General features: G+C 39.9%; 41 protein-coding genes and 3 pseudogenes. 7 read left to right on the forward strand and 37 right to left on the reverse strand.

What is annotated here, in order from left to right; translation table 11 throughout:
- Positions 1–112 precede the first annotated feature (112 nt).
- The 7 genes and pseudogenes from AAHB12_RS25135 to AAHB12_RS25165 form a co-directional block, all read right to left on the reverse strand.
- On the reverse strand, positions 113–985 hold the full coding sequence (locus AAHB12_RS25135) for a carbohydrate ABC transporter permease (RefSeq protein ID WP_342047854.1): 873 nt from the start codon (positions 983–985) through the stop codon (positions 113–115).
- A gap of 92 nt (positions 986–1,077) precedes the next feature.
- Positions 1,078–2,400, reverse strand: coding sequence for an ABC transporter substrate-binding protein (locus AAHB12_RS25140; RefSeq protein ID WP_342047855.1), 1,323 nt, complete (start codon positions 2,398–2,400; stop codon positions 1,078–1,080).
- Between the two features lie 516 nt (positions 2,401–2,916).
- Positions 2,917–3,180 (reverse strand): annotated as a pseudogene (locus AAHB12_RS25145) (aldose epimerase family protein); the annotation flags it as partial.
- The gene (locus AAHB12_RS25150; RefSeq protein ID WP_342047857.1) at positions 3,176–3,358 is read right to left on the reverse strand and encodes a hypothetical protein; all 183 of its coding nucleotides are present in this window, start codon (positions 3,356–3,358) and stop codon (positions 3,176–3,178) included. The pseudogene AAHB12_RS25145 and the gene AAHB12_RS25150, both read right to left, overlap by 5 nt.
- A gap of 12 nt (positions 3,359–3,370) precedes the next feature.
- On the reverse strand, positions 3,371–6,238 hold the full coding sequence (locus tag AAHB12_RS25155) for a family 78 glycoside hydrolase catalytic domain (RefSeq protein WP_342047858.1): 2,868 nt from the start codon (positions 6,236–6,238) through the stop codon (positions 3,371–3,373).
- A gap of 101 nt (positions 6,239–6,339) precedes the next feature.
- On the reverse strand, positions 6,340–7,665 hold the full coding sequence (locus tag AAHB12_RS25160; RefSeq protein ID WP_342047860.1) for an ABC transporter substrate-binding protein: 1,326 nt from the start codon (positions 7,663–7,665) through the stop codon (positions 6,340–6,342).
- 367 nt (positions 7,666–8,032) lie between these two features.
- Positions 8,033–8,506, reverse strand: coding sequence for a hypothetical protein (locus AAHB12_RS25165; protein ID WP_342047861.1), 474 nt, complete (start codon positions 8,504–8,506; stop codon positions 8,033–8,035).
- A 696-nt stretch (positions 8,507–9,202) separates the two neighbouring features.
- On the opposite strand from AAHB12_RS25165, the gene hxlA reads away from it, so the two are divergent.
- From hxlA to AAHB12_RS25185, 4 genes are all read left to right on the forward strand, one after another.
- Complete coding sequence (gene hxlA / locus AAHB12_RS25170; protein WP_342047862.1) at positions 9,203–9,844, forward strand: 3-hexulose-6-phosphate synthase; 642 nt, start codon at positions 9,203–9,205, stop codon at positions 9,842–9,844.
- A 17-nt stretch (positions 9,845–9,861) separates the two neighbouring features.
- On the forward strand, positions 9,862–10,419 hold the full coding sequence (gene hxlB / locus AAHB12_RS25175) for a 6-phospho-3-hexuloisomerase (RefSeq protein ID WP_342047863.1): 558 nt from the start codon (positions 9,862–9,864) through the stop codon (positions 10,417–10,419).
- Between the two features lie 382 nt (positions 10,420–10,801).
- Complete coding sequence (locus AAHB12_RS25180) at positions 10,802–11,080, forward strand: MerR family transcriptional regulator (protein WP_446715613.1); 279 nt, start codon at positions 10,802–10,804, stop codon at positions 11,078–11,080.
- Between the two features lie 151 nt (positions 11,081–11,231).
- A complete protein-coding gene (locus AAHB12_RS25185; protein WP_342047864.1) occupies positions 11,232–11,684 on the forward strand; it encodes a gamma-glutamyl-gamma-aminobutyrate hydrolase family protein in 453 nt (150 codons plus the stop codon).
- Positions 11,685–11,830: 146 nt separating this feature from the next.
- Here the strand turns inward: AAHB12_RS25185 and AAHB12_RS25190 are convergent, their stop codons facing one another.
- The 24 genes from AAHB12_RS25190 to AAHB12_RS25305 form a co-directional block, all read right to left on the reverse strand.
- Positions 11,831–13,222 carry a PepSY-associated TM helix domain-containing protein gene (locus AAHB12_RS25190; protein WP_342047866.1) on the reverse strand — a complete coding sequence of 464 codons (1,392 nt, stop codon included), beginning with the start codon at positions 13,220–13,222 and terminating at the stop codon, positions 11,831–11,833.
- Between the two features lie 92 nt (positions 13,223–13,314).
- The gene (locus AAHB12_RS25195; RefSeq protein ID WP_342047911.1) at positions 13,315–13,680 is read right to left on the reverse strand and encodes a winged helix-turn-helix transcriptional regulator; all 366 of its coding nucleotides are present in this window, start codon (positions 13,678–13,680) and stop codon (positions 13,315–13,317) included.
- A 124-nt stretch (positions 13,681–13,804) separates the two neighbouring features.
- On the reverse strand, positions 13,805–15,067 hold the full coding sequence (locus AAHB12_RS25200) for an ammonium transporter (RefSeq protein WP_342047913.1): 1,263 nt from the start codon (positions 15,065–15,067) through the stop codon (positions 13,805–13,807).
- A 189-nt stretch (positions 15,068–15,256) separates the two neighbouring features.
- Positions 15,257–15,733, reverse strand: a complete 477-nt coding sequence (locus tag AAHB12_RS25205) for a hypothetical protein (protein WP_342047867.1) — start codon at positions 15,731–15,733, stop codon at positions 15,257–15,259.
- Between the two features lie 192 nt (positions 15,734–15,925).
- Positions 15,926–17,878, reverse strand: a complete 1,953-nt coding sequence (locus tag AAHB12_RS25210) for a primary-amine oxidase (RefSeq protein ID WP_342047869.1) — start codon at positions 17,876–17,878, stop codon at positions 15,926–15,928.
- 654 nt (positions 17,879–18,532) lie between these two features.
- Positions 18,533–19,372, reverse strand: coding sequence for a helix-turn-helix domain-containing protein (locus tag AAHB12_RS25215; RefSeq protein WP_129730151.1), 840 nt, complete (start codon positions 19,370–19,372; stop codon positions 18,533–18,535).
- Positions 19,373–19,697: 325 nt separating this feature from the next.
- On the reverse strand, positions 19,698–19,979 hold the full coding sequence (locus AAHB12_RS25220) for a hypothetical protein (RefSeq protein ID WP_342047870.1): 282 nt from the start codon (positions 19,977–19,979) through the stop codon (positions 19,698–19,700).
- Positions 19,980–20,132, reverse strand: coding sequence for a hypothetical protein (locus tag AAHB12_RS25225; protein WP_342047872.1), 153 nt, complete (start codon positions 20,130–20,132; stop codon positions 19,980–19,982). It abuts the gene before it with no gap.
- Between the two features lie 286 nt (positions 20,133–20,418).
- The gene (locus tag AAHB12_RS25230) at positions 20,419–20,613 is read right to left on the reverse strand and encodes a hypothetical protein (RefSeq protein ID WP_342047873.1); all 195 of its coding nucleotides are present in this window, start codon (positions 20,611–20,613) and stop codon (positions 20,419–20,421) included.
- A gap of 3 nt (positions 20,614–20,616) precedes the next feature.
- Entirely contained in the window at positions 20,617–21,003 is a 387-nt protein-coding gene (gene pcaC / locus AAHB12_RS25235) for a 4-carboxymuconolactone decarboxylase (RefSeq protein ID WP_342047874.1), read from the reverse strand.
- Between the two features lie 363 nt (positions 21,004–21,366).
- Positions 21,367–22,743: a purine-cytosine permease family protein gene (locus AAHB12_RS25240; protein WP_342047876.1), complete on the reverse strand. Its 1,377-nt coding sequence runs from the start codon at positions 22,741–22,743 to the stop codon at positions 21,367–21,369.
- A gap of 640 nt (positions 22,744–23,383) precedes the next feature.
- Positions 23,384–23,647 carry a YciI family protein gene (locus AAHB12_RS25245; RefSeq protein ID WP_129730131.1) on the reverse strand — a complete coding sequence of 88 codons (264 nt, stop codon included), beginning with the start codon at positions 23,645–23,647 and terminating at the stop codon, positions 23,384–23,386.
- A gap of 26 nt (positions 23,648–23,673) precedes the next feature.
- Positions 23,674–25,095 carry an aldehyde dehydrogenase family protein gene (locus AAHB12_RS25250; RefSeq protein WP_342047879.1) on the reverse strand — a complete coding sequence of 474 codons (1,422 nt, stop codon included), beginning with the start codon at positions 25,093–25,095 and terminating at the stop codon, positions 23,674–23,676.
- 59 nt (positions 25,096–25,154) lie between these two features.
- Positions 25,155–25,445 (reverse strand): hypothetical protein, encoded by a 291-nt coding sequence (locus tag AAHB12_RS25255; RefSeq protein WP_342047880.1) that lies wholly within the window; start codon positions 25,443–25,445, stop codon positions 25,155–25,157.
- On the reverse strand, positions 25,442–26,461 hold the full coding sequence (locus AAHB12_RS25260; RefSeq protein ID WP_342047883.1) for a 3,4-dihydroxy-2-butanone-4-phosphate synthase: 1,020 nt from the start codon (positions 26,459–26,461) through the stop codon (positions 25,442–25,444). Before AAHB12_RS25260 ends, AAHB12_RS25255 begins: the two co-directional genes overlap by 4 nt.
- A 26-nt stretch (positions 26,462–26,487) precedes the next feature.
- The gene (locus AAHB12_RS25265; RefSeq protein WP_129730123.1) at positions 26,488–27,021 is read right to left on the reverse strand and encodes an NADPH-dependent FMN reductase; all 534 of its coding nucleotides are present in this window, start codon (positions 27,019–27,021) and stop codon (positions 26,488–26,490) included.
- Positions 27,022–27,035: 14 nt separating this feature from the next.
- The gene (locus AAHB12_RS25270; RefSeq protein WP_129730121.1) at positions 27,036–28,520 is read right to left on the reverse strand and encodes an aldehyde dehydrogenase; all 1,485 of its coding nucleotides are present in this window, start codon (positions 28,518–28,520) and stop codon (positions 27,036–27,038) included.
- The gene (locus tag AAHB12_RS25275) at positions 28,517–29,329 is read right to left on the reverse strand and encodes an alpha/beta fold hydrolase (RefSeq protein WP_342047915.1); all 813 of its coding nucleotides are present in this window, start codon (positions 29,327–29,329) and stop codon (positions 28,517–28,519) included. Before AAHB12_RS25275 ends, AAHB12_RS25270 begins: the two co-directional genes overlap by 4 nt.
- Positions 29,329–29,910: an amino acid synthesis family protein gene (locus AAHB12_RS25280; RefSeq protein ID WP_342047886.1), complete on the reverse strand. Its 582-nt coding sequence runs from the start codon at positions 29,908–29,910 to the stop codon at positions 29,329–29,331. The genes AAHB12_RS25275 and AAHB12_RS25280 overlap by 1 nt, the downstream gene beginning before the upstream one ends.
- Before the next feature lie 14 nt (positions 29,911–29,924).
- Positions 29,925–31,073 (reverse strand): LLM class flavin-dependent oxidoreductase, encoded by a 1,149-nt coding sequence (locus AAHB12_RS25285; RefSeq protein ID WP_342047888.1) that lies wholly within the window; start codon positions 31,071–31,073, stop codon positions 29,925–29,927.
- 34 nt (positions 31,074–31,107) lie between these two features.
- Positions 31,108–31,782: a GntR family transcriptional regulator gene (locus AAHB12_RS25290; RefSeq protein ID WP_342047889.1), complete on the reverse strand. Its 675-nt coding sequence runs from the start codon at positions 31,780–31,782 to the stop codon at positions 31,108–31,110.
- 507 nt (positions 31,783–32,289) lie between these two features.
- Positions 32,290–32,712 carry a GlcG/HbpS family heme-binding protein gene (locus AAHB12_RS25295; protein WP_342047890.1) on the reverse strand — a complete coding sequence of 141 codons (423 nt, stop codon included), beginning with the start codon at positions 32,710–32,712 and terminating at the stop codon, positions 32,290–32,292.
- A 287-nt stretch (positions 32,713–32,999) separates the two neighbouring features.
- Positions 33,000–33,134: a hypothetical protein gene (locus AAHB12_RS25300; RefSeq protein WP_342047892.1), complete on the reverse strand. Its 135-nt coding sequence runs from the start codon at positions 33,132–33,134 to the stop codon at positions 33,000–33,002.
- Positions 33,135–33,321: 187 nt separating this feature from the next.
- Positions 33,322–33,975, reverse strand: a complete 654-nt coding sequence (locus AAHB12_RS25305) for a histidine phosphatase family protein (RefSeq protein ID WP_342047893.1) — start codon at positions 33,973–33,975, stop codon at positions 33,322–33,324.
- Between the two features lie 422 nt (positions 33,976–34,397).
- Here AAHB12_RS25305 and AAHB12_RS25310 point away from each other — a divergent pair, with 422 nt between their 5' ends.
- The 3 genes from AAHB12_RS25310 to AAHB12_RS25320 all read left to right on the forward strand — a co-directional run bounded on the left by AAHB12_RS25310 (position 34,398) and on the right by AAHB12_RS25320 (position 35,576).
- A complete protein-coding gene (locus AAHB12_RS25310; protein WP_342047895.1) occupies positions 34,398–34,646 on the forward strand; it encodes a hypothetical protein in 249 nt (82 codons plus the stop codon).
- Positions 34,647–34,711: 65 nt separating this feature from the next.
- On the forward strand, positions 34,712–34,924 hold the full coding sequence (locus tag AAHB12_RS25315; protein ID WP_342047897.1) for a hypothetical protein: 213 nt from the start codon (positions 34,712–34,714) through the stop codon (positions 34,922–34,924).
- A gap of 1 nt (position 34,925) precedes the next feature.
- Entirely contained in the window at positions 34,926–35,576 is a 651-nt protein-coding gene (locus tag AAHB12_RS25320) for a PspA/IM30 family protein (protein ID WP_342047899.1), read from the forward strand.
- A 145-nt stretch (positions 35,577–35,721) separates the two neighbouring features.
- Here the strand turns inward: AAHB12_RS25320 and AAHB12_RS25325 are convergent.
- The 6 genes and pseudogenes from AAHB12_RS25325 to AAHB12_RS25350 all read right to left on the reverse strand — a co-directional run.
- Positions 35,722–35,841, reverse strand: a pseudogene (locus AAHB12_RS25325) (SDR family oxidoreductase); the annotation flags it as partial.
- A gap of 233 nt (positions 35,842–36,074) precedes the next feature.
- A complete protein-coding gene (locus AAHB12_RS25330) occupies positions 36,075–36,332 on the reverse strand; it encodes an HPr family phosphocarrier protein (protein WP_342047901.1) in 258 nt (85 codons plus the stop codon).
- A gap of 35 nt (positions 36,333–36,367) precedes the next feature.
- Entirely contained in the window at positions 36,368–36,853 is a 486-nt protein-coding gene (locus AAHB12_RS25335; RefSeq protein WP_342047903.1) for a hypothetical protein, read from the reverse strand.
- A 443-nt stretch (positions 36,854–37,296) separates the two neighbouring features.
- On the reverse strand, positions 37,297–37,596 hold the full coding sequence (locus AAHB12_RS25340) for a Dabb family protein (RefSeq protein WP_342047905.1): 300 nt from the start codon (positions 37,594–37,596) through the stop codon (positions 37,297–37,299).
- A 155-nt stretch (positions 37,597–37,751) separates the two neighbouring features.
- On the reverse strand, positions 37,752–40,673 hold the full coding sequence (locus AAHB12_RS25345; RefSeq protein ID WP_342047907.1) for a family 78 glycoside hydrolase catalytic domain: 2,922 nt from the start codon (positions 40,671–40,673) through the stop codon (positions 37,752–37,754).
- Positions 40,674–40,900: 227 nt separating this feature from the next.
- Positions 40,901–41,087, reverse strand: a pseudogene (locus AAHB12_RS25350) (carbohydrate ABC transporter permease); the annotation flags it as partial.

The raw sequence follows: 41,087 nt of genomic DNA on the forward strand, positions 1-41,087 counted from the left end.
AATAGTACGGCGATACATTCGGTTAATACCTTCCGAAGCTTTTTCCCGTTCAAGCCTTTTTTAGTATCGGAAGCAATAGACGGTACTGAAGATTGAGTAACTGCCTTATTCATTACAAATCCACCTCTTTTTTGTTCAAATAAGCATACAGTGGGAATGCCAATGCAGAAACAAGTAGGAATAAAATTACGTTTCCGGCTGTGGACAGACCATAAAAGCCTGCTTGATATTGCTTATAAATAATAGAAGCAATTAAGTCTGTGCTAAAGCCAGGACCACCTTTTGTCATTGCCCAGATTAAGTCGAAGGAGCGAAGACCACCGATAAATGCTAGGATAATAACAGAGTTCATCGCAGGACGGCTCAGCGGCAGAATGATATTCCAAAACTTATGCCAGGCGTTTCCGCCATCGATCATGAGTGCTTCGTAGTAATCCTCTGGAATGGACATAATCCCGGCGATAAAGATTACTGTCGCCATCCCTACACCCTTCCACACATCAACTAAAGCGACGGAAAGAAGGGCAATTTTACTGTCACCTAACCAGTCTGGACCTACAATCCCTACTGTTTGTAACGCTAAATTAATGAGTCCTTGTGTTGGGTGCATCATCATTGCAAATGCCATCCCGATTGCGATTGTACTTAAAAGAGTTGGGAAGAAGACCATAGAGCGGATAAAGCTCACTGTTTTGAGCTTTGAGCTAAGGAATACACCTAGGAGCAATCCAAGAATCACCTTAAGACCACATGTCACAACTGCGTAGATAATCGTATTTTTAAATCCAATATTTAAAGACGGTTCTGTCAAAAATGTCTTAAAGTTTTCTAACCCGATAAATTTCCAATCTGTCAATGACCACCATGTCATACTAAAAAACAAGGACATGATGGTAGGCAGTAAGAAAAATACAAAATAAATAATGCCGGCTGGAAGTAAAAAGCTATATGTGTATGTTCTATTTATAAGCTTATTATTCATCATACTGTCTCCTCTCTCTATATTCATGGAGAACATCGCCCTGCTCCTTTAGGGCAGGGCGCCTCATCCAAATATCACCTGTTTAAGCGGGCAAATTACCAGCCCTTTAAGCCAAGCTGCTTCGCTTGCTTTTCTACGTCACTATCGTATGCTTTTGCTCCTTCTTTCGCCGATTTCATACCGCCGCCTACTTCAGATGTAATCTGTTGTAAGTTCGGTCCTTTTAACGGGCTTAAGAATTCAAGAGCCGGTGCTGTTTTGCCTTCGTTAAAGTATGGAAGCATGTCTTTTACTGCTGCATATACATTGTCTGGAAGCTTTATATCTTTGATTGCAGATGGACCATCAGGCGTTACTTTAGACATATACAGCTCCTGACCTTCCGGAGAAACGAAGAACTCTAGCCATTTCTTTGCTTCATCTACATGTTCACTTGCCTTGTTGATGTAAAGACCGTTCGGCGCCCATGCTGTTACACCATTTTTGTCAGCGTTGTCACCAGGCTGCGGGAAGAATCCAATATTGTCAATTTGATCTGGATATAATTTTGCAATGTTTGGCAGCGCAAAGGAAATGATCGGATATTGTACACCTGTACCATCTACTAGCATTTTCAAACCTGCTTCATAGCCTGTTGCGTTAAAGTCTTTGTTCATGTAGCCCTTTTTGTTAATCTCCTCTAGTTTTTCAAAGCTTCTAAGAGCCGCTGGTGTTGTTGCCATTTTTGCCTTATTCGCTGTGAAATCGTCTGGGAATGATGGAGCTTCTGCTAGCACGTTGTAGTTGTCTGCAAGCACAATAACCTGAGATGTCCAAGTATCCTTGTATGTGCCAATAACCGCTGTTTTGCCGGCTGCTTTAATTTTTTCATTGTTTGCCATCAGCTCATCCCATGTTTTTGGAACAGAAAGACCGAGTTCTTTATATACCTTCTTATTGTATAACCAGCCACCGGCACTAAAGTTAGCCGCTGGGACACCGTATACCTTTTTGTTTACTGTTACCGCTGTCTTAAATGTATCTAGAAGCTTGTCCGCATATGGCTCGTTTGTGAGATCCACAAAGTTCTTCTCTGGATTCAACGCTTGTAAAAGTGAACCGGAATTGTAGGAAATCAAATCTGACATGTCACCAGTAGAGAGACGAGTTTTAATGAGGTTGTCACCCTCTGTACCACCTGGACGAGTTTCGATTTCAGTCTTAATGTTGTACTTTTTCTCAATTTCCGCTGAAACAGCTTTGACACCTTCCATTTGCGCAGGACTTTGGTTATCCATTAAAAATGTAAGTGTAGTGGAATCCCCTCCTTTTGAAGCGCTTTCTTTATTGCTGTCAGCGCTTCCACATCCAGCTAAAATACCTGCAAAAAGTGCTGTTGTAGATAATACCGCTAAGATTTTCTTTTTTGTCTTCATCATGCTGTGCCTTCCTCCCTTTCAAACGTTAACCAAACATTACTTAAGATACTATACAGAGTGGTATTTATACTCTAGCCTGTATAGTTCTAAAATCCTGTCATCGTTTGTTTCTTTATGTTGTTGCTTTCTTAACTTAATTGTAAGGGCTTTCTTCCTTTATCGTAAGTGCTGCTTTTTTCTGTTTGGTGGCTGTTTTTTTGGGAGTTGGATAAAAAAATCATACTTCTGAACATACAACAAGCCGAATGCTGCAGCATTCGGCTTGTGTATGTTCATTTTTTACACTGTAAGAAAGTATAAATTTCCAGCCGGAAGCCGACTCGACGTGGTCGGAAATTTTAGGAATACAGTATAAGTGCAACTACGCCTCTGTCTTCGCCCAAGGGCAGGGCTCGCCAGTCGGCGAGTTTTCTTTACTGTTTAACAGCCTTTATGTCTTAGCAGCATAAACTATCAGCCCTGTAAGTCTTGCTGCTTCGCTTGCTGATTTCATATCGCTGCCTTTCCTGCTTTCGTTTATACAGTGGCAAAAATATATTTCGTTACAGACCGATATTCTTCATTCTTATCCAATACACAAGAAGGAAAGTGTGGATGATGAATAGAATCCGGCAACCCTTGTGTTTCCAAACACAAGCCCAAATAGTTTCGTGACTTTGTCCCCCGAACAGAAAAATTCCCCTCTAAATGATTGCCTGTATATAAGACTACACCGCACTCATCTGTTTCAACCGTCAGCTTTCTTCCGTTCTTCTCATCCCATAAAATAATTTCTTCATCTGCGATCAGGTGTTACAATTTTTGTAATAATACAACCATATGTAATGCAAGAAACCGTAATTCCTTGGTCATTGACTAGTGTATATTCATAGATATCCTGATTACCTAACTCAGCAAATTTTGTTTGTGTTATTTTCATAATAATACGCGCAGGATATATAACATACATCCTGCGCATCCCCCTTCACATTTAATTAACTTTAACAGCCAAATGATTTGTATCTAAAGAATAAGGTTTACCATTCACTTGAACCTTTGTATTTGCAGGCAGCATAATTTCTACTTCAACCTCATCTGGAAGAATAATTTGCAAATCAATATACTCTCCTACATCTTTACAATAAATATCTATCTTTCCTTGTGGAATAGGTACAGAACCCTTTATCCACTTTAATCCGTTTAAATTAGGAGATATCGCTACTTTCGTAAATCCTGGCGCTAATGGTTTCACACCTAAAAATAACACGCCAAACACATATGTTGGGGCTGCAGACCAAGCGTGACAATGGCTGCGGCTAAAGTCTCCCTCAATTAATTCCCAGCCTTCCCAGCATGTTGTTGCATCATGCTCCAGCATATAACCATAAATCTCCCGGATATTGTCTAGTACCATCTCGTTTTTCCCAAGATCCATGAGGGCTTGATAGTAGAAAAAGAGCACAAACGGACTTTTAATTTGAACAAAATCCTCTGGAGGGTTTGTTATATACTTCTCTATCACATCTCCGCGTTCTCCCTCTGCACAATCTGTTAAAAAGGCAACGAGATTTGTTTGCACACTGCGAACTTTGGACGGTGTGCCATCCTCATGAATACTATCAACAAAAACCTGCTCTTCCTCATCCCATAGGTGCGTGTTGATCGCTTGTTTCAACTGATCCGCCAAGGATAGAAATTGAATTTCATCTTCATGCTCTCCTATGAGTGATGCTAAGTAAGCTGTTTGTCTGAATGCCTCAACAAGGAAAGCATTTTGATGCGTTACAATTGTATGCTCTGTATCCATTGGCGCCCAATCTAACATGTTCCAAGCCGTAATTTCCAATAATCCTTCTTCATTCATAAATTCTTGAAAGCGCTGTACGGTCAGCTTTAGTTCTGGGTACACTTCTTTTACAAATTCCAGATCGCCAGAATATCGGTAATATTCCCTGCACGCCATCATCCATAGAATGGACCAAGCTGTTAGCACATTCTGCCACCCACTCGGTACATGTGATTCTGGCAGAGGAGAGCGATACACGGATTTAGAAATTAGTCGTAAACAACGTCTCACCAAGTCATAGTTTCCAAATGCATAATAATTCATGAGAGAAATATTATAGGAATCGCCTGTCCAAAGTGCTTGTTCATAAGCGGGACAGTCAATAATCGTATCTTGTGCACACATCCGGATGGTGTGCTTTGAGATTTCCCAAATTTGATTTAACTCATAATCAGAGCTGCTAAAGTTTCCAACATTTCCTGTAGGGAAAGTGGTTACATCTACCTTCACATTGAAGATCTTACACGACGTTTTAGTATTTCGAATCGTTAACAGCATGTATCGGAATCCTCTAGGAATAAAGGAGCGATACACTTGCCGGCCATCCCTTGCAATATATCGTAAGGAATTGTTCAAGGAAAAGGTATGCTCGATTCTTCCGTCCTGGTGGATGCTTTCAAATAGGAAAAAGTCGAAAACAGTCCCTTTTGTGGCTTCTACTTCAAATTCTATATGGCCCAAGTATTCCTTGCCAAAGTCAATTAGATATTCTGCATCGCCTTGTTCCATTGGTTCTACCTTTGTAAAACTATGATTTGGCAATACCATATTTTGATGCTGGAACTGTAAGGAATGGGTCCGAATGTCTTCTTTGAACATGGAAAGAAGACCTACATGATCTGTACAAACATGGGCATTTGGAATTTCCTTAGCCCGCTTTTTAAACGCTTCCAATTCACTCAAGGACGACACTTGCTTCACTTGTACATATTCTTTCTCTAAAGGAACAGCTTTTGGAACAGGTGTGCCGATTTGAAGATGGGTAGCTGTATAAAAAGGTCCAATCGCTAAAAATTTGGAATCCCCTTGGCCAAAAGGTGCCTTCAACTCGATTTTCTCAGGAAAATTAAATGCGACATGCATAATTGGTTCATGAAAAGACCCGCCTACATCCACTATTAATAGATTCACGCCTTTTCGGAGATTCACCTTTTCATATTTCCCGTTCTGGGTTTTATACTCTACTCCGTTTAGTTTGAACTCCCATTTAGCCATTGCATGCGGGTCAAACGTCAGAATCATTACTCCCTCGACATCTTCCTTTGCATGGATTTCAGTCACTACATACCCTTGCATCACTTTCCCTGAATTATTATCTAACTCCCCTGGGAAGAAAGTTGGTTTTAAATCAATAGAAAAGTGCTGTGAAATAGGTCTCACTTCTTTTAATGATAATACACTTTTTGGAAAATAAGGCTCATTTGTTAGATGGGGGATATCCCTAGGAATGAGTGTTTTCCATGGATTCATCCCATAAGACCCAATAACTCCAGCGTTATTCCATGCTGAAGCGTCAAAATCAAGCTGCTCCCAATCGTTATCAAATAGTCCCGCATTATAAATTTCAGACCAAGGCAGACAATTGGACATTTTGACAGTTTCCTTAATAAAGCCACTATGATTGGCAGTCTTCCAGCCTTCATCGGTTATCATCCTGTCAATCACCTGACCGTTATTAGAGAAATCAATTTGTGCAATTAATCCGCCGCGCCCCTCTATATAATGCATCGTTCCTATTCCATAATGATTTACTAATACTGCAATAACATTTTCTCCATTGTTTAGTCCGCTTACATCATATTGGTCATAATACCACTCCGATGTCCAGCCGCGAACGGGACCGGATCCGATCAGCTCACCATTGATATAAACAGCATATTTCGTGTCCGCAGATATAGATAATGTTGCTGATTCATAATCCGCAGGAATAGTAAATGTTCTTCTAAAACATGACCATTGATTTCTTGGCTGTTCCCCGCTATTATCCCAAATCCAATTTGCTTTCCATTCCATAAAGCTGCCTCCCATGTTAAGACCCGATTGCATTGAATAGAATTGTTGCTCTCGGGTCGTTATTTATATTTAAAGTATAAGTTGAACCATACCTATCCCCATTACCAGCCTGCCAAACCAAGCTGCTTTGCCTGGGTTTCTACGTCTTGATCGTAAAGCTGTGCTCCTTCTTTCGCTGATTTCAAACCGCCGCCTACCTCGAAGGTAATTTGCTGTAAGTTCGGACCCTTAAGTGGGCTTAAGAATTCTAGAGCCGGCGCAGTTTTATCTTCCTCAAAGTAAGGAAGCATATCTTTGACTGCAGGATACACATCTTTCGGGAGCTTTACATCTTTGACTGCAGCAGGACCATCTGGAGGCACCTTAGACAAATACAGCTGCACCGCCTCCGGGGAAACAAAGAACTCTGCCCATTTCTTCGCCACATCCACATGATCGCTGTTTTTGTTAATATAGAAGGCATCTGGCGCCCATACGGTCATGCCGTTTTTATCCGCGCTATCACCAGGCTGCGGGAAGAAACCAATGTTATTGATTTTGTCCGGGTGTAGCTTTGCAAAATTGGACAACACGTAAGAAAGCATAGGATATTGAACACCCGTTCCTTCAGCGAGCATCTCCAGCCCCGCTTCGTAGCCTACAGCATTGAAATCCTTATTCATATAGCCTTTTTTGTTTACTTCCTCCAGCTTTTCAAAGCTTCTTAAAGCAGCTGGTGTTGTCGCCATTTTGGTTTTGTTCGCCGTGAAATCATCTGGGAACGATGGAGCCTGCGTGATAACATTATAGTTATCCGCTAACACAATAATCTGAGATGTCCAAGCATCCTTATATGTTCCAATAACCGCTGTCTTGCCTGCCGCTTTAATCTTTTCGCTGTTAGCCATCAGCTCCTCCCATGTTTTAGGAACGGAAAGACCTAGCTCTTGATACACCTTCTTATTATAAAACCAGCCGCCGGCACTAAATGTCGCGAAGGGAATGCCGTACACTTTACTATTCACCGTTACTGCTTCCTTGAACTCATCCGAAACCTTTTCCATATAGGGCTCGTTTGTAAGATCCACAAAACTTCTCTCTGGATTCAATGCTTGTAAGAGAGAACCCGAATTGTAAAGTGCTAAATCGGTCATATCACCCGTGGCTAGGCGTGTTTTGACCAGATTGTCCCCTTCCACACCGCCTGGACGGGTTTCAATTTCAGTTTTGATGTTATATTTTTTCTCGATTACGTCTGTAACAGCCTTAATCCCTTCCATTCGCGCGGAGCTTTGATTGTCCATTAATAGTGTCAGCGTAACAGGTTCGGGAGTTTGTTCAGTCACAGTGTTTTCGTGCTGCTTGCTGTCACTGCTGCATCCGGCTAAAATGCTTACAAATAATGCCGTACTAGATAATACCGTCAGGATTTTCTTTTTAGCTTTCATTCCGTTATACCTCCTCTCCTTCAGATTATCACGATTCATCTCTTATGGTGGATACAAGGCAGAGGTTTCTCTCGATCTTTATATGAATTCTTCTTTATATATAATAACTGTCAAATTGCTTCTTCCATCGTGCATGATGTCTTTATAAAATGAATTCAATTGACTCACTTTTATTGTAAGTGCTTTCACGTATCCTTAGTAAGTGCTACTTTTTTGTTTTTATGTCTGTTCTTTTTTGATAGTGAAGATTCGTTTAGGAAATACACAAAAAGCCCTATCCCCTCTTTGCATGCTGGAATAAGGCTTTTATTGTATTTTATTACTCATTTATAATGCTGCATATAAGCACAAGCATATACACATGCTCTTATGCTTCAACTAAAACTAAATCCCATTCAAGCTTATTCAGCTCCTCAATAAGAGCTGTAACCTCCCCTATCGAAAGACCTGCCTCCGGAAAATCAGCCAACTCTTTCAAGGTTTGTGTTTTCGTCGCAAAAATTCGAGGCGGCTTTGTAACGCCAGGAGCATATTTCTCTAAAATATCTACTGCTGCTTTATAATCAAGGACATCAATAACCCTTGTTTCTTCAGAAAAGATTGGTCTTAACCCGCGTTGGTTAGGATATTTAAAATGATAGGATCCAGAGCCAACTGTAAGACGTACACCCTCCACTGTTTCTATATAAGAATAGATGTCATCGGAAGCATCCAATGGTTGACCGCCTTCAAGAACATCCCGATAATGCTCGATGGCGGAACTTGAGTATTGTCCTGCTTCAAGCTCTATTCTCGACCATTCGATGGAAAACCGATAGGCCTTCAGTCCCAAGCTTGCCATAAGCGCGATGGCTTCTTTATATAATCGATAATGGTCAATCGCATCACCGGATTTATCCTTATAAGGCGATCCCTCTGCATGCTAATCTGCCCAGAATCACTGTTCACATTATTCCCTTCAACTTGGTGTCCCGCTTTTGCCGAACCCCAAAGAAAATCTACTGGAAAATTAAATTGCACTTGAAACACTCCTTCCATTTCCTCGGTGCTACTTTCTTCTCTATATTGTAGCAAGCGTTTTAATATCAAAAGCAAAGAAGAAGCTTGCTCGATTCAAAGATAAGCTTCAACCTCTTTTTTGCAGCGAAGGAATCCCAGGCTCACCCAACATTTTACTAATACTCACTTTTCTTCGAGGTACATACTCCTCTGCCTCATTAGTTGAACAAGGAACAATCTTAATACCAATTCTTAAATCCTATGTATGAATGAGGAAAAATTACATGGATATCTTTATGAAGAATCAGGACGATACAGTTGAAAACTCATAATGGACTAAATATCACATAAGAGAAGTCAACGGCTCTTTAATATGTTTAATAGACGAATAGTGCAAATTTATTGGTTAAAGACTCTCTCATAATATACTTCTAGTAACTATTTGATTTTAAAGTGCGTACTTTTTTTTTAGTGATGACAAATCTAGAATGAAGTTGTAGCCAATAAAAACCAAAATTACTTAAGGAGTGAAGAATTCATGGAACTTCAATTAGCGTTAGATCTTGTAAACATCCCGGAAGCGAAGCAAGTGGTCAAAGAGGTTGAGGAGCATATTGATATTGTAGAAATCGGTACACCTGTTGTCATTAATGAAGGCCTTCGAGCTGTGAAGGAAATCAAAGAAGCTTTTCCTTCTTTAAAAGTATTAGCTGATTTAAAAATTATGGATGCCGGTGCGTACGAGGTAATGAAAGCATCTGAAGCTGGTGCGGATATTATTACTGTACTTGGAGCAACTGATGATTCTACCATTAAAGGGGCGGTAGAAGAAGCAAAGAAACAAGGCGTACAAATCCTGATTGATATGATTAATGTAAAGGATCTTGAGCAGCGTGCCAAAGAAGTAGATGCACTTGGTGTTGATTATATTTGTGTACATACAGGCTATGATCTTCAAGCTGAGGGAGAAAGCCCATTTGAACAGCTTCAAACGATTAAGCGTGTCGTAAAGAATGCAAAAACAGCGGTAGCAGGCGGCATCAAGCTAAATACTCTTCCAGAAGTTGTCCAATCACAGCCTGATCTTGTCATTGTAGGTGGCGGAATTACAGGTCAGCAGGATAAAAAAGCAGTAGCCTCCGAAATGCAAAGGCTCGTTAAGCAAGAAATCCTTGCTTAAGAGGGGGCATGACAATCATGCAAACTACTCAATATTTAACTGAAATCATAAAAGAGTTGCAGCAAACAGGAACATTAATACCAGATGAAGGGGCTGAAAAACTAGTAAATGGAGTTCTTGAAGCAAAGAAGATCTTTGTAGCCGGTGCAGGTCGATCTGGATTAATGTCTAAGTCGTTTGCAATGCGAATGATGCATATGGGTTTAGACCCTTATGTAGTAGGCGAGACCGTTACCCCCAATTTAGAAAAGGATGACATTTTCATTATTGCGTCTGGTTCGGGGGAGACAAAAAGTTTAGTATCTATGGTCCAGAAGGCAAAAAGCATAGATGCAACTCTGGCTGTTGTAACCATTTCCCCTGAGTCAACCATCGGACAACTGGCGGACATTGTAGTTAAGCTTCCAGGCTCGCCTAAAAATCAGGAAGAAGCTCAATACAAGACGATACAACCAATGGCATCCTTATTTGAGCAAACCCTCCTATTATTTTATGATGCTGTTATCCTGAGACTGATGGAGAAAAAAGGGTTGGACTCTACTACTATGTTCGGTAGGCATGCTAATCTTGAATAAACTTATATTATATAGATTTTTATAAAAGAGTCATAGTATGCAATGAATTCATCAAACGGCTAGAAGATCTTTTAACCGAGCTTTTTTTAGAGGGCCCCGTCCCCCATCCATTAAGTTAACAGTTCTTACCCTTAACCCCAAGGCACGTTATTCTTTTCCTGCGTTACTGAATAAAGGATAACGTGCTTTTTATAAACGATAGGTAAGAACAAAAACTTCATTTATTTACTAAGATCTATAGTGCCATCTGTCCCCCATGACACTCCATCAGTAGCTATAAAAACAGGTATACTAAAGAGTTATAAATTCACATTTTTTATATACATACAATGGGGGGGAGTTTATATTGGAAAATAAGTCTTTCTATCGAACTAAAAAAGTCATGAAAATGGGGATTGTAACTGAATTGACGGGTTTATCTGAGAGACAAATTCGTTATTATGAGGAAAAAGAATTAATTTTTCCAGAGCGTACGTCCTCGGGTATTCGCAAATATTCTTTTTCTGATATTGAATTATTAATCGAGATCTCTAAAAAAATAAAAAGTGGTTTTCCAGTCACAGCTGTTCGTATGGAACTTCTAAAACGGAAAATCCAACAAAAAACGAATGCCATGAGAAAAAGTCACTTAAAAGCCTATGTTCCTCATACTTGTCTTTAAAAGAAGCTAAATTGTTCCCTTCCCTGCAAATCACTTACAACGCTTGACCATATAAATGCTGCCTCATGCTGGCTAATTCAGTACGTTGTCTTGCACGGAAGAGTCATAGCCTTGTATTTTTTACGTCCCTGGACAATTCCTCCATCTTCGCATGGAAGCAATTCTTTTCAAGCAAGTAACAGAATTGGACAAACCAGCATTAGGGATTTGTCGTGGTCTGCAATTATTTAACGTTTTGCTAGGCGGAACTTTATATCAGGATATTCCGACTCAACTAAGTGTTAATACTATCAATCATCAACAAAAGCCGCCATACAGTGAACCCGTTCACAATGTGCACATAGTAAAAGATACCTTGCTTTATCGTCTTCTTCAAGCAGATTCTCTAAGAGTAAATAGTTATCATCATCAGGGTATTAAGAATCTATCGGAACAGCCGCTGCCGGCGGCAACTGCTGAAGATAGTTTGATAGAAGCAGTTGTCATGCCAAATAAAAAGTTTATCTTGGCGGTTCAATGGCATCCAGAGTTCAACTACAAGTTTGACGATAATAACTTTAAATTGTTTTTAGAATTTGTAAGATCCTGTAAGAGCAGCAATTAATCCTGTATCAATTTCAGGCCATATTAAATGGTATTGTTTTAAATAACAAGGATAAAAAGAAAAAACAATGTAAAGTGGACTAGGAATAAACCTACGTCCATTCCTAGTCCACTAGCAGTATTGTAAGTATTTTTTCAGATGTTTATCTATCCTACCCATTGTTTTACTACTGGAATTCGTTTAATTACTAGCCAATCTAAAACAAGAACAAACAGTAAGGAAGCTCCGACAAGTGGAAAGATAATCCCTAAGATAATAATTAAGACTGTCACACCCTTTAATAATCTAAGGTTTTTCGGTAAGGAAGGGGCTCCTAGTGTGCCAGATGGTTTGCGTTTCCACCACATTAATATGCCTGTTACGGAGATGCCAATTAGGCCAAGACAAATAATTAAATCCAACAACTGATTGGCTAAACCGAAATAATGTCCCTCATGCAACGCTACCCCAATCGAAATTACCTTTGCCAACACACCATAATCTGCAAAACGTAAATCTGCCAGTACCTTCCCGCTATATTGATCAATGTGTAAAGTAGCTTGTTTTTCCGGTTTGTCTGGGGAAACTGATACCGTGTACACTCCTTTTTTCTCTTGTGGGAAGGTAATAGCATATCCTTTCGCTACTTTATTTTCATTTGCTATTTTCATAACTTGTGTAACCAATAAAGGAGAGACTGCTGCTTGGTCTGACTCCGGAACAGGAAGATTCTCAGCAGCCCAAGGAACTGTCGCAACTTCCTTAGATGGCACTATAGATTTTGGTACATTTCCATCCCATAGTCCTGTTGGATATCCCGTTTGTGTCATGGTTGCCACACGATTGATTAAGTCCCCCCACAGCCCGGACCACGGAAGGCCTGTTAATATGAAAATAGAGACAAATAATGAGAACCAAAAGGCTGGAACTGCATGGAGATCCCTCAAGATGATCCGTTTTCCTTTTGTAAACCTTGGGATAAGCGTACCGAATATGTTTCGCTTGTTACGCGGCCACCAGAGATATAGCCCTGTAATAAGTAAAATCAGTGCCCAGCAAGCTGCCATTTCTACAATGCGGTCCCCTATTGTGCCAATCATAAGCTCACCGTGCAAGTTTTTCACTTCACTCATAAATTTTTCATCATCTTTTAAATCACCAAGTATACTTCCGTTATATGGATTAACAAAAACTGTTATGATACCATATTTTCCAGCGATTCCGATTTCTGCAGAACGATCTGCTTCAAAGGCTGGTTTATATCGTGTTATGGAAGCATCCGGATACACTTCCTTGACAGCTTCTATTTGCTGTTCGGCAGTTAACTTCTCTTTGCCGACTTTTATATAGTAATAATCCTTATATATTACATTTTCAATTTGAGGCTTGAATAAATAAATAATACCTGTAATAGCTAGTAAAACAAGAACTGGCGCGAAGATAATTCCTGCATAGAAATGCCAGCGCCAGACAGCACGGTAGAGCGAGTTTACACCTGATACCTCCTGTTGAGGGGCAGGCTCTTTTACATAATCTTGCATCTCTTGCTGCAAACCCATACTCATTTCCCTCCACTTTATATATCCTCGTGTTTAGCTCTAGCACACCCCTCGAATCTATTAGTCTAAACGATTCGAGGGGCACACTATTCTTACTGAATTAATTTAACTCTTTCCACCTGATGTTCCATAACTATTTCTAGGTAATCTTTCCCCCACTGGTACATAGCTTCGAGGATTGGAATTAAACTCTCTCCTTGTTCGGTTAGCGAATACTCTACCTTAGGTGGTACAACAGGATACACTTTACGATGAACAATGAAATCTTCTTCTAACTCTCGCAGCTGATTTGCCAGCATTCTCGGAGTTATCCCCGGTAGCAAAGACCTCAGTTCTCCAAAGCGCTTTGTTCCCTCTTTGCCTAAGTACCATAAAATAGGTATCTTCCACTTCCCTCCAATAATAGAAAGGGTTAGCTCTTTTTCACAGTTAAAGGTTTTATTACAAACATGTCCCATTTCTCTCATCTCCATATTTAATTCATCCTATTTCAATTTTTTCTCATTACTTCATCCTGTATTAGCAAAAAGGAGAATCTTTCAAAGTCGACTAAACCTTTATTCTGAAGAATTAGGAAGTGCTTTAACTGGACTTCGAAACCTCTGTATTTACATCTACCGATTGAATTGTATTGTAGGCAGACTCTTCATGAAAACTGAGATCTAGACCCATCAATTCTTCATCCCTACTTACACGTAATGGTAGAAACAAGCTAATTACTTTTAAAATAATAAACGTCCCTACAATTGCTAGGAGAATAGCTGTACCTACACCCACCAATTGATGTAAAAGCTGCTCAGGATTGCCATACAGCAAGCCGTTATTTCCAGCCGGATTCACATCTTTTGTTGCAAAAATACCGGTAGCGATAGCCCCCCAGATCCCCCCAATCCCATGAACTCCGAAGGCATCTAACGTATCATCATATTTAAAGCGAGCCTTAACAAAATATATTGCAAAATAACAAATCGGGGCGGAAATAACTCCTATAATTAAAGCTGAAGGTACTGTTACAAATCCTGCCGCAGGAGTAATACCGACGAGACCAGCTATCGCCCCTGTTGCTGCTCCAACCAATGTTGGTCGTTTTCGTAATTTCCATTCAATTAAGAGCCAGCCTAAACCACCGGCAGTTGCAGCTACATGTGTAGTAGCAAAAGCAAGTGCTGTTACACCATTAGAGGCAAGGGCACTCCCAGCATTAAAACCAAACCAGCCAAACCAAAGGGTGGCCGCACCAATTAGGAAAAGGACAATATTGTGAGGTGCATGTTCTTTCTTTAAATGTTCAAATCTTGGTCCAATCACGATAGCAGCTGTGATAGCACTAACACCTGACAGAATATGAACTACAGTCCCACCGGCAAAATCTAGTTCGCCCATTTTGAACAGCCAACCGCCGCCCCATACCCAGTGAGCCATTGGTGCATAAACAAGTGTTACCCATAAGGCTGAAAAAATCATCCATGCTGCAAAGGAAATACGTCCGGCAATGCCCCCAGAAATAATCGCAACTGTAATAGCTGCAAATGCACATTGGAATATTGCAAAGGTATAGTGCGGTATTGTCAGCGTACCAAAAGCAGCTTCATCTCCTACATTTTTAAACCCTAAATAATCTAATCCTCCGATCATTCCGCCGATATCTGTACCAAAGGTAAGGCTGTATCCCCACAATACCCAAACAACAGAAACAACTAAAAGACTAGCCAAACTATGCATCATGGTGGAAACAACATTTCTCTCACTGACAAGCCCTCCGTAAAAAAGGGCCAGGCCTGGTACATGCATAAAGATTACAATGGCCGTAGCAATTAACATCCAGGCTGTATCCCCAGTATCTATCCTAGACGGCTCGGCTCCTGCTGCGAATGCGTTTGATGGAAAAATGATAAAAAGGGCTATTACTGAAAGTAATACATACCTTCTTTCAAACAAAAAATTCATATTGAAACCTCCCCGTATAAAAATAGGTTATTTTATGCTTCTGTTATTAAAAACTAGCAGAAGGGATAAAAGCTTTGTCATTATCTATTACTCACTTCCCATATGATGGTGGGCATGAGGATCTATATCTTGTTTAGTATCAGTGTGATTCTGATCTAAGAAGGTTGCGATTGCAATAAGAAGAAATGGTATTACTATCTTTAAAACGAAGAAGTAAGGCTGGCTTCTATTTAAGATTGGGGGATCTGCCGTTGCTGCTGCTTCCTTCCCAATGAACGTTAGAATAGAAGAAACACTAAAAAGGTAGATAACATCCAGGGAGATCATTACAAGTGTAGTATGATTGGATGGCAGCATCTCTCCCAACATAGCCCCCATCATACTGCCCATTAGACTAGCAGCCAATGCTTCTATCATGGCCAAGGATCCGAACGGCTGACTGATGAACCAAGCAGCAAGCAAGCTGATCAGAACAGACAAAAGGGTAGAAACCGCCAGCTGCCCTTGAAGGGGAATAGCTATAATAAGACCAACTGCTAAACTGCTGATCATCCCTACTGCCATTGAAATACTCTTTCCCGTCATTGAATTCAAGAATTGCTTACTTACATAAATTCTCCGTCTATAATAGATGGTATAAAATAAGATAATACATGCACTAATAGTTAATAGCATATTTCACCTCTGGACATTTGATTTGGTTTCCTTTATGAAAAAGGAGTTGGCGAAGGAAAATCCAACTCCTTTTTCATAAAATTAATGTTGACAAGAAGATCCAGCTTTTGTGTGACATGATTTCGGTGTAGGACGCGGTAAATCAATTGCTGGGTTGCGATCAAAGAATCCAACTGGTTTTATCTGGAAGTTGATATATGCAGTTGGCATCACTGGCCAATCTTCCGGACGAGTAATATGGTGGTGACCCATTGTATACCAAACTACAATATCTTCGTTCTCAATATTACGGTTAGCCTGCGCATATTTCGTTAGTCCGTCGCCGCCTTTATGCTGGTTTGGATATTTTCCAGAAGCGTACAGTTCATCACTATCAAACTTTGTCACATGTAAATGGTTTTTGATAAAGCCAGCGCGTTTAATTAAACTGGAATCATCATAGGCAAAAGGAAGACAGTTTTCACCCGGCATAATTTTGTATCCTACAGGTTGTCCAACAGCATTCAGAGAATTCGGATTCACAATTTTCCATGTACGTTGAGAAACCATGTCCATAATACGCTGTGCTTCTTGCTCTGTTTTAAATGTTGTCGTTTCAATATGGAAGGCATTATTAAACGGATTATGTGGTCCTCTCTTTTCTGGGACCGTATTTACTTCTACTACAGAGTTATTCATTCCATCCAAGTGCGTATCAAGACGGAAGTTAAAGAAATGCTGGTGGAAAGGTGCATTCAACTGTGGTGCAATCATCGTTCCGTATTTTGGCTTTTCTCCTTCATCAAGTGCACCCGTATTTAACATCCCTGTTAGCTTCACTTCCATTTCCATCGTGCCATCTTGATAGAAGGACCAGAAGAAGCCGTAATCATAGTTTGCGACAGTAGCAAAGAACGAAATGACGAGACGGCGAGAACGGCGGACTTCTACTTGTTCTGTTCTCCAGTCTGTATGCTTCCAGGCAATTCCGTAATCTTCCTCATGTAAACAAATTGCATTTGGAATGGTTTTTATATTTCCGCGACTATCCGTCATAACCGCATCAAAATAACGAATTTCACCTAGACAGTCGCAACCGAGTGTTAAGGAATTAGCTAATTGACCCATTCCATACTCTCCAGCATCAAATGCATTTTGGCGGTTGTGCATATCGCTTGCTTCTCCATAAGGAACAACCATTTCTGCTAGCGAAGCACGGTACAGAATCGGACGAATTTTCCCTTTATCCTCGTAACCGACTGTATGAAGAACAAGCCCTTCTCTTGGCGTAAAGCTAAAACGGAAATCCCATTTTTGCCAGCGGATATGATGACCGTTCACCTCAAAGCTAGGGCCTTCCGGTTGAATAATCTCCAATGGCTTTAAATCCTTCCGTAATTCAATAGATTGAGAGGTTTCTGGTGTATAATCTCCATCTAAAGGAGGAATCGGCTTCACAGCATAATCCTCTATTCGCATAACTTCCATCTTATTTAAATCTACTACAGCAATTAAACCTGTCAGTGGATAAGCATATCCATTGTCATTTGGAGATTTTCTAACCCAAGCTAATGCGCGTGCTACCCTTCTTCCTTCATCTTCCTCTATGTTAAAGTAGCCAGCTGACCAAGGATCAATCATCACCAGCTCAGGATCTGTCACGCCGCGTTTTAATAAGGCAGCTTGGTACTCAGGATTATTTTTCACAACTCGTTCACATTCCTCAAACTCATCCAGCATAAAACCTGGCTGCACGTTTGGAATATGTTCCCATGAGACGACCTCTTCATTTGTAATCGAAACAACAGCTTCATACGTTTTTTCTGTAGCATTATCTAAGATAATAATGAAGGCTTCGCGGTTAATAGCATCTCCTTCCTGATAATTTAAGACAACTTCCTTTACAGGCTCCTGTAATACCACCTGTGCAAATCTAGCCGAGCTACTTAGATTCTGTTTTTCTCGTAAAATCATAACTGCTTTGGTAATTTCTTCAGCTGTTAAAGGCTCTAAAGGATGTACAGCTTTTTTTATTTTAATTTCTTGTGTTTTCATAAAATAATCCTCTCCTTAAATGTAAACTCGTTCTTTAATTGATTTCTTAAAGAAAACTCGCCGATTGGCGGGCCTTGGACGAAGACAGAGGTGTAGTTGCACTTACACTGTATTCCTAAAATTTCCGGCTACGTCAAATTCACTTCTAGTTGGAAATTTATACTTTCCTACAGTACAAAAATTTACAAAACAAATCATCTGTAAATTTATTCAACTTTATTTATACTAATTCATCTCTCCTTCTTTTCTTGTTGTTTTGTCTCCTTAAGAATAATCGTTTTTTGGAGTGTTTTATTGTAAAAAACGAAACTACGTAAATTTATATAACTATCCATGTGATAATTTATTACATTATGATAAATCTTTCACAATCTGCCTCTGATGTATGGATTAATCTGTTCTCTTCAGATTAATTTCAACTTCCGAAAGGGTAAATGCAGCTATTTTAAATAGGTTAAACCTAAACATAGGGATGTTAGATTTTTTATCAAAATAATACCCCAGTTGGTATTGGGCAGTTTGTCGAAATCATTTATCGTATATTAATATAAACGGATCAAATTAGACTTAAAGGTTCTGTTGACAATCTATTTCACATGCTTCCTTTAATTTATCATCACCTAAGGTGCCTTTGGATCAGCCCTTTTTTCAGGATTAATGTAAGAAACACAAGTCCTGACCAAAGTTTTCTCTATATTGCTTAGGTGTTAAATTGGCCATTTTTTTAAAGCCCCTAATAAAATGCGCTTGATCATAATACCCATTTTCATAAATAATATCCAACAAGTTAGAGCTATCCGATTGAAGTAATCTTTCTAAGGAGTTTTGAAATCTAACAATTTGGCAGAATTGTTTAGGGGAAAATCCTATATATTCCTCAAATTTTCTACGTATATACTGCTCTGAATATCCAATATGTCCTGATAATTCTTTAATGTTTAACATACCATTAGCTGAATAAATTTTCTGAACAGCATAGTCAACAATCTTTTGATCCTGGCTTACTACAAAATCAGTTCTTTTTATAAAATTTTTAAATAGCTCAATTCTCTCCTGAAAAGACCTCCCAGCCGCTATCTCCTCTATAAAAAAGACATGTGCGGACATCACATCAAGCAGGGGAATCTGTTTATCCAAAAGTTCTCTCATTGAATAGTTTAATTTTATGCTCCCTTGCTCGGGAAAAAATCTTACCCCGAAATACTCACAGTTATTTTGAAAATTTGGTTGCTTGCGTCGTTGGAATGGACTAGTCCAAAGAAAAGCAGAAGGGTTCTTTGGGCTGCAGCAAAACAGTATATCAAAACAACCATCCGGAATAAGCGAAAGCGAAGTAAGTAAATCCTTATTGGTTTTAAATTGATAAAACAATGCAATGTCCTGAGCGAATGAACAATCAGTAGGCTTCAACTCTTGGTAAGATTCGGTACTACTTTGAATTTCAGGTTGAAAGGGAAAGTAATGTTCCCCTTTTAAATTTATAAGATTCGCCATAGTTTATTTCCTCCTGTATTCATAATGATGAAAATTACATCTAATGAAGTATTAATAATTGGAGATTCCATGCTTGTCAGCTTATGTAACATATTCATTAATTATGGATAAGTATATGACAAGTGCATAATATCTGTATGTCGAAGTAAGTTTGAAATTTGTGACAAAAAAGTGTCTAAATTGTGAAAGTTGATTTACTCAGTAGCAGTTTGGGAATGAAAGGACGAAAAACACCCCAATCACTAGACTTTTTTGTCTAACGATTGGGGTGCAATACAGAATTGGAGGTAGAGTCCCCCCCCAAGTTATCCTCTTTTTTACCTTTCTAAAGACCTGATATACTTCGATTAGTCGATTGATTTTCTGTATGATATGCGGGCTCTTCATGAAAACTTACATCCAAGCCAATTAATTCTTCTTCTTTACTTACACGCAACGGAACAAATAAGCCAATCACCTTCAAAATTACAAATGTTCCGATCACAGCTAAGGCTACGGCAGCAGCTACACCCGTAAGCTGGTGAAGAAGCTGCTCAGGATTACCATAAAACAATCCATTATTTCCAGCAGAGTTTACTTCTTTCGGCGTTTGAGAGCTTCTCAACAACTATTTTGCACCCGATTTTTCCAATTTCTTAAGTGAGAATTGAATAAGATAAATAATAGCTTGTGTACGAGTTGTAAAATCGTTCTTTTCCTTAAAATCATCAATACGTTTTAATAATTCGACTGGATAACGCATATTTATGAACTGTTTCATTGTTTAATCCTCCATGTGTCTGAAAGTAAGGTATGATAACTGGCTATATATCCTCACGATGTACAAACCTCATGAAAACACCAAAGTCCCAATAAAATTTACCCTATTGGGACTTTGGTGTTACTGAGTTAACAAAACAGATTAATGTAACCTTCCACAAAGGAATCCTAGTACAAAACAACAAATTGACTACAAATAACTGCTAAATCCTGAACATCCTGATAGTATTTTGCTAGTGATAAACTGATGCTTGCGTTACAATCTCAGTTTTTTTGGTCTATAGACCTTAAACAGTAACTTTTGTGACACAAGGATCATTAAAGTAAACAATTTCGGAAAGAATTTTATTTCCTATCATTTCCTTAAAAGCATTTCTCGCTTCTTCTTCTGTATCAAATTCAAACAGTGTAGTATTTTCTGTTGAATACACAGTGATTACCCACACAATAAAACTCCTCCAAGAAATAACCTGCTTTTCCATAATTTAATTCCCGTTTTTATCTATTTCATTTAAGACTTCCTGTGCTACCCTAAAGCTGTCGATCGCCGCGGGCACACCGCAATAAATCGCACATTGTAAAAGAACTTCTCTGATTTCCTCAATAGTTACGCCATTATTGATTGCTCCACGCACATGCAGTTTAAGTTCATGTGGACGATTTAACGCCGTCATCATAGCAAGATTGATCATACTGCGGGTCTTCCTTGGGAGTTCCGTTCTCGTCCAAATCTCACCCCAACAGTATTCCGTCACTAATTCCTGCATAGGACGACTAAAATCCGTCGCATTACTAAGTGAATGATCAACATACTCAGCACCTAAGACTTCTCTGCGAACTTTAAGTCCCTCATTAAATTTTTTTTGATCCATCGTTCCAAACCCCTTCCATTAGTTTTTACAGTTCTGGTACAAACATCAACCTTTGTCCATATGCGAGTAAAGATATAATGTAAATACCACACAGTCTATTTGTTTTTTCACAAAGCAATGAACAACAGCCAAGGCTTTTTGAAAAAGCAATTGGCTGCTGGCATGTTCATAAATGTGCTTAAATGAGAATTAATGATAGTCCCTTCTGAATGGCCTTTACCATACAAACGCACCTCTTTAACAACGATTTCATCAAATCATTGAATAAATCCTTTTTTATGCTGATTACATATCCATTGAAGGAATAGTGTCAATACGCTCAAATTAAATAGAGTTTTCCTCATTAGTGCTCTTTTACCTTTTTTATATAACCGTCTCTTGCTTTTCGTTCATATATTCAGCTTTGCTTAACTTCCGTTTCATTGGGAAGTAGTATAAAGCAGCAGGGACAACTATCCCAACTAACCAGGCAATGTCTGCCCCTTCAAACGCTTTTGCCACAGGTCCTACGTAGAACGACGTATTGATAAACGGAATTTCTGCAATAATTGATACAACAAACGCTATACATGTAATCCAATTTATTTTTCCATACTGACCGTTCACATCAAAAATATCTTTTACATTATAGTTACCATGGCGTAACACATAATAATCAACAAGATTGATAGAGGTCCAAGGAATCAAAAAGTAACTAATAAAAAAGATAAAGTTTAAGAAAAACGTGAGAAAATCACTTTTTCCTAACAGACATAATATAGTCCCTGCTACTGTGACACCGAAGATCATTCCTACGCGAACTTTTGGTGTAACCTTTAGCTTCCAGAATGGTTCTATAGTTGTAATAGTTGACATAAATGCACCGTATAGATTAAAGACGTTAATGGCAAGCTGCCCAAAAATAATGATGAGGTACATGATGATGGCAAATCCCCCAAATAAATGAGCCAAATTACCTCCTGAATGATCAAGGAAATTCGGAACCGCAATAGTTAGGGTTGCTCCTAACGTCATCATCCAAACAGTTCCAATAAATGTACCTGCGTAGCTATACCAAAATGTTTGAGCTGTTGATGTAGTAATGGGAAGATAGCGAGAATAATCTGCAACATACGGAGCATATGCTAATTGCCATGTCGCTACTATACTGACCGCTAACAAGAAAACTGGCCAATCCAAGCTACCCGGCGACCAGCTTCCTGCTGAAATGGGTAATTGAAAGATGATATAAGTTGCCGCTAGATAAATGAAAAATGAAGACCATGACAATACTTTCTGCATTTTATGAATCAGGTCATGTCCAAAAATAGTAACAACAAAACAAAGAATATTTAAAATTAAGATACTCCACGTTTGATCAATCGGTACTAAACTACTTAGCGTTTGCGCTGCAAGCAAACCACTGCTTGCAAAAAATCCCAAATAAACAAACATAACAAGAAACAATGGGAAAATTGCGCCAATTACCCCGAATTGTGCCCGACTCTGAATCATTTGCGGAATTCCAAGTTTAGGCCCCTGGGCGGAATGGGAGGCCATAAAAATGGCGCCTAGTAGGGTACCGACAATAATAGCAGCAACACTCCAAAATAAATTAAGCCCTAAGCTAATTGGTAGTGCCCCTGTTACAAGCGTTGTGATATGCATGTTTGCCCCAAACCAAATAGGGAATAAATCACGAGCTTTACCATGTCTCTCTTCTGCCGGAACATATTCGATGCTACGCGTTTCAACTTTCACTAGCTACTCCCCCTCACAGAATAATAATGTCGAAGTGTTTTATGCATAGGTACATAAGCTTAAATAGGATAACCTAACTAAGCAAATCGATAGACTTTCCTTGCTCACAAAGCATCTCAAACTACATGATTTCAACTAATATACATATTCACGTTGTATTTAAGGGACGTAAAATATTCAGAAATATCAGAATTTGATTGATATAAATATTGTTACTCCCTTGAGCCCGTAAAGGTCACATAGTATGGTCTGTTTAATGCAAGAGGAACGCTACTGGCACTCCAAAAGGGATGATGCCGCTCCTATCTAGTTATCTGCTCTCTAAGCAATAATAACCTGCACCTTAATGAAACAATTTTTTACACTATGTTTCATTGCATACACTCCAGTGAAGGATGAAGCATGATACATTTACGGAATTAACAAGATCATTCCATACCTTTTTGTGTTGCAATCATTCGTAGCATCGGAAGCCTCCTTTAACAAAAATCAATTGCCAGTCAAGAGGCTTGGCTACTCGTTTACTAAGTATGACATGATATGTTCTCGGCTGTTTTACCGCCTGAGAATAATGGTGATAATACGTTTAAAAACTGTATGCAGAAATGGAATCCTCCCAAGAAAATTGCCCTCTTTCCATTTAAGGTTTCCAGACCTGCCATTCTTTCAGTTCTAAACGCCGCACCCCATTTACAACATGAGGATCATTTTCTGCCATATGCCGCGCTTCTTCCAACGTGCCAGCAATATAGACTACCATCCCGCCTGAACCGTCTAAAAAAGGGCCTCTGCTAAAGATTTTGCCTTGCTGATCTAATCGATCTAAATATTCAATATGATACGGGAGGACTTTCTGATTTTTTTCCTCATCCACCATATGTAGAATGGCCGCATAATAAGGCATTTTCTAAACCTCCCATGGAATAATGATTAATTTCGATTCCAGACAATAAGCTTTAATTCAGTCATTTCCTCAATAGCATACTTCAGTCCTTCCCGTCCAAAACCACTTTCCTTTACCCCGCCATAAGGCATATGATCAACGCGGAAGGTCGGAATATCATTAATCATAACGCCGCCTACATGTAATTTCTCCGCTGCATTTAAAGCCGTATGCACATTCTCTGTATAAATTCCCGCTTGCAGACCGTAGCGTGAATCGTTAACTAATTCAAAAGCTTCTTCAACCGATTTGACCTTATTAATTAAAACAATCGGTGCGAAAACCTCCTGACAGGATACTTTTAAGGAAGGATCAGCATCTAAAATGACGGTCGGGTAAAGAATATTACCTTCTGCTTTTCCACCTGTCGCAACGTTCGCTCCACCTTGTTTTGCTTCCTCAATCCAATTAAGCGTTCTTTGTACATCGTTCGGCGAAATCAAAGCAGATACATCCGTTTTTGGATCAAGCGGATTGCCTAGCGTTAATTTGTTTGTTGCTTCGATAAATTTTTCAACAAATTGATTATAGATTTCCTCGTGAGCATACACACGCTGTAATGAAATACAAACTTGGCCTTGATTAGAAAAAGCTCCCGTCACACATCGAGAAATAATCTTGTCGACGTCAACTCCCTTGTCGATGATCACCCCAGCATTCGATCCAAGCTCTAAGGTCACACGTTTCAATCCAGCTTTATTACGGATTCCAATTCCTACAGCCGGACTGCCGGTAAAGGTTATCATGTTTACTCTTTCATCGCTCACAATCCTGTCGCCAACTATTCTGCCGCCTCCGGTAACCACGTTCAACGCTCCATTTGGTAAACCAGCCTCCTGCAACAGCTCAGCGATAAAGAAGGCGGATAAAGGAGTTTGTGAAGCTGGCTTCAATATAATTGTATTTCCGGATGCAATGGCCGGACCTAGTTTATGAGCTACTAGATTCATAGGAAAGTTGAAAGGAGTAATAGCTCCCACCACTCCAATTGGCTCTCGAACAGTATAGGCGACCCTTCCTTCTCCGCCATAGGCAGCATCCAATGGGAGTGTTTCGCCATGGATCCGCTTTGCTTCTTCTGCTGCGAACTTATAAGTTTCAACTGTACGAGAAACCTCCGCTTTAGCTGTTGTAATTGGCTTTGCGGCCTCTAGCGCAATGATTTGCGCCGCTTCCTCTGCTCTTTCCTCTAACAATCTAGCTAACGTTTCTAAAATATTCGCCCTCTGATGTGCTGGCATTTTTGCCATCTCGCCTCGAGCTCGATAGGCTGCCTCAATCGCCTCATCTGTTTCCTTTTCCATGGCAACAGGAATTTCAGCGATCACCTCTCCAGAGTAAGGAGAAAGCAAAGGACTATACTTTTCAGTTTCCAACCATTCACCATTGATTAATAATTTTTTCCTCACGAATTCTTCATCTGCCTTTCATCCGTCAATTATAACCAGCTGAATCTAGAATCTACTTATCAGGTTCCTGTTTTCAGGTAATGATTTGAACAATATTCCTGTAATTTTAGAGCTAAACCGCCAGGTCCAAACTTCTGCCGAAAGTTCCTTCCTAAGTCTGATTTCGGTTTTATAAACTCAAGAAACGATAAAATATTCCGACGTCGATCCAATATATCTTTTAATCCATGCTTATAAAACCAAGCATCAATTGTATTGTAGACTCCTCTATTAATCCCATAGTTAGATTCACACAAATCAACAAACGTTAAATCGGGTAAATGAATACTGTTCTCTAAGACTGTTTTCATGCTATTCCTCCAATTAAAAGAGCTGTCTCCTTTGCTTTTTCCCCAGCATGCAATCGACTTTTAACAAGTTCAACATCATTCTTAATTTGCAAAATCAATTGATCCAGATTGAAAAAGGAAATTTCCTCTCTTACGAAAAAGCAAGCCTCAATTTGAAGAACTTCATCATAAATCATTTCATCGAAGTCAAAGATATGTACTTCATAATGAACCATTGCTTCTTCACTGATGGTAGGTCTAATCCCCACATTCATAATCCCAGTGAATAGTCTTTCGTTGTAGGTAACCTTCACACCATATACTCCATTTGACAACTGAACCTCATCCTCATTAATACGGAGATTAGCGGTAGGAAAGCCTATTTGCCGACCAATCTGATTTCCGCTAATGACTTTACCAGTAAACGTGCATAGCACGTCATTTCTCCTCACTTCCATCATCTCACTCATTTTTAAAATAGGTAATCCATACTCTTCAGACATCGTTTTGATTTCCCATTCGGAGGCCATTCCACCCTTCTGGTTTAAGATGTCGCAGATGTAGCCTACTGGTGCCAATGAAGCCATTTTAGTCAAATCAATCACCGCTTCGACAATATCCACTCGCTGCAATAGTCCATTTTCTTTACCTGCCAGCGGGAAAATATGCCCAGGTTTTCGGAAGTCCTCTGGTTGGACATCCTCATAAGTGAAGGCTCTAATCGTATCCGCCCTTTCGTAAGCAGAGATCCCTGTCGTATTGGTTCGATGGTCCACAGAAACTGTAAATGGTTTCGTTTTAAGGTTTAGGGAACGATCAACCATGAACAAAAGATCTAGTCTCTTCGCATTTTCTTCTGTCAGACATACCGAAATTAAGCCTTTTCCAATCTTGGTCATGAAATTCACCAGATTTGGAGTGACATGCTGTGCGGCCCCTACTAAAGTTCCCGTTCCAGTGTTAATATCATCTAAAAGAATAATTAGTTCCCCATCTTTCATTCTGCCTATTCCACGTTCAATCACACTGGCGATCATGGCCTTTCCCCTCCCCATATCGAACTCTATTTTAACGCCTTCTGCATATAGACTACTTCTTTAGCCAAGCTCTCCACTCTGTTTACTACCTCACTATCAACCAACTCATTCTGTTGATTAAAATGGTCATTATGAGCGTACACATAGCCGGGAGCGACAAAAGCTCTAAAGTACCCTGCAATTGGTTTCAATTGATTTTCAATAACCAGATAATGCTGGTAAGTCCCTCCTGTCGCAACAAATCCCATTACCTTGTTACGAAAAGCTTGCGGCTGGATTAAATCAAATAAATTCTTGAGCACCCCAGTTATAGATCCTTGGAATATCGGTGTTCCGATAATATAGAAGTCAGCCGAAGAAACAATATCAATGACCTTTTTTGTATCCTCATTGTAGGAAGACGGGTTACGTCCGTCGCAAAACTGAACATCGTACTCTTTCATATCCAGCAATTCTACCTCAATTTCTGGATAATATCGTTTCACCTCCTCTAGCACCTTTTGAACGACAATCTTCGTTTTCGATCCTGTTATAGTTCCTGAAATTCCTAATAGCTTCATATTCAATCTCTCCTTTATCTCATAACGAATGGATCAGGCATTGGTTCAGATGAAGTATTCATCCAAACGACTTTGCTTTGGGTATACTCATGAATAGACTCAAATCCGCCTTCCCGCCCATAGCCGCTCCAGTGTGATCCTCCAATGGATGCAATTGGCGATATACTCCTATAGGTATTAACCCAGACAATACCGGCCCGTACTGCTTTGGCGACTTGGTGGGCCCTTGCAAGATTGTTTGTCCAAATTCCTGCAGCCAATCCATAGTTGGTATTGTTCGCCAAACCAATTACTTCTTCTTCCGTTTCAAATGGAATGACCGTCAACACTGGGCCAAAGATTTCTTCCTGAGCGATTCGAATTTGGTTATTGGTATGTTCAAAAATTGTTGGTTCAAAATACCAGCCCTTCTTTAAATGTGTTGGTCGTTTTCCTCCATAAATGAGGTTGGCGCCTTGCTCTTTTCCAGCACGAACGTAGTGCTCCATTCTCTTCAATTGCGATTCGGTAGCCAGAGGGCCCATTTCTGTTTCCGGTACCATCGGATCGCCAATGACAATGCTAGATGTGCGGGTAATAACCCGATCGATGACCTGATCATAGATATTTTTATGGAGGAACGCTCGGGAACCGGCTACACAGCTTTGTCCGGAAGCTCCAAAGATTCCTGCAATAATCCCCATTGCAGCGCTGTCTAGATCTGCATCATCAAACACAATATTTGGTGATTTCCCACCAAGCTCTAACGTCACCTTGGCGAAGTGCTGAGCTGAGTTATGAATTACATGACGAGCCGATTCCGATCCTCCGGTAAAAGCAATTCGTCTAACAAGCGGGTGGCTTGTTAATGCATTCCCAACAGGATCACCAAATCCAGTTACAACATTCACTACTCCCGGTGGAAATCCCGCCTCTTCTATTAATGGCATTAATTCTAGTAAAGATGCAGATGTGACTTCAGAAGGTTTGATTACGATTGTATTGCCTGCCGCTAATGCCGGCGCTAGTTTTAACGTAGTAAGATAAAGCGGTGAATTCCAAGGTGTAATGGCCGCTACAACGCCCAATGGCTCTCGGGAAGTAAAAACAAACATATCTTTCTTATCGATGGGAAGCGTTTCCCCATGAATCTTATCAGCCAGTCCAGCATAGTAGTAGTAAAATTCCGGGAGATATTGCAACTGCCCTCGCATTTCACGAATTAATTTCCCGTTATCTAGCGTCTCATAGGTCGCTAAGTGATCAAAACGTTCTGCAATTAAATCTCCTAAGCGTCTTAGCAATTTTCCACGTTGTGAATAGGTCATAGAAGTCCATTTGGAGTTTTCAAAAGCACGGTGTGCAGCCTTTACCGCTCGTTCTACATCCTCTGATGTTCCTTTGGCAACCTGGCACCAAGGTTCTCCCGTTGCTGGATTATAACTCATAAAGTACTCGCCGCTGCTCGATTCGACCCATTCACCGTTGATATACATTTGGTATTTTGTTAGCTCCGTCATTTTGTCATCTCCTTTTTACTGTACTTTTCTAATTGGGATAGTAGGAGTTGATTCAGCGACTCAGCTGCTTCAATAGGTAGCATGTGTTTGATGCCTGGAAAGATAACTACCTCTGAGTGAGGAATTTGTTTAGCCATCAGTTCGGCCATCTCAGATGTCGACCCTTGATCCAGTTCTCCTGTAACAATGAGAGTCGGGCACTGTATCTGTGCCAATTGTTCATATAATTCTTCATCCGCTGTAGCGAACACACGGTAGGCTGATAAGTAAGCATTCGGTTGATTGTTTTCCAACCGTTGCTGGATCTGCTTAACTACCTCAGGATGCTGCTCCATAAAAGGCTGGTTAAACCAGCGCTGAATAGCCGCACTAATAGTCGATCTGTGTCCCTGCTTTTCTACTTCCTTTACCCGCGCAAGCACACCTTGACGCTGCCCCTCGGATCGTTTGGCAACCGAGCTCATGATGGTCAAAGAGCAGACCTTCTCTGGATAGCGAATAGCGTAGGCTTGAGCAACCAGGCCACCCATGGAGAAGCCAACCAAATGGGCCTGCGAAAGGTTTAAATATGAAAACAGCTCATCTAGTTGTTTAACAAATTGTTCTAAAGTATAAGGCCCAGGGGGGCAGGCAGATTTACCGTGCCCCAGCATGTCGTAACAAATAACTCGGTATTCCGAAGACAGAGCTTGGACTTGATTGCTCCAGATGTTTAGATCCAATCCGACACCATGAATGAATATGATAGGAGCTCCTTGTCCTTTCTCTATGTAATGAATGGATTGATTATCAATTAACGGGTGGTTCATCACGACTTCAGTCCCATTTCTATCATATCCTGATGGCGATCGCCGATTCTTGGGTGTGGACGTCCTCCTGTAGAAGCACCAATCGCTACGACAATTTCATCCGCACGTGGTGCATCAGGTATATTCACTTCGAAGGTAATGAAATGGGAACGTTTGGACTCATCCGTCTTATGAACCATCGGAATGGTAACATAGGCTCCCGGACCCCCACGTTTATTCGTAAAGGATAAAATACTTGTCCCTTCTACTGCATCACGAAATTTATTACCGAATCGAAAAGTGTGGATTAAGGCTGAAGCATGTTCTAATTCACCATCCACTCCTACTAAGGCTGCCTTACCGAACGCTTCCACTTCGTCAGAAGAACCGATTACTTCAAACAGCTTGCTGACAAGCAGTTCTCCTAATGGAGGTGCATATTCTAAAATTTTTGGTTTTAAATCTTCTACATATTCACGACCGTGCCATGGATTGCGAACTACAGCTAGAGCAGCAATATTTAAGATTGGCGGTGTTACCTCTTTTCCACCCTCCATTTTTGTTTCCTCAACTACTGTATACACTTTGCGAACTTCTAACATAAATTAGTTCCTCCTTATACATGTAATGAAAGCTTATTTTTAAATTTAGGCATAACTTCTTCCGCGAATAATTTCGTACTGCGCATAATTTTTTCGTGCGATAAGCTGCCATGATTTGTCCAAAGTAATAATTCCTTTAAATTCAGCTCTTCTTTTAATTCTTGAATTTTTTCTGCCACATAATCTGGTGTTCCAAACAGGAGATTGCGAGAATGCAAGAAATCATAACTAAGTTCAGTACCATGTTTTAATTCCTCGCCAGGGTCCATCATGTTGCCTAGGCCACGCCAATGGCAAATCCAACGATATGTGTGTAATACTGCCTCCTCAGCATCTCGTCTTGCTTCTTCCATTGTCTCTGCTACATAACAATCTCTAACAAGAGCAAGCCCTTCACCTAACTCTGCAGGTGCTCCTTTTGCCCCGGAGAGAGTTTCACGATACAACTCAAAACGTTTCTTTAATTCTTTTACTGTCGGCATCCAGAAAATCCCGTTAACTTGATGCTCTGCTGCCCATTTAATAGATCTAGGTGTGTCAATTACTTGCCAGATAGGAGGATGCGGTCGTTGATAGGTTGTAGGCATAATTGACATTTTGGCAATTTCACCTGTTTCCATATCCATGTAGTCGTCAGTTTGTGGGCTTAATGGGTGGTTCCATTTTAGTCCGGGTGCAGGGAAGTTATAAAATTGTCCCTTATGAGAAAAGAAACGCTCAGACCAGGCTTTTAGTAAAATTTCATAAGTTTCTTCAAATAACGCTCGGTTTTGTTCTTGGTCTCGCGGGTCAGCCAGTTGATTAAGGTTCATTGCTTCCCTTCCGTAAAGCCCTCGTCCAATCCCTACTTCAACACGTCCACCGCTTAATTGGTCCAATAATGCTATATCTTCCGCTAAGCGAAGTGGATGCCAAAAAGTAATGATATTAGCCGCTTGACCGATACGGATCTGCTTTGTTCTAGCTGCGATATCTGCTCCCATTAAAACTGGATTGGGAATCAATTCATACCCTTCATGACCAAAGTGGTGCTCGGTATACCAAATCGAATCAAAGCCTGCTTCATCACAATAAACAGCTTGTTCTCTAGCTTCTTCAAGAGCCTTAGAAAATTCCTCATGTCTTCCTGGTCCAGCCAAGTTTGCAAACATACCAAATTTCATTTGATCTCCCTGCCCCTCTTTAATAGTGATAGTCTTATTTTTTTAATAACTTATCTTTGATGATTTCTGTAAGCTTCCCACCGCTTTTTCTCACGTGCTCTCTCATGAGTTGTTCAGACAGCTGGCTGTCTTGCGCTTTTATTGCCTCTACAATTCTCCGATGTTCTTCCACTGATTTCCCTAGACGATCAGGTTGTTCAAGAGTTAAATATACAAATCGTCTATAAGGCAGCTGATTAATTAATAGATTGTAATGGAACTGTAGTTTACTATTTCCAGATCCTTTTAAAATCGCCTCATGAAAACAGTCATTGGCTTCCACATAGCCGTCTAGATTTCCCTCTTTTACCGAATTCTCCATATGTTCCATCGCTCGGATCAGTTCATGAAGCTCTGGCACATCTCCTCTTTGGGCCAATTGACTGGCAGCAAGTCCTTCGAGCACTTCCTTTAGCGTGAATAGCTCGATAATTTCTTTTTCAGTCGGCTTCCTAACGCAGGTTCCTACCCTAGGAACAATTTCAACCAATCCTTCTCGCTCTAATTGCTTCAATGCTTCGCGGACTGGAGTTCGACTTACATTTAGCTGTTGAGCAAGTGTCGTTTCAGAAATTTTTTGGCCCATATCTAGTTCTCCTGAAACAATAGCTTTACGCAAAATATTAGTCACTTGCGTATGAATACTCTCTGTTGCAACCGAAAGATTCAATGACAATCACCTCATTCCCATTTCTACTATCACAACTTGTACCAACCATGTACCATGTACCATGCAAGTTGTTTGTAAATAAAATATAATTGAAAGCGTAACCATTTGTCAATAATTTCTGAAAAATAAAAATACTGGATAGCTTAATTCCTAAAAATTTATGTCTATTAAGGATGTGTAAGTAACTTATTCTAGTAAATGCTTCAATGAGTATATCTAATTTTTAACAGAAATACTTTAGATCGTTCTACTCTCTCGTAAGATTTTCTACTATATTTTTTACACGTAAGCTAAATCTCCCACTCATAAATTGTCTCCTAGCTAGAAATTTATACTTTCTGATAGTGTTAAAAAATCATCTATAAGTACCATTATTCACTTATAGATGACCTTATGATTATATGGCACTAGACAATACTCAAGAATCATTACATGCTATTATTTCTTTATTTAGAACTAGAAGAAATATTCACTTGGTTAACTTTCAAGCCGATTATTTATAAAAGATTAAACTAAACTTTTTAGCCCCTCAAATACTTCAGCAGCTGCTTGTGCCACTTGGATATCGTGAGGAACCGTACTACCGCTTACACCAACAGCACCAATCACTTTTCCAGCTTTAACAAGCGGAATTCCTCCCCCGAACACCACTAGTCTCCCATTATTTGTTGTGTTTAATCCATAAAGCTCTGCCTGTGGTACAGTAGCTGATGCCAAATTCTCTGTTGGCATTTTTAAAGCAACGGATGTCCATGCCTTATTTACCGCAATCTCAATACTTGCAAGCCATGCATCATCCATGCGGTGTGTTGCAATGAGATTTCCGCCTTCATCCACAATACTAATAACCATCGCTACTCCTAACTGCTTTGCTTCGTTTTCTGCTCCCTCAATTAATTTCTTTGCCACATCCAATGTTATTTTTTCCATGTTTACTCCCCTTTTTTATAAATTTCTCTATTACAAAAAGTTCTTAATCCTCAATTAAAAATTAAGCATTACTAATTTTTTAGTTTTTTCTTACCGCTTCTGCCTCTTAAGAATAATCGTTTCCTTAGCCTGTTTTATTGTAAAAAACGAAACTAACCTGACCAAACTTACCATAATATGTTAGAATTCCTAACAAAATTTCAGTTCATATAACCCATAAATCTTAATTCCAGCAAATTTTCAAAATAAAAACCTGCTTACATTGAATTGTAAGCAGGTTCTTATTTTTATTCACTGTTTTGTGTAGTATTAAAAAATTCAGCCTGATCTTTTCTGTTAGCCTTTATCTTATTGTTTTTTTTGCCTATTTTTCCATCTGATTCATAACTTAAATGTACCGGTACTTTTTTATGCTTTTCCATAATTTCCTCCTTTCAAAACTAGTTTGTCCCTCCAGCTTTTTTTAAATAAAGACTTTTTTTAGATACTTATAAAAGCACATGTCACTATCAGCTCTTCTTTGATAACTCCTCTGCATACATAAAGCAGCTTTATGTTAGATAAGGCTTATTTAACCAAAACAAACATCTCGGAACATACACCTAGTCTCTACTGATTAAAAGAAATAACCTTGAACATATCACTTGAATATTCTAATATCGATACGCTAGAATTTTTAATTTCCAATTCATTATTATACTCATCAGAAAATTTACTAATGATGTTTCTTATGATAACGCCATGAGTCACAAGTAATATGTTTTCACTATTGCTTTGACTTTCAGATACGATTTCATCTAACCCTTTTTCAAGCCGTTCCCAGAGTTCACGATGATTTTCGGCATGATGAAGTGGATCTGATTCCTTCATGAAATTCATTATTCCTTCTATGCTATGGTTTCGAAACATTTCATTAAACGTATGATAGCCATTGTCTTGGGCTACCTTATTCCAAGTGACCTCAGAATGTTCTCCCTCAAAGCTGCCAAAAAAGACTTCTCGAAATGCTTTTCTTTTATTGATTGCTAGGCTACTGCTGTGATTATTTTGTTGGAGGATTAATTCAGCTGTTTCAACTGTTCTTCCTGAATCACTGGTATACACACGGTCAAACTGAACATTCGCCAATCTTTTCCCGGCTTCGATTGCAATAACTTTCCCTTCTTCAGTTAATGGACTATCAGCCCACCCTTGCATCTTGTTATATCGATTTAAGTACGTTTCACCATGTCTAACTACATATAAGTTCATTGTATAATCCATGTTATCATCCTCCACCTTAATTATTTTGTATACTTTAGCAACTAACCGAACAGTGCCTTTCTCTCGTTAAGCAGCAGGCATTTGTATTCTTATAAGCCTAGCCGTCTCTTTCTCGCGTATGAAAAACTATAAAAATATAGTAATTCAGTTTAGGGAACCAGTATATAAGCGGAGAATATTTAGTTTCATGTAACAACGAAAGTCATTCGTGACAAAAATGTAACGCCACGTTTCTTTTAAGACAGTTATGCTGAAGGTATAAAGTCCATCTTTATCGTTGTTGTGGATAATTTAGAGCTGCACCCAGCTTAGAAAAAAATGATTATAAATTTAATTTGATTTTTACAATTTCACTATACTTTCTTTTTTCTCTCCTATTATACAAAGTGTAGACAAGGTAGCTTATCGAAAAGGAAGTGATAATGATGAAAAAAGGAAAATGGCTCATGTGGGCGTTTATTACAGCAGTGGTATTTGTGATTACGCCCCTCGCATTTCAACATTTTAATGTCTTTGGAGGAACTGGTTTTCATTCGCAAAGTATGCAGCCATTCCAAGGCAACGGCTTCTCCCAAGGCGGGCAATTCCGCGGGGGCGAAGGATTCCGTGGACATGGACATATGCATGGCTTTTTGGGAATGAATATCCTTCTGGAGGCAGGGCTTTCGTAGCTGGTTGGGTTACCTGGAAGCTGGCAGCCAGCAATCGTATCCGCAAATGGATTGGAATCGCACTAATGGCTTTGGGAGCTGCTCTCATATTGCCAAAGGTACTGATTCTGCCAGTGATTCTTGTCGTAGCTTACTTTACGTATAAAATCAGTCGCAATGACAATGCTTCTTCTGCAAGCTCTGTACAAACAACAGGCGCAGGATTCGCTAGCTTAGATTCACAAAAACTTGATTATTTAGATGAATGGGAACATAAGATCCATAAGGAGGAGAAATAAGATGGGTATTTTTAAACGTATGAAACAAATTGTACTTGCTGATCTTCATGATGTACTTGATAAGGCAGAAGATCCAATTAGCATGGTGGGACAATATCTGCGCGAAATGGAGGAACAGCTTGCAAGAGCTCAGAAGGCATTCTCTGATCAGCTGTTTTTGGAGAAAAAGTATGAAATGCTTGTGGAAGAAACGCAGACAATTATTGAAAAGCGTGTCAGACAGGCAAATCTAGCTGTGGACCGAAATCAGGACGAAATTGCTAAATTAGCATTGCAGGAGAAAATTGTGCAGGAGCAGAAGCTTGCATCGTACAAGCAGCAGCAGGAGACCATCCAAGCACAAACTGCGAACCTGTCTGAAAAAGTAAAAGAGCTGAAGGACAAGTATGAAGAACTGAAGCTGAAGCAGCAGGAGCTCATTACAAGGGCGAATACAGCAAAGGCTGTAAAGGCCATCCAAACAGCAATCCATTCCTTTAGCGCAGACAATGCAATGCGCGGCTTTGCCCGAATGGAGGATCGCATCCTGGCTTTAGAGGCAGAAGCAAAAGCCAGCCAGACTTTTGCCGCTCACAGGCAGCCTAGCATAAACACCCTTTTGCAGCCTGAGGTAGAGCTGCAATTAGAACAATTAAAAGCAGCGAAAGCTTAAATGATAGGCAGACAAGCTGTCTAAAGAGGATAGAATTTTTTTCAAGCATACCTTCCCCCCTTTTATTGAATATAGAACAGTAATATCCCTCCTAAATAAGGAGGGATTTTTTTGCACTATAGGAACGTATAAATTTCTAACTTCATTATTGCGCCGTATACCCACCATCAACGATTAAACTACTGCCAGTCATGAATGAAGAATCATCAGAAGCCATGAATAATACTGCTTTTGCCATTTCTTCTGCTTTACCAAGACTTTTCAACATTATTATAATAGATCTCTTTGAGAAACAAATATTTTGTTAAGAAAACTGACAGATTGGTGAGCCATCAGGCGAAGGCAGAGTCGTAGTTGCTCTTATACTTTATTGCTAAAATTTCTCGCTACGTCGAATTAGCATCCAACTAGAAATTTATCCTTTCTTAAAGCACAAAAAAGAAAGACTCAGTAAGGAACCTTCTATCCCCTTTTGAGTCTTTCTTTCCTTTAAAATCATCATTTCTTACCGGAAAGGAAATCTCCTAGAGCCACAATGGCCGCTTGTTCATCCCTTCCATTTGCAATAATTGTAACTGTTTCTCCCTCTCTAATCGCTAAGGCCATAACTCCCATAATACTTTTACAGTCTACTGGCCTTTCATTTTTAACTACCTTTATCTCACTGCTAAAAGCCGCTGCCTTATGCACAAATTCTGTAGCTATTCGAGCCTGAAGACCGTTTGGAAGACACACTACAATCTTTTCCTCTATCACTAGCAATCCGCCTCTCCCACAAAGGTTATTTAAGATCACTTACAAGCAGCTGGTTTTTCTACAGAAGCCTGTTCAATATCCTCGGTTGTTACTTCAAGTAATTTTTCTAAAAACTTTATAGTTTCCGCTGTATGTGAGGTATCTTCTTTTTCTACTTCTGTTATGAATTCATTGATACACTCTTTATAATTATTGGTTTTAACAAACCATTCTCCTAGAAGCTTCTTTGTTGCTTTTCTCTCATCATCATTTTTAACCGCAAATAAACTTTCTGTTTCAGTCTCTTTTAATACAATTGAACTGAAATCCGGATTCATGCGAATATAGAAATAATTTCTTTGACTATTACAATTATTTTCTTTTCTTAAAAGAAAATATTTAACCCCAAACTTGGCCTCATAAAATGGACTATCTATAGTTGGAATATGAACTTCTTTTATTTCAATACTTTTTACTGAATCTAAATATACTTCCAAGCCGTATGCAGTATGAATTACCTTTGCGTCTAATAGCTTCTTCATAGCCCTTTTCCTTCCCTTGATAAGCTTCTTCCCATTACCAAACATCTCCATTTTCAGTTATGATAAACAATGCTTAGCTAGTTGTAGAGTACCATTCTTTATTCCGAAAACGTTTCCTTATAGTTGTAGAATAAGGGAAACAAGCAGCAAAAAGAATAACTTAAATCGTCTTTTTATTGTCCTGATTTGCCAAGAAGGATACATAAGGGCTTATCACCTTATTCTAGAAGTTTTTAATGTACATACAATAAGCCGAACGCTGTAAGCATTCGGCCTGTTGTGAAATGCACTGTTATATTTAGCTCTTTCAGCAATATATCTGGCTCTTATTATCTGCAGAATTTGCAGCAAGCGTCACAACACGAAGCGGAGAATGAAAAGACTGCAAAATCTGTTTGCAGTCTTGCTTTGCTTAACTCAAGTTCTTCATCAGGGCCGAAGTCTTAAATCTCATAATCCATTACAATAACATTATCTATAACGCCATTTAATGAAGAGATAAACTCCTGGTGAATTGGATGCGGCAAATAATGATCAAGTGCTTGCTTATCCTCAAAGGTAATACGTAATCCCAAAGTATATCCTTGTTTTGCCTCAAGTTCTCCCGTCGTATTAATCCCTGCTGTAAGTTCTACAATTCCAGAGATTCTCCCTTTAAATGCTTTAAGCTGATTAAGAAGATCCTGTTCTTTTTCAGCGGTGATGTTTTCATTAAATTTAAACACAACAATATGTTCGTACATGTTACTTCCTCTTTTCCTTGATTAAATCTGCCCCGCAAAGCTTCCGGTAGCCTTACAAACAAATTTGCCACTTTTGCGATTCATAGCCTCAATTGCTTTTCTGCTATTAGAATAGAAAAAGCCAGCATAGGCTGACTTTTCCTAGCAGATATTTTTTATTTCTCTACAGTTTCTAATTCCCACTCAAGAGCATTTAGCTCTTTCAGCACTGCATCCAGCTTATCCTCTGTAGAATGTGACATCGGATGTTCGATTAGCTTTTGAAGCGACTGTGTTCTTAAAGAAGCAAGAACGCCATGAGGATTAGAGATGCCTGGGAAATGCGCCTCTAATACCGTTGCTGTCTTTTCTACTGCAAGCAAGTCAATCACTTTTGTATCATGAGAAAAGACTGGGTTGAGTCCTCGCTTGTTTGGATATACAAAGCGATAAGATCCCGAACCGATGACAAAGCTTACGCCCGCTTCTGTTTCCTGTAGACTAGCTATACCTTCTAGCGCAGTTAATGCTGTACCGCCTTCTTTCACATCCTGTAAATCTGCATTTGGCAGTAGAATTTCTGCCGTTGTATTCGCAGGAATTTCAACCTCAACCGTTACTTCCTCATGTGTGATATTCCAAGCAGAAGTAATTTTTCCATACATAGAATCATGGGCAGCACGTACGTGTGTCAATTCTCTGCCTCCAATTCTTGGCTGAATGCGGATTCTCTTATAAGCTGGCACTGTCTCATCCATATCTAATCCGGCGATCACGCGGTACATCCAATCCCCGATCGCTCCGTACGCGTAGTGATTGTATGAGTTCATATCATCACTCCAGAATGAGCCATCCGGCTTAATTCCATCCCAATGCTCCCAAATTGTCGTTGCCCCTTTTGTGACAGAATATTGCCAAGATGGATACGTATCTTGCAGCAGCAGCTTCACTGCCGTTTCATGATAACCATTATTAGATAACGCAAAGCATAAATATGGTGTACCAACAAAGCCAGTCGTTAAGTGATAGTCATTTTCTAGAACAAGTTCATTTAAGTCATGAGCAACGCGCTCTCTTCTCTTTCCATCAACAAGGTCAAACATAAGCGCAAGTACATGTGCCGTCTGCGTCGAAACAGCCAAACGGCCTAATGGTGTTAAAAACTCATCTGCAAAATATTGCTTAATCTTCTCAAGAAGTTCTCCGTATATCGCAGCATCCTCAGTTTTACCTAGCACACGTGCTGCATCGCGAAGAAGCTGTGTGGAATATGCATAGTAGGCAGTCGCAACTAGCTCATTTGGTGTAGCACCGAAGTAGCTGTCCTCTTTTGAATCAAGGCCAAGCCAGTCACCAAAGTGGAAGCCAGTGTTCCAAGCATATTCATTATCCCCTTGCGCACGAATATACTCGACCCATGCCTTCATGCTGCCGTATTGTTCTTCCAGCAATCGCGTATCCCCATAGCATAAGTACACAGTCCATGGGCAAATTACAGCTGCATCGCCCCATGCTGCAGAGGAATCACCGTTGATTACATTTGGAACAACAAAAGGAACCCCTCCATTTGGAAGCTGATCTGCTTCTAGATCACGGAGCCATTTTGTAAAAAACTGTCCGCCTTGGTAGTTAAAGAGTGCTGTACGGATAAAGACCTGCGCGTCGCCTGTCCAGCCAAGACGCTCGTCACGCTGCGGACAATCCGTCGGTACATCCACAAAGTTCCCTCTTTGTCCCCAAACGATATTACGCTGCAATTGATTCACCATTGGATCAGAGCACTCAAATTCACCGATTGGCTCCATGTCTGAGTGGATGACTTCACCGACAAAATGCTCAAGCGACAATCCGTCCTCTTGACCTGGATATCCCTCGACCTTTACATAGCGGAAGCCTTGGAATGTGAAATGCGGTGCGTACGTTTCTACACCTTCACCCTTCGTAATGTATTCAACAGTTTGCTTGGCACTTCGAAGATTTCCAAAATAAATATTGCCTTCCTTATCAAGCACCTCGGCATGACGCAGTACAATCTTCGTTCCTTCTGGTGCATTTACTGTCATTCGAATACGGCCAACCATGTTTTGGCCCATATCAAGCACAGTATCCCCGGCAGGTGTCACAAACACAGAAACTGGATGGATTGTTTCCGTTACACGAGTTGGACTATTCTCTTGTGCTACTAATTTGCCAATCGATAACTGCGAAATAACTGTACTTTGCCAATCTGCATCATTGAAATCCGCGTTGCTCCAGCCGTCTTTCTCAAGTCTAGCATCATATGTTTCCCCGTGATACAACTCGGAATATAAAATAGGTCCTGTAGCTGCCTTCCATGTCGTGTCTGTTACAACAACTTCTTCTGTACCGTCTGTGTAACGAACATGCATTTGCAGCAATACAGCACGCTTATCTCCGTAAAGATGACGCTTATCTTCCCACGTTAAATCTCCCTTGTACCAGCCATCTGCCAGCATAACACCAATCACATTCGCATTACCGCAAAGCTGGGCGGTTACGTCATATGTTTGGTATTGAATCCGCTTACTATAGCTCGTCCAGCCTGGCGCAAGCAATTCATCTCCCACACGCTCTCCGTTTACGTACAATTCATAGAGACCAACACCTGTCGCATAAACACGAGCAGAAGCAATATTCTCCTTCAGTTCAAACTGCTTCCGCAGCAAAAAGATAGGCTTTGTGAGTGGATCTAATTCTGCCGGATTCGGCGTAATCCACTCTGCCTTCCACTCGCTCTCCTCAAACAATGCAGTTTCCCACCAGGAAACGTCGCTCCACTCTGACTCACGGCCAAAGTTGTCCCATACCTTTACTCGATAATAATAGCGCGTCCCTGATGCAAGCTCAGGACCGTTATATACAATATGGATCGATTGATCAGATTTTGTATAATCCGTATCCCATAGCGGCTGTTCAAAACCATCTTCCGTTAAAGCAACCTGATACCGATAAGCGATCTGCATCGTGCCGCGAGTATCTGACTGAATACGCCAGCTTATACGCGGCTGTTTCACATCAATTCCAAGCGGGTTTTTTCTATACTCACATGTTACATCAATTACTTGTAAATTAGTCATCTGTGTTTCTCCCCTTTTCTTTACTTAGAATGATAAATAGGTATCCAGGAAGGCGTTCGTTGTATCGGCTGCATTTGCCGTTCCTAATCTGAATGTAAGAAATATTTATCTGACGAGGTAAGTAGGAAATCTCTTCATCAGTTATTTCAGTTAATATTGCTGCGTCTTTTAACTAAAAGGAGGATAGAGAGATCTATAGGTTATGAAAACTCTCCATGCTTATCCTTTTACTTCACAGATCCCGCTGTCATACCTGCCACGATTTTCTTGTTAAAGAAAATAAATAGGATGAGTGGCGGAAGCGAGATTAACACGATATTTGTAAACAACAGGTTCCACTGCGTATTGTACATGCTTGAGAAGTTATACAACGTAAGCTGAATGGTTGCATTTTTGGCACCCGGATAGAAATAC

The sequence above is a fragment of the Bacillus sp. OTU530 genome, assembly GCF_038440375.1.

What these genes read in the sequence shown, in the direction of transcription:
- AAHB12_RS25165 (WP_342047861.1), bottom strand. Translation starts at nt 8,506, where the DNA reads ATGGCAAGCTTGGGACTGAAGGCCTATCGGTTTTCCATCGAATGGTCG.
- pcaC (WP_342047874.1), bottom strand. Translation starts at nt 21,003, where the DNA reads ATGGATCAAAAAAAATTTAATGAGGGACTTAAAGTTCGCAGAGAAGTC.
- AAHB12_RS25300 (WP_342047892.1), bottom strand. Translation starts at nt 33,134, where the DNA reads ATGGAAAAGCATAAAAAAGTACCGGTACATTTAAGTTATGAATCAGAT.
- AAHB12_RS25265 (WP_129730123.1), bottom strand. Translation starts at nt 27,021, where the DNA reads ATGAAGCTATTAGGAATTTCAGGAACTATAACAGGATCGAAAACGAAG.
- AAHB12_RS25295 (WP_342047890.1), bottom strand. Translation starts at nt 32,712, where the DNA reads ATGGAAAAAATAACATTGGATGTGGCAAAGAAATTAATTGAGGGAGCA.
- AAHB12_RS25245 (WP_129730131.1), bottom strand. Translation starts at nt 23,647, where the DNA reads ATGCCTTATTATGCGGCCATTCTACATATGGTGGATGAGGAAAAAAAT.
- AAHB12_RS25305 (WP_342047893.1), bottom strand. Translation starts at nt 33,975, where the DNA reads ATGGATTATACAATGAACTTATATGTAGTTAGACATGGTGAAACGTAC.
- AAHB12_RS25275 (WP_342047915.1), bottom strand. Translation starts at nt 29,329, where the DNA reads ATGAACCACCCGTTAATTGATAATCAATCCATTCATTACATAGAGAAA.
- AAHB12_RS25345 (WP_342047907.1), bottom strand. Translation starts at nt 40,673, where the DNA reads ATGACTAATTTACAAGTAATTGATGTAACATGTGAGTATAGAAAAAAC.
- AAHB12_RS25205 (WP_342047867.1), bottom strand. Translation starts at nt 15,733, where the DNA reads ATGGCAGTAGGGATGATCAGCAGTTTAGCAGTTGGTCTTATTATAGCT.
- AAHB12_RS25135 (WP_342047854.1), bottom strand. Translation starts at nt 985, where the DNA reads ATGATGAATAATAAGCTTATAAATAGAACATACACATATAGCTTTTTA.
- hxlB (WP_342047863.1), top strand. Translation starts at nt 9,862, where the DNA reads ATGCAAACTACTCAATATTTAACTGAAATCATAAAAGAGTTGCAGCAA.
- AAHB12_RS25150 (WP_342047857.1), bottom strand. Translation starts at nt 3,358, where the DNA reads ATGCGCAGGATGTATGTTATATATCCTGCGCGTATTATTATGAAAATA.
- AAHB12_RS25310 (WP_342047895.1), top strand. Translation starts at nt 34,398, where the DNA reads ATGATGAAAAAAGGAAAATGGCTCATGTGGGCGTTTATTACAGCAGTG.
- AAHB12_RS25230 (WP_342047873.1), bottom strand. Translation starts at nt 20,613, where the DNA reads ATGGAAAAGCAGGTTATTTCTTGGAGGAGTTTTATTGTGTGGGTAATC.
- AAHB12_RS25320 (WP_342047899.1), top strand. Translation starts at nt 34,926, where the DNA reads ATGGGTATTTTTAAACGTATGAAACAAATTGTACTTGCTGATCTTCAT.
- AAHB12_RS25225 (WP_342047872.1), bottom strand. Translation starts at nt 20,132, where the DNA reads ATGAAACAGTTCATAAATATGCGTTATCCAGTCGAATTATTAAAACGT.
- AAHB12_RS25260 (WP_342047883.1), bottom strand. Translation starts at nt 26,461, where the DNA reads ATGATCGCCAGTGTGATTGAACGTGGAATAGGCAGAATGAAAGATGGG.
- AAHB12_RS25335 (WP_342047903.1), bottom strand. Translation starts at nt 36,853, where the DNA reads ATGAAGAAGCTATTAGACGCAAAGGTAATTCATACTGCATACGGCTTG.
- AAHB12_RS25285 (WP_342047888.1), bottom strand. Translation starts at nt 31,073, where the DNA reads ATGAAATTTGGTATGTTTGCAAACTTGGCTGGACCAGGAAGACATGAG.
- AAHB12_RS25180 (WP_446715613.1), top strand. Translation starts at nt 10,802, where the DNA reads ATGAAAATGGGGATTGTAACTGAATTGACGGGTTTATCTGAGAGACAA.
- AAHB12_RS25140 (WP_342047855.1), bottom strand. Translation starts at nt 2,400, where the DNA reads ATGATGAAGACAAAAAAGAAAATCTTAGCGGTATTATCTACAACAGCA.
- AAHB12_RS25210 (WP_342047869.1), bottom strand. Translation starts at nt 17,878, where the DNA reads ATGAAAACACAAGAAATTAAAATAAAAAAAGCTGTACATCCTTTAGAG.
- AAHB12_RS25255 (WP_342047880.1), bottom strand. Translation starts at nt 25,445, where the DNA reads ATGAAAACAGTCTTAGAGAACAGTATTCATTTACCCGATTTAACGTTT.
- AAHB12_RS25190 (WP_342047866.1), bottom strand. Translation starts at nt 13,222, where the DNA reads ATGGGTTTGCAGCAAGAGATGCAAGATTATGTAAAAGAGCCTGCCCCT.
- AAHB12_RS25270 (WP_129730121.1), bottom strand. Translation starts at nt 28,520, where the DNA reads ATGACGGAGCTAACAAAATACCAAATGTATATCAACGGTGAATGGGTC.
- AAHB12_RS25280 (WP_342047886.1), bottom strand. Translation starts at nt 29,910, where the DNA reads ATGTTAGAAGTTCGCAAAGTGTATACAGTAGTTGAGGAAACAAAAATG.
- AAHB12_RS25155 (WP_342047858.1), bottom strand. Translation starts at nt 6,238, where the DNA reads ATGGAATGGAAAGCAAATTGGATTTGGGATAATAGCGGGGAACAGCCA.
- AAHB12_RS25340 (WP_342047905.1), bottom strand. Translation starts at nt 37,596, where the DNA reads ATGTACGAACATATTGTTGTGTTTAAATTTAATGAAAACATCACCGCT.
- AAHB12_RS25195 (WP_342047911.1), bottom strand. Translation starts at nt 13,680, where the DNA reads ATGGGACATGTTTGTAATAAAACCTTTAACTGTGAAAAAGAGCTAACC.
- AAHB12_RS25160 (WP_342047860.1), bottom strand. Translation starts at nt 7,665, where the DNA reads ATGAAAGCTAAAAAGAAAATCCTGACGGTATTATCTAGTACGGCATTA.
- AAHB12_RS25185 (WP_342047864.1), top strand. Translation starts at nt 11,232, where the DNA reads ATGGAAGCAATTCTTTTCAAGCAAGTAACAGAATTGGACAAACCAGCA.
- hxlA (WP_342047862.1), top strand. Translation starts at nt 9,203, where the DNA reads ATGGAACTTCAATTAGCGTTAGATCTTGTAAACATCCCGGAAGCGAAG.
- AAHB12_RS25315 (WP_342047897.1), top strand. Translation starts at nt 34,712, where the DNA reads ATGGCTTTGGGAGCTGCTCTCATATTGCCAAAGGTACTGATTCTGCCA.
- AAHB12_RS25215 (WP_129730151.1), bottom strand. Translation starts at nt 19,372, where the DNA reads ATGGCGAATCTTATAAATTTAAAAGGGGAACATTACTTTCCCTTTCAA.